The organism is Paenibacillus sp. JQZ6Y-1 (assembly GCF_040719145.1).
GTDB classification, from domain to species: domain Bacteria; phylum Bacillota; class Bacilli; order Paenibacillales; family Paenibacillaceae; genus Saccharibacillus; species Saccharibacillus kandeliae.
In genome coordinates, this window is record NZ_JBFDUZ010000002.1 from 173,014 (window position 1) to 230,684 (window position 57,671).

The 57,671-nt window shown below is 47.8% G+C and carries 53 protein-coding genes (2 of these 53 only partly in view); 37 read left to right on the top strand and 16 right to left on the bottom strand.

Annotated elements, in window-relative coordinates; all coding sequences use genetic code 11:
* Positions 1-224 carry the 3' portion of a DUF4870 domain-containing protein gene (locus ABXR35_RS14545; protein WP_367061859.1) on the top strand. It extends 115 nt beyond the left edge of the window, so 224 of the gene's 339 nt are visible here — the last part of the coding sequence; its start codon lies off the left edge, out of view; it ends in the stop codon at positions 222-224.
* 160 nt (positions 225-384) lie between these two features.
* On the opposite strand, the gene ABXR35_RS14550 is transcribed toward ABXR35_RS14545, so the two are convergent.
* Entirely contained in the window at positions 385-828 is a 444-nt protein-coding gene (locus ABXR35_RS14550; protein WP_367061862.1) for a DUF6376 family protein, read from the bottom strand.
* Positions 829-985: 157 nt separating this feature from the next.
* Here ABXR35_RS14550 and ABXR35_RS14555 point away from each other — a divergent pair, with 157 nt between their 5' ends.
* The gene (locus tag ABXR35_RS14555; RefSeq protein ID WP_367061864.1) at positions 986-1,231 is read left to right on the top strand and encodes a DUF6953 family protein; all 246 of its coding nucleotides are present in this window, start codon (positions 986-988) and stop codon (positions 1,229-1,231) included.
* 137 nt (positions 1,232-1,368) lie between these two features.
* Here the strand turns inward: ABXR35_RS14555 and ABXR35_RS14560 are convergent, their stop codons facing one another.
* On the bottom strand, positions 1,369-1,635 hold the full coding sequence (locus tag ABXR35_RS14560) for a hypothetical protein (protein WP_367061867.1): 267 nt from the start codon (positions 1,633-1,635) through the stop codon (positions 1,369-1,371).
* 355 nt (positions 1,636-1,990) lie between these two features.
* Between ABXR35_RS14560 and ABXR35_RS14565 the strand changes: the two genes are divergently transcribed.
* The 3 genes from ABXR35_RS14565 to ABXR35_RS14575 all read left to right on the top strand — a co-directional run bounded on the left by ABXR35_RS14565 (position 1,991) and on the right by ABXR35_RS14575 (position 6,500).
* Positions 1,991-2,707: an FHA domain-containing protein gene (locus ABXR35_RS14565; RefSeq protein ID WP_367061870.1), complete on the top strand. Its 717-nt coding sequence runs from the start codon at positions 1,991-1,993 to the stop codon at positions 2,705-2,707.
* Between the two features lie 75 nt (positions 2,708-2,782).
* Positions 2,783-4,660, top strand: a complete 1,878-nt coding sequence (locus ABXR35_RS14570) for an ABC transporter ATP-binding protein (RefSeq protein ID WP_367061873.1) — start codon at positions 2,783-2,785, stop codon at positions 4,658-4,660.
* Positions 4,641-6,500, top strand: a complete 1,860-nt coding sequence (locus ABXR35_RS14575; RefSeq protein WP_367061876.1) for an ABC transporter ATP-binding protein — start codon at positions 4,641-4,643, stop codon at positions 6,498-6,500. The genes ABXR35_RS14570 and ABXR35_RS14575 overlap by 20 nt, the downstream gene beginning before the upstream one ends.
* A 135-nt stretch (positions 6,501-6,635) precedes the next feature.
* On the opposite strand, the gene ABXR35_RS14580 is transcribed toward ABXR35_RS14575, so the two are convergent.
* The 3 genes from ABXR35_RS14580 to ABXR35_RS14590 all read right to left on the bottom strand — a co-directional run bounded on the left by ABXR35_RS14580 (position 6,636) and on the right by ABXR35_RS14590 (position 8,232).
* Positions 6,636-7,109, bottom strand: a complete 474-nt coding sequence (locus ABXR35_RS14580) for a TM2 domain-containing protein (RefSeq protein ID WP_367061879.1) — start codon at positions 7,107-7,109, stop codon at positions 6,636-6,638.
* Positions 7,110-7,112: 3 nt separating this feature from the next.
* Complete coding sequence (locus tag ABXR35_RS14585; RefSeq protein ID WP_367062795.1) at positions 7,113-7,457, bottom strand: TM2 domain-containing protein; 345 nt, start codon at positions 7,455-7,457, stop codon at positions 7,113-7,115.
* 265 nt (positions 7,458-7,722) lie between these two features.
* Positions 7,723-8,232 carry an antibiotic biosynthesis monooxygenase family protein gene (locus ABXR35_RS14590; RefSeq protein ID WP_367061882.1) on the bottom strand — a complete coding sequence of 170 codons (510 nt, stop codon included), beginning with the start codon at positions 8,230-8,232 and terminating at the stop codon, positions 7,723-7,725.
* Positions 8,233-8,459: 227 nt separating this feature from the next.
* On the opposite strand from ABXR35_RS14590, the gene ABXR35_RS14595 reads away from it, so the two are divergent.
* Entirely contained in the window at positions 8,460-9,707 is a 1,248-nt protein-coding gene (locus ABXR35_RS14595; protein WP_367061885.1) for a DUF445 domain-containing protein, read from the top strand.
* Positions 9,708-9,815: 108 nt separating this feature from the next.
* Here the strand turns inward: ABXR35_RS14595 and ABXR35_RS14600 are convergent, their stop codons facing one another.
* Positions 9,816-11,552, bottom strand: coding sequence for a glycoside hydrolase family 13 protein (locus ABXR35_RS14600; RefSeq protein WP_367061888.1), 1,737 nt, complete (start codon positions 11,550-11,552; stop codon positions 9,816-9,818).
* Between the two features lie 266 nt (positions 11,553-11,818).
* Between ABXR35_RS14600 and ABXR35_RS14605 the strand changes: the two genes are divergently transcribed.
* Complete coding sequence (locus tag ABXR35_RS14605; RefSeq protein ID WP_367061891.1) at positions 11,819-12,778, top strand: CorA family divalent cation transporter; 960 nt, start codon at positions 11,819-11,821, stop codon at positions 12,776-12,778.
* A 169-nt stretch (positions 12,779-12,947) separates the two neighbouring features.
* Here the strand turns inward: ABXR35_RS14605 and ABXR35_RS14610 are convergent, their stop codons facing one another.
* On the bottom strand, positions 12,948-13,403 hold the full coding sequence (locus tag ABXR35_RS14610) for a hypothetical protein (RefSeq protein WP_367061894.1): 456 nt from the start codon (positions 13,401-13,403) through the stop codon (positions 12,948-12,950).
* A gap of 490 nt (positions 13,404-13,893) precedes the next feature.
* Between ABXR35_RS14610 and ABXR35_RS14615 the strand changes: the two genes are divergently transcribed.
* Together ABXR35_RS14615 and ABXR35_RS14620 are read left to right on the top strand one after the other, a co-directional pair.
* Positions 13,894-16,620, top strand: coding sequence for a stalk domain-containing protein (locus ABXR35_RS14615; protein WP_367061897.1), 2,727 nt, complete (start codon positions 13,894-13,896; stop codon positions 16,618-16,620).
* A 262-nt stretch (positions 16,621-16,882) separates the two neighbouring features.
* A complete protein-coding gene (locus ABXR35_RS14620; RefSeq protein ID WP_367061900.1) occupies positions 16,883-17,860 on the top strand; it encodes an aldo/keto reductase in 978 nt (325 codons plus the stop codon).
* Positions 17,861-18,070: 210 nt separating this feature from the next.
* On the opposite strand, the gene ABXR35_RS14625 is transcribed toward ABXR35_RS14620, so the two are convergent.
* Positions 18,071-19,195, bottom strand: a complete 1,125-nt coding sequence (locus ABXR35_RS14625) for a GGDEF domain-containing protein (protein WP_367061903.1) — start codon at positions 19,193-19,195, stop codon at positions 18,071-18,073.
* 284 nt (positions 19,196-19,479) lie between these two features.
* On the opposite strand from ABXR35_RS14625, the gene ABXR35_RS14630 reads away from it, so the two are divergent.
* From ABXR35_RS14630 to ABXR35_RS14685, 12 genes are all read left to right on the top strand, one after another.
* Positions 19,480-20,355, top strand: coding sequence for an alpha/beta fold hydrolase (locus tag ABXR35_RS14630; RefSeq protein ID WP_367061906.1), 876 nt, complete (start codon positions 19,480-19,482; stop codon positions 20,353-20,355).
* 370 nt (positions 20,356-20,725) lie between these two features.
* Positions 20,726-20,926: a cold-shock protein gene (locus tag ABXR35_RS14635; RefSeq protein WP_017813974.1), complete on the top strand. Its 201-nt coding sequence runs from the start codon at positions 20,726-20,728 to the stop codon at positions 20,924-20,926.
* Positions 20,927-21,088: 162 nt separating this feature from the next.
* Positions 21,089-21,304, top strand: a complete 216-nt coding sequence (locus tag ABXR35_RS14640; protein WP_367061910.1) for a cold-shock protein — start codon at positions 21,089-21,091, stop codon at positions 21,302-21,304.
* Positions 21,305-21,537: 233 nt separating this feature from the next.
* Positions 21,538-22,566: an agmatine deiminase family protein gene (locus tag ABXR35_RS14645; protein WP_367061913.1), complete on the top strand. Its 1,029-nt coding sequence runs from the start codon at positions 21,538-21,540 to the stop codon at positions 22,564-22,566.
* A gap of 82 nt (positions 22,567-22,648) precedes the next feature.
* Positions 22,649-23,527 carry an N-carbamoylputrescine amidase gene (gene aguB, locus ABXR35_RS14650; RefSeq protein WP_367061916.1) on the top strand — a complete coding sequence of 293 codons (879 nt, stop codon included), beginning with the start codon at positions 22,649-22,651 and terminating at the stop codon, positions 23,525-23,527.
* A gap of 240 nt (positions 23,528-23,767) precedes the next feature.
* The gene (locus tag ABXR35_RS14655; protein WP_367061919.1) at positions 23,768-25,264 is read left to right on the top strand and encodes a DUF2207 domain-containing protein; all 1,497 of its coding nucleotides are present in this window, start codon (positions 23,768-23,770) and stop codon (positions 25,262-25,264) included.
* Between the two features lie 269 nt (positions 25,265-25,533).
* Positions 25,534-26,388, top strand: a complete 855-nt coding sequence (locus ABXR35_RS14660; protein ID WP_367061922.1) for an aldo/keto reductase — start codon at positions 25,534-25,536, stop codon at positions 26,386-26,388.
* Between the two features lie 40 nt (positions 26,389-26,428).
* Positions 26,429-26,929, top strand: coding sequence for an SRPBCC family protein (locus ABXR35_RS14665; RefSeq protein WP_367061925.1), 501 nt, complete (start codon positions 26,429-26,431; stop codon positions 26,927-26,929).
* 40 nt (positions 26,930-26,969) lie between these two features.
* Positions 26,970-27,434, top strand: coding sequence for an SRPBCC family protein (locus ABXR35_RS14670; protein ID WP_367061927.1), 465 nt, complete (start codon positions 26,970-26,972; stop codon positions 27,432-27,434).
* 135 nt (positions 27,435-27,569) lie between these two features.
* Positions 27,570-27,770, top strand: a complete 201-nt coding sequence (locus ABXR35_RS14675) for a hypothetical protein (protein WP_367061930.1) — start codon at positions 27,570-27,572, stop codon at positions 27,768-27,770.
* A gap of 433 nt (positions 27,771-28,203) precedes the next feature.
* A complete protein-coding gene (locus tag ABXR35_RS14680; RefSeq protein WP_367061933.1) occupies positions 28,204-31,668 on the top strand; it encodes a PAS domain S-box protein in 3,465 nt (1,154 codons plus the stop codon).
* A gap of 12 nt (positions 31,669-31,680) precedes the next feature.
* Positions 31,681-32,451 (top strand): NAD-dependent epimerase/dehydratase family protein, encoded by a 771-nt coding sequence (locus tag ABXR35_RS14685; protein WP_367061936.1) that lies wholly within the window; start codon positions 31,681-31,683, stop codon positions 32,449-32,451.
* 158 nt (positions 32,452-32,609) lie between these two features.
* Here ABXR35_RS14685 and ABXR35_RS14690 read toward each other — a convergent pair whose 3' ends face one another.
* Entirely contained in the window at positions 32,610-34,214 is a 1,605-nt protein-coding gene (locus tag ABXR35_RS14690) for a methyl-accepting chemotaxis protein (protein WP_367061939.1), read from the bottom strand.
* A gap of 247 nt (positions 34,215-34,461) precedes the next feature.
* On the opposite strand from ABXR35_RS14690, the gene ABXR35_RS14695 reads away from it, so the two are divergent.
* Both ABXR35_RS14695 and ABXR35_RS14700 read left to right on the top strand, forming a co-directional pair.
* The gene (locus tag ABXR35_RS14695; protein WP_367061942.1) at positions 34,462-34,743 is read left to right on the top strand and encodes a GNAT family N-acetyltransferase; all 282 of its coding nucleotides are present in this window, start codon (positions 34,462-34,464) and stop codon (positions 34,741-34,743) included.
* A gap of 132 nt (positions 34,744-34,875) precedes the next feature.
* Entirely contained in the window at positions 34,876-35,442 is a 567-nt protein-coding gene (locus ABXR35_RS14700) for a DUF420 domain-containing protein (RefSeq protein WP_367061945.1), read from the top strand.
* 228 nt (positions 35,443-35,670) lie between these two features.
* Here the strand turns inward: ABXR35_RS14700 and ABXR35_RS14705 are convergent, their stop codons facing one another.
* Positions 35,671-35,973 (bottom strand): hypothetical protein, encoded by a 303-nt coding sequence (locus ABXR35_RS14705; RefSeq protein ID WP_367061947.1) that lies wholly within the window; start codon positions 35,971-35,973, stop codon positions 35,671-35,673.
* Between the two features lie 545 nt (positions 35,974-36,518).
* Here ABXR35_RS14705 and ABXR35_RS14710 point away from each other — a divergent pair.
* A complete protein-coding gene (locus tag ABXR35_RS14710) occupies positions 36,519-37,349 on the top strand; it encodes a formate/nitrite transporter family protein (protein WP_367062797.1) in 831 nt (276 codons plus the stop codon).
* A 284-nt stretch (positions 37,350-37,633) separates the two neighbouring features.
* On the top strand, positions 37,634-38,179 hold the full coding sequence (locus tag ABXR35_RS14715) for a glutathione peroxidase (RefSeq protein WP_367061950.1): 546 nt from the start codon (positions 37,634-37,636) through the stop codon (positions 38,177-38,179).
* Between the two features lie 246 nt (positions 38,180-38,425).
* On the opposite strand, the gene ABXR35_RS14720 is transcribed toward ABXR35_RS14715, so the two are convergent.
* Positions 38,426-38,584, bottom strand: a complete 159-nt coding sequence (locus ABXR35_RS14720) for a hypothetical protein (RefSeq protein WP_367061953.1) — start codon at positions 38,582-38,584, stop codon at positions 38,426-38,428.
* 286 nt (positions 38,585-38,870) lie between these two features.
* Between ABXR35_RS14720 and ABXR35_RS14725 the strand changes: the two genes are divergently transcribed.
* From ABXR35_RS14725 to ABXR35_RS14765, 9 genes are all read left to right on the top strand, one after another.
* Complete coding sequence (locus ABXR35_RS14725; RefSeq protein WP_367061956.1) at positions 38,871-39,704, top strand: sensor histidine kinase; 834 nt, start codon at positions 38,871-38,873, stop codon at positions 39,702-39,704.
* On the top strand, positions 39,697-40,359 hold the full coding sequence (locus ABXR35_RS14730; RefSeq protein ID WP_367061959.1) for a response regulator: 663 nt from the start codon (positions 39,697-39,699) through the stop codon (positions 40,357-40,359). Before ABXR35_RS14725 ends, ABXR35_RS14730 begins: the two co-directional genes overlap by 8 nt.
* A gap of 279 nt (positions 40,360-40,638) precedes the next feature.
* Positions 40,639-42,360 carry a copper resistance CopC/CopD family protein gene (locus ABXR35_RS14735; protein WP_367061962.1) on the top strand — a complete coding sequence of 574 codons (1,722 nt, stop codon included), beginning with the start codon at positions 40,639-40,641 and terminating at the stop codon, positions 42,358-42,360.
* Between the two features lie 81 nt (positions 42,361-42,441).
* Positions 42,442-43,233, top strand: a complete 792-nt coding sequence (locus ABXR35_RS14740; protein WP_367061964.1) for a YcnI family copper-binding membrane protein — start codon at positions 42,442-42,444, stop codon at positions 43,231-43,233.
* Positions 43,234-43,556: 323 nt separating this feature from the next.
* Positions 43,557-45,104: a p-aminobenzoyl-glutamate transporter gene (abgT, locus tag ABXR35_RS14745; RefSeq protein ID WP_367061967.1), complete on the top strand. Its 1,548-nt coding sequence runs from the start codon at positions 43,557-43,559 to the stop codon at positions 45,102-45,104.
* Between the two features lie 138 nt (positions 45,105-45,242).
* On the top strand, positions 45,243-46,499 hold the full coding sequence (locus tag ABXR35_RS14750) for an amidohydrolase (protein ID WP_367061970.1): 1,257 nt from the start codon (positions 45,243-45,245) through the stop codon (positions 46,497-46,499).
* A 284-nt stretch (positions 46,500-46,783) separates the two neighbouring features.
* The gene (locus ABXR35_RS14755; RefSeq protein WP_367061973.1) at positions 46,784-48,100 is read left to right on the top strand and encodes a GTP cyclohydrolase IIa; all 1,317 of its coding nucleotides are present in this window, start codon (positions 46,784-46,786) and stop codon (positions 48,098-48,100) included.
* Between the two features lie 59 nt (positions 48,101-48,159).
* Positions 48,160-48,507 (top strand): hypothetical protein, encoded by a 348-nt coding sequence (locus ABXR35_RS14760; protein WP_367061976.1) that lies wholly within the window; start codon positions 48,160-48,162, stop codon positions 48,505-48,507.
* 3 nt (positions 48,508-48,510) lie between these two features.
* Positions 48,511-49,914, top strand: a complete 1,404-nt coding sequence (locus tag ABXR35_RS14765) for a M20 family metallopeptidase (protein ID WP_367061979.1) — start codon at positions 48,511-48,513, stop codon at positions 49,912-49,914.
* A 193-nt stretch (positions 49,915-50,107) separates the two neighbouring features.
* On the opposite strand, the gene ABXR35_RS14770 is transcribed toward ABXR35_RS14765, so the two are convergent.
* The 5 genes from ABXR35_RS14770 to ABXR35_RS14790 all read right to left on the bottom strand — a co-directional run bounded on the left by ABXR35_RS14770 (position 50,108) and on the right by ABXR35_RS14790 (position 54,060).
* Positions 50,108-50,404 (bottom strand): type II toxin-antitoxin system RelE/ParE family toxin, encoded by a 297-nt coding sequence (locus ABXR35_RS14770; protein WP_367061982.1) that lies wholly within the window; start codon positions 50,402-50,404, stop codon positions 50,108-50,110.
* Positions 50,405-50,785, bottom strand: coding sequence for an AbrB/MazE/SpoVT family DNA-binding domain-containing protein (locus tag ABXR35_RS14775; RefSeq protein WP_367061985.1), 381 nt, complete (start codon positions 50,783-50,785; stop codon positions 50,405-50,407).
* A gap of 118 nt (positions 50,786-50,903) precedes the next feature.
* Positions 50,904-52,919, bottom strand: a complete 2,016-nt coding sequence (locus ABXR35_RS14780; protein ID WP_367061988.1) for a hypothetical protein — start codon at positions 52,917-52,919, stop codon at positions 50,904-50,906.
* A complete protein-coding gene (locus ABXR35_RS14785) occupies positions 52,916-53,875 on the bottom strand; it encodes a hypothetical protein (protein WP_367061991.1) in 960 nt (319 codons plus the stop codon). Before ABXR35_RS14785 ends, ABXR35_RS14780 begins: the two co-directional genes overlap by 4 nt.
* A 32-nt stretch (positions 53,876-53,907) precedes the next feature.
* Complete coding sequence (locus ABXR35_RS14790) at positions 53,908-54,060, bottom strand: hypothetical protein (protein ID WP_367061994.1); 153 nt, start codon at positions 54,058-54,060, stop codon at positions 53,908-53,910.
* A gap of 35 nt (positions 54,061-54,095) precedes the next feature.
* On the opposite strand from ABXR35_RS14790, the gene ABXR35_RS14795 reads away from it, so the two are divergent.
* The 3 genes from ABXR35_RS14795 to ABXR35_RS14805 form a co-directional block, all read left to right on the top strand.
* A complete protein-coding gene (locus tag ABXR35_RS14795) occupies positions 54,096-54,272 on the top strand; it encodes a hypothetical protein (protein ID WP_367061997.1) in 177 nt (58 codons plus the stop codon).
* Between the two features lie 378 nt (positions 54,273-54,650).
* Positions 54,651-56,432 (top strand): vWA domain-containing protein, encoded by a 1,782-nt coding sequence (locus ABXR35_RS14800; RefSeq protein WP_436669370.1) that lies wholly within the window; start codon positions 54,651-54,653, stop codon positions 56,430-56,432.
* A gap of 189 nt (positions 56,433-56,621) precedes the next feature.
* On the top strand, positions 56,622-57,671 hold the 5' portion of the coding sequence (locus ABXR35_RS14805) for a tubulin-like doman-containing protein (RefSeq protein WP_367062003.1). It continues 2,340 nt past the right edge of the window; 1,050 of the gene's 3,390 nt are visible here — the first part of the coding sequence; it begins with the start codon at positions 56,622-56,624; the stop codon falls past the right edge of the window.

The window sequence follows — 57,671 nt, forward strand, 5'->3', positions numbered from 1 at the left end:
GCAATTCACCATTTGCCATGTATCATGCTAATCAAGGGTTGGTATTGTTCCTAGTGGCATTGGCAGGGAATGTAATTGCTGCGATCATTCCATTTATCGGCTGGGTATTGTCGCCTATTATTGGGATTGCCGTTGTCGTGTTCATGATCATCGGTATCATCAATGCTGCCAATGGCGAGCGTAAACCACTGCCTTTGATCGGCACGATTCAACTGATCAAGTAAACCGTTCTCTCCTATACATACTACTCCGGTTTACGACACGTACGAAAACAGCCTTCCTTTTTATGAGGAAGGCTGTTTTTTTATAATTATCTATTATTGTTCCAAGACATAGCGTTCATGTTGATGTATGCTGACGTGATGGCATCAATAGAACGGTTGTTTACTGACCGAGCTGCTGAAATTGGTTTAGCAAACCATTGATTTGATCGACAGTTTGGAAGATTTGTGAATTGTTCAGGTCTGCGACGGTTAGCTTGCCCGCTTGCACCTGATCGATCAGACTGTTTACCTCTGTGCCAAGTGTAGCACTGTAGCTGGATAACTGCTGATGTAGATCTTTGGCAAAGGCAGGGGGTTCTAGCTGATTGAAGGCATTGATCTGACTTTGAGTATTGGCAAGCTCCTGAGACAGCTGTTCACGAGCTTGTGGATCAGTTAGTGCCTGCTGTGTGAGATCAGGTAGGCTCTGCGATAGATTCGATGTACTGTTGATATACGAAGTTACTTCACTCACATAGTTGACGGACTGATTCACCTGATCCAGTGCCGAACAGCCTGACAGCAGACCGACGAGCATAACGAGCATAAGCATGTATGTTTTCAATAGAGACACTCCTTGTTGAGGGAATACCTATACTACTGTGTAACGCCTTAGATGGTTTCAACAATTGCCTATTCTGGGTGACAGCAGATATGGTACAGTTACATACAGAGGAATCATCACTGGCAACGGTGACGGATAGAAAGGAAGTAGAGTATGTATGGATAATCACGTAGTACAGGCACAGGAAATCGCCAGCTGGATGATCGAGCATATTCGTGACCGTGGTATGCTGCGGCAGGAAGAAGCAATCGATTATGTACGGGAGCAATATGGCGAGCAATTTCTGTTTACAAGCGACAGCGGCAATATTTCGCTGGATAAAGAGATCAAAAAGGCCTTTCGTAAGCAGCATGGTGGACGCGTTGCTTGGGATCGGGACGGTTTTTTCTGGGCGTGGACGTAAGCTGCGCACGGTTTTGACAATAGTAACCAATCGTATAGCCTATACAAATACGGGAGAAGTGCGACGCCGAGTGACGGATCGTACTTCTCCCGTTTGCATAAAAAAGGGCTGTATCACACTTACATGATTACTCGAATTTACAAATGAAGCAGCGACGTATGGGTAGCCTCATCGTTAGCGTTGCTAGTAGATACAGGCTGAACAGGCTGCGCCGAAGATTGCTCTGGCTTGTCCGTCATCAGCCGCTGCAAATCGTCCAGATTCTCAATCCGTAGCTGATTACCCGGTGTCGTGTGGTTATTATGCCAGCCCGGCAACCGGTAATCCAGATATACATACATCGCCAGACTGCTGGCAATCAGAAAAGACAATAGTCCATAAATTAAAATTTGTTTTGGTTTCATATCGAATTCCCCACTTTTATTCCACTCGTTGTTACCTGTTCAAGCAGGTACAGTTCTCTATAGGTTGAAGTGCCGGTACATTTTCTGCCAGAAAAATGACTGAAATTGAATTATTGTACAGGCGGTGTATAGTATAATGGAAAGACAGCCCTTAACAGGCATTAGCGCTTGGTGCGCATACCTTTTCTCTCTTACACTATAAAAGCTGCCAGGCAAGCAAACAATGAAAGGAATCTGATGATTCTGTCATTGAGCCTTCGCCGGGAAGGCGCTATGCTGACATGGCAGTGTATTTGCTGTGGAATAAGATGCCTATGAATGAACACAAGATAAACTCAAGAGAAATTAGCGGAAAGTGAGCGATGATCCCATGCCGGACATTATTAAAGTGATTGTAGATACCGCCGGCCAGGAAGGCCATGGTTCTTTTATTTATTTGGAAACCCATAAACCGATTCTAATCGGACGTCATACCGGCAGCGCGCAGACCGACCTGCCTTTATATAATCAGCTTGTCTCCAAGCAGCATTGTGTACTCAAGCGTATCCATAATGATATCTATGTCGAAGATCTTGGTAGTAAAAATGGTACCGAGCTGAACGGTCAGCGACTACAGCCGTACCAGTCCCGGCGCATCAGTGATGGCGACCAATTAACCTTGGTGAACGGGCTGGTCACACTCCGTCTGGAGCGTGGCACCGATCTAGAGGAAACGCGCGAGTACCGGATTAGCGATTTGCTGGAGCATGAAGTACGCCTGAACGATTATTTGCAAAATATTCAGGTGGGTGGCGACAGCATTACATTATCCAAAAAGGAATACCAGCTATTCAAGCTGCTGTACAATTGCTTAGACCATTTTGTCACGCGTGAGCAGATTGTACGCGATGTGTGGCCAGAGCGCTGTGTCGATGATGCAGAACTGGTTGGGGTAGATGAAGTCAATTCCCTGATCTACCGTACAAATAAAAAGCTGGGCGACCACTTTACGATTCGTTCGGTTTACAAAAAAGGGGTATATATGAAGAAGCAGGATAACAGTGAGGAGTTGGATAGCCAAACCTCCTTCTGATGGGCGGCATGGAATCATTGATGACTGCTGGATCGTGAGCAGACGACAACCAATTCAAACATGAGGGGGATCACGATGACGCTATTGCTTTCTTTTTTAAAGAAATACAGGGTTGCGGCGATACTGGCGCTGCTTATGATGCTGATCGAGCTAACGCTGGAATTGCTGCAACCCTTTCTGATCTCCAAAATCATTGATGACGGCGTTAGTCAGCGTCATATTCCCACCGTTCTGTTATGGGGCGGGATTCTAACCGGCGGAACGATTATTGCGTTTATCGCCGGTATTTTTAGCTCTTTTTATGCGGCATATGCTAGTCAGGGGCTGGGGTATGATCTGCGGGAGGCGCTGTATCGCAAGGTGCAGTCGTTTTCGTATAGTTTATTTAATCGATTTGCCACATCCTCGCTCATCACGCGGCTAACCAACGATGTGACCATTTTGCAGGATATGCTGTTTATGGGCTTGCGCTTTATGCTACGGATTCCGCTGCTCGTTGTCGGCAGTAGTATCATGGCGCTAGTTGTTAACGTGAAGCTTGGGCTGCTGCTGGTGATTGGTGTACCGGTGCTGCTGGTTTTTGTAATCGCCATCATGAAGCGGGCAGCGATTTCATTTGAAAAGGTGCAGCGTCGTTTGGACAAGGTGAACAATGTCATGCAGGAAAATCTGACCGGTATGCGGCTGATTCGTGTCTTCGTGCGTAGACAGCATGAGCGCAAGCGGTTTGAGCAGCAGAGTGGGGCGCTGATGAATGACACCGTATCTGCACTGCGTCTGACGGAGACGACGATGCCTTTTATTTTGTTCGTTATGAATGTGAGTATTATTGCGGTGCTGTGGTTTGGACATCGGGATATTTTGTCGGGCAGCACATCCGTCGGTGAAGTGGTAGCGATTATTAACTATTCAATGCGTACGATGGGCGCATTGTCGGCATTTTCCATGATTGTGGCGGCGTTCTCGCGTGCACGAGCATCGGCAGGGCGGATGGACGAAGTGATGAGCTCCACCGAAGCACAAGCAGGTCAGATGCTGGATAGGCAGGAGGACGCAGATCGGGGAACAGCTTCCGGTGCTTCCACAGATACAGATGTGCATCCAAGCATGGATAAAGGAGCAAACGAGATTGCCCTCGTTCACGATTCTGCTGCAAGCGTACATATCGACAGCGTTCAGGAACAGATGGGAGCAGGCGGTGCTTCACTGGAATTCCGCCATGTTCAATTCCGTTATCCTGATACAGATCGAGATATATTGAAGGACATTTCCTTTGCAGCCAAGCAGGGTGTAACGACGGCGATTATGGGCGCTACTGGCTCTGGCAAATCGTCGCTCATGCAGCTCATTATGCGGCTGTATGAAGTCCAGCATGGTCAGGTGCTGGTCAATCATCAGGATGTGAGCCAGATGAATGAAGTGGAGCTTCGCAGTATGATTGGCTATGTGCCGCAGGAAATTGTGCTGTTCACTGGCACGATTCGTGACAATATTGCATGGGGCAACGAGCATGCCAGTCTGGATGAGATTGAACAGGCAGCACGTATTGCCCAGATTCATGATACGATTATCAATCTGCCGAACGGCTATGAGACGCGGCTTGGTCAGCGCGGTGTGAATCTGTCCGGCGGGCAAAAGCAGCGGTTATCCATCGCGCGTGCCTTGGTGCGTAAGCCAAGCATGCTGCTGCTGGATGATAGCACAAGTGCGCTGGATGTACGCACCGAAGCACGATTGCTGGAAGGGCTGGCAACTTTGTCATGTACCACCATTCTAATCACGCAGAAGATCAGCTCCACCATTCGAGCAGATAAGGTGTTGCTGCTACAGGATGGTAAGCTGATCGCCGAAGGCGGGCATGAGCAGCTATTACAGCATTCGGAATTGTACCGCCGCATTTACGCATCCCAGTTCGGAGAGGAGGAATTGCAGCATGTGGAAAGCATTCATTGATCCGTTTCGCGTTGCTAGACCGTCAACGATGGCTGCACGCGAACCGGGCGATTCTCCGCCAGACTCTACCGCAAGCACCTCCAACAAAAAGCGTGCCAAAAACTGGCGCGGTACACTATCCCGCATCTGGGCGTATTTGGCGGAACGTCGATTAAAGCTGTATATGGTGCTGTTTATGGTATTGCTCACATCGGGTCTGACGCTGCTTGGTCCGTATCTGGTCGGCATCGCGATTGATGATTTTCTGGAACGCGATGGTGGACAGCTGTGGATTTGGTTCCTTGTCAGTCTAGGTGTTGTGTACATTTTGAATTCCATTACATCATGGCTGCAAAATGTGTGGATGATCGAGATTGCGCAGGAGACGGTGTACCGGATGCGCTCCGATCTGTTTGCCCATTTGCATCGGCTGCCGATTCCATTCTTCGGTAAACGTCAGCAAGGGGAGCTAATGAGCCGGGTGACGAATGATATTGAGAATGTCAGTAGTACGCTCAACAGCTCAGCGATTCAAATTTTCTCTAGTGTACTTACACTTGTCGGAACACTCGTTGTCATGCTATTGCTGAGTCCGTTGCTGACGCTGCTGACATTTATCGTAGTGCCGCTGATGGCGCTTGGCATGCGCTGGATTACGCGGCGCACTGGTCCGTTATTCCGCGAGCGACAGCGCAATCTGGGCGAGCTGAATGGATATATCGAAGAAACATTATCCGGTGAAAAGATCATCAAAGCGTTTGGACGCGAGCAACAGGTGATCGATGAATTTGCAGAGCGTAATGATCGGATTCGCTTTTCAGGCTTTTGGGCGCAGACGATCTCTGGTCTGATTCCTAAGCTGATGAACGGATTGAACAATTTGAGCTTTGCGCTGATTGCTGGAGTTGGCGGTCTGCTGGCGATCAAAGGTAGCATTACGGTCGGCGTCATCGTCATTTTCGTAGAATATGCGCGTCAGTTTACCCGCCCGCTGAACGATTTGGCGAACCAGTGGAATACGCTATTGTCAGCGATTGCTGGAGCAGAGCGTGTATTCGAGATTATGGATGAGGACATTGAAGAAGCAGATGAACAACAAGCATCTGAAGTGACTCAGATTACCGGCAAAGTGGAGTTCCGCGACGTATCCTTTGCCTATGATACGGGGGAAGGCAGCGACACATTACAGCATATTTCCTTCCAAGCGGAGCCGGGTGAAATGATCGCTCTGGTTGGACCGACAGGGGCGGGGAAAACGACGTTGATTCAGTTGATTTCCCGCTTTTACGATGCCAATCAAGGGCAGATTTTGATCGACGGGCAGGATATTCGCAGCTTGCGCCGGGCTAGTCTTCGTCAGCATATGGCGTTTGTATTGCAGGATTCGTTTTTGTTTGAAGGTACGGTGATGGATAATATCCGTTATGGGCGGTTGGATGCGACCGATGACGAGGTGCGGCAGGCAGCACAGCTGGCGAATGCAGATTCGTTTATCCAGCGCTTGCCGGATGGGTATGAGCAGGTGCTGAGCCGAGATGGCGGCGGCATCAGTCAAGGGCAGCGTCAATTGCTGACCATCGCCCGCGCGATGCTGGCTGATCCGGCGATCCTTGTGTTGGATGAAGCGACGAGCAGTATCGATACCGTCACGGAGATTCGGATTCAGGAAGGATTACAGCGTCTGATGGAGGGACGTACAAGTTTTGTCATTGCGCATCGACTGAATACGATCCGGTCAGCGAATCAGATTCTGGTGCTACAGGACGGACAGATTCTAGAGCATGGTTCGCATGATGAATTGCTGGAGCAGGGTGGCTTTTACAGTGAATTGTTCCACAGTCAGTTGAAGGTATCTTCTTAATAGCGATGAAAAAGACCTTTTCCGTTAGTGGAAAAGGTCTTTTTATGTATCCTGCGTATAAGGCTATGTTCTATTCATTGCTGTGTTTGCAAGATCTTTTGTTGCTAACGCGAAGTGCGATAGCGGTATGGGATATTATCGCTTGTTCAGGTCCAGTGGCTGGTGAGGCGGTTGTTGAGCTGGCGCGCTATGTTGTGTCTGGCGCGGTTCTGGTGGATTTTGACGAAGCCATTCCAATTGCTGTAGGATTTCCTGTTCTGCTTGCCCATTCAACTGACGAACCATGCGCGGAATCATAAACAGATCGACAATGATCCAGATCGATAGGGGTAATCCACCAATCAACATCGCGATCAATCCCACTATGGCTACAGTATCCGATGCATCCATTTCGGAACCGACGACGAGTACAATATAGCCAATCGCTGCTATAACAAACAAAATCAGCTGAATAATCGCAGTTGCAATCCGGCGCAGATAGAAGCGATGTACACCGAGATGTCCACCAATCAGCATGAGATACGCAAGTGCGAGTGACTTTTCTCGGGGGCGCATTTCCGAGTTAAGCAGCATCAATTCCTGCGGAGACAATTCGTATCGTGTCAACATCTCTTAGTAGTGATAATCCGACGAAATTGGTTTTTGAATCAAAATTTGATTGATGATATTGTTCTCCACATAGTCATTGCGCTCTTTGACCCATGTATGCAGCAGGAAGGCATCCACAATCCACCAGATTGTCGTTACAATGGTACCGACTAAGGTAAGACTCAGAATTAATTGTGTAACCGCTGTGCCAATTTTACCCATGTAGAAGCGGTGCCCGCCGAATATGCCGAGAAAGTACCACAGTACATAAGCAACCACCATGTTTTTGCCATACGTCTTTACTTCCGATTCCAACAGCATCAACTCGCGTGCATCAAGCTGGCTTTTACGCTGGAGATTGTAATTCATACCCATAATGCCAATATCCCTCAATTCCTAAAAGTAGTAGTGCTTTCCAATAGCAATAATAGTGTAACAAGAATGCCCATTTTAATCTACCGTGTTATACGTGCTGCGCTGGATTGTATGTCTTGTTTACCTATGCAAAATACCCAGCTTCTATTGAAGCCGGGTACTCTTGTTTCCTCTACTTATATGGAAAATGTAAGCTTGCAGCATCCAGATTCCATCGCATTTCCATAAGCTTCATTATTCTGTCGATTCGGTTGACCACTTACACCTCAACAACAAAGGTTTTGACAAAGGAAGGGCGTGGGAAGATCGACGGCTGCTGTACATCAATGCCTTCCTCGGTATGACGCTTACGATGCGCATGGCTATATGCCTGCGATTCCTGCCATGCTTTAAACTGCTCCTCACCATCCCACAGGGTCAAAATGACATACGTATCGTCATCTAGCGGACGCAGCACACGAATCCCGACAAAGCCCGGTTCTTCTTCCACTTTGCGCGCTCGATTCATAAATCGCTGCTCAAACGCGGAACGACCATCTGCTGTAACCGGAATGTTATTCAGCACGGCAAAGCCACCACCGACAATCCCACTACTATCCAGCACTTCATAGCTAAACGTATGCTCCGACCGAATATCGACCGGCAAAATCTCATCAATCTCCATCACATAGCGCGCATCGCCATCATGATGCAGTCGAATCACATCGGGCAAATGCGCCGCCTCGGGAAACTGCTCGTGGATATTGTGGGAGCTGATATACATGTACATGAACTATTCCTCCTCCATCATAAATAAACGGCATCCTCCGGCTGCCGCCGAACGTATCTATACTGTAGCATGAACCGGAGTCTCTATACTAATAACCCACCGGACACCGCTGTTGATTCACCCTGCGCCGGATTGTCTTAATAGTATGTGGGATTTTGAAGTGTGCTATACTATTGCACATCCGACCACTTGGTCGACGTGGAGTGAAGCGTTGGAGGAGGAAACTTATGAACTCAAGGTATTTGGCGAGTATTTCGCTTGCGGTAATGGCAGCCGGATTTATTGCGACGCTGTTTCTGCCGCAGACGACGCTCGTTTTGCTGATTCAGGGCGGCTTTGAAGCCGGGCTGGTCGGCGGGATTGCCGACTGGTTTGCGGTAACGGCGCTGTTCCGGCATCCGCTTGGATTGCCGATCCCGCATACATCCCTGTTAACCCGCAATCGGGAGAAGATTATCCGCTCGCTGATCTCGGCGATGGAGAATGAATTGCTCAACAAGGAAAGTATTGAAAATAAACTGCGCCAGTTCCAGCTGTTTCCTTTCGCGCTATCGGCGATTACTCGTCAGCTCGGCAAAAAGAAAATCCGGCGCGAAATGGTCAGTCTGGTCATTCCGACTGTCGAACGGCTTGATCTAGAGCCAATCGCCCGCTCCGTCTCATCGGGGTTGGTCGATTATATGCACAAAGCCAATTTACAGGCAGCTGGCAACAAGGTGCTAACCCATCTGCTGAACGAGCGATACGACGAGAAAACGCTAGACTATATGCTCAAGCAGGTGCATAACTGGGCAGCACGTCCACAAAACCGCGACAAGCTTGGCAAAATCGCCTTGGAGCAGCTAGAGAATATCAATCTAGGCGGATTCAAGGGCTTTGCGTTTCAAGCATTCGCTGGCATGATCAATGAAGATACGGTCGGCAGTATTTTGCAAAATGCACTGCTATCCGCTGTGGACAATTTGCAGCATTCCGATAACGAATACCGTGAATCACTGCTGCGTGAGCTACGCATCCAAATGTTCCAAGTCGTAGACGACGAGGAAACGTGGAGCAAGGTTAAAAACTGGGCAGATGAGCTGTTACAGGGCGAAGCCGCGCAAGCCTTTATTATGGAGCGTCTGGAAGAGATACGCGGCATGGCAGTGAATATGCTGATACGCGAACGTGATACCGGCGGCAAGCATCTGTTCAAAATGTACCGCTCGCTCATCCGTGAACTCGGTCGCGATCCTGAAAAGGTACATGCGTGGGAAGAACGTCTGCGCAGCGGCATCATTAGCGCAGTCAGCCGTAACCACTATCGTCTTGGTCAACTGGTCAAGGAGAATCTGGATCAGATGGATAATGAGACATTGGTGCATATGCTAGAGGAAAAGGTCGGTCAGGACTTGCAGTGGATTCGTGTCAACGGCGCACTGTGTGGCTTTATCGTCGGTCTGATTCTGTCGGCGATTCATCTATTTTTAGTCTGACCCTTTATCGTATATAAAATACCAAAAAACCTGTACCGCACATGTCGAAACGCTTCTCCTTGCTAATCAAAAGGAAACGTTTCTGTCTGTGCGTGACAGGTTTTTTGTTTATTGATCCAAAATAGAAATACCGCGGAATACAAGCGATTCATACGGCTGAAGCTTGGCTGGCTGCTGGGAAATAGCGGCACGCGCCATTTCGCGTGAATGCTCGCCATGTGTACACAGGATCAGCTCAGACGATTCCAGTCGGTCAACCAGCTCCTGTGGTAGCTGTAGCTCAGTTTCAGAGCGGGAGAAGTTCAGAATGATCAGCCAATGCTCGTCATTCCATTCGCGTGTATACGCGAAGATATGATCGTGCTCAGACATCACGCAATCATATTTGCCGTACAACAAAGCAGAGCTTTTGCGGCGAATATGAATCAGCTTGCGGTACATCGTCAGAATCGAATCGGAATCTTCTTCCTGCTGCGCTACATTGATATATTCATGGTTTGGATTAACCGGAATCCACGGCTTATGCTCGGAAAAGCCGCCATAGGTGCTATTATCCCATTGCATCGGGGTACGAGCATTGTCGCGCGCCTTGGTACGAATACGCTTCATGACCTGTTCCGGGTCTTCGCCGTACTTGGTCGTCATCAGATCATAATAGACACGCGCTTGCTGCTCAGTTACATCGTCAATCGTATGCAGATGGGAGGCATTGGTCATGCCGATCTCATCGCCTTGGTAAATGTGCGGTGTACCGCGCAGCGTCAATTGCAGGATGCCCAGCATTTTCGCTGATTCGACGCGATGACGACCTTCATCTCCGAGGTAAGCGACTAGACGCGGGTGATCATGATTGCTCAGATACGTACCCATCCAGCCTTCACCATACAGATCTTTTTGCCATTTGGCGACGATTTCTTTTAGCTCATGCAGATCCCATGATTTGCTTTTCCACATATCCTTTGGATCGTCGCAGATTTTGGACGCCTCGATCATCAACACCATATTCAATTCTTCGCGCCCCGGATGGGTATATTCCTTCACATCTTCGAGTGTGACATCGGATGCCTCGCCCGTCGTGAAGATCGGATAATGGGAAAAGACCTCGGTGTACATCTCATGCAGATATTCATGAATATGCGGTCCATTTTTATAAAACTCTGTTGAGTTCGCCTGCATTTTATCTGTATCCGTTGCTGGTGGGAAGCTGGTATCTTTGGAGATGACATTGACCGCATCAATCCGGTAGCCGTCCATGCCCTGATCAAGCCAGAAACGCATCGCCTTGTGCATATCCTTGCGTACCTTCGGATTGTCCCAGTTCAGATCGGGCTGCTTGACCCCATAGGAATGCAGATAATATTGCCCGGTTCGCTCGTCGAGTGTCCACATGGAATCACCGAGAAACGAAGTCCAGTTGTTCGGAGGTCCGCCATCTGGTGCTGGATCACGCCAGAAATAATAGTCGCGATACTTACTATCACGCGAGGATCGGGATTCTTCAAACCATGGATGCTCATCTGAGGTATGATTCACCACCAGATCCATGATCATGCGCATATTTCGCTCATGCAGCTCGTGCAATAATTCCTTCCAATCATCCATCGTGCCATATTCAGGATTGATCCCATAATGATCTGTAATATCATAACCATAGTCGGCATTAGGAGAAGGGTAAACGGGTGGTAGCCAGATAATATCGATGCCTAGATCTTGAAGATAGTCGAGCTTGGAGAGGATGCCCGGAATATCGCCAATGCCATCATTGTTGCTGTCCTTGAAGCTACGGGGGTAGACTTCGTAAATTACGCTTTCTTTCCAGAATTCGGGCTTCATGATTTTTTTCATAATCCTGCTCCTATCGGAAATGAATATAATGACCGGATCTCGTTTGTTTACCGGGTATGCTGTATAAAAGAAAGTACCTGCTCTTTTAAATACCCGCATCCGGCTTGACGAAATCCTGCTCCCTCAAAAAGAACCAAGTTTTGTTACTACGTAGTCATACGCATTCTATAGTAGCGCAGCGAAAATCGCAGCATGCAGCGGCTTTAAGCGATACACAGCAGCATCTTTTCGGGTATATACATAATAGATAGAGGGGAACGGGAAGGATGATCATTATGGAAAAGCCGGAAGTGATGCAATCCGGTAATGGATGGACATGGTACCATTTGGACGACAGTCAGCATTTGATCGAGCATGAGGACTTTGACGAACGGATTCAAGCTTGGGCTTCAGAAAGCCTGTTATGTCGGCATAATCATATATCCACCATCTCGTATGTAGATGGGCAAAATGCGATGAACGGGACGCTTGTTGCACGATTAAAGGATGGACCGGGAGACGGTTGGATTTTCCATTACTATGTAGATGAGGGGCGACTGATCACCGTAGGGAATATGGAATGGTTGGAAAATAAGATCAGCGGCAAAGCGTGGGAAGAATATGTATTGGAACAAGGCGAGCCGATCGAAGGCTTTATTTTTGTGATCAATTCCTTTATTCGTGCGCTGTTTGCACGTATGGATGAGATTGAGCAATATTTGATGAAAATTGAAGAGCGTATGCAGGGCAACAATGGTAGCCGACTGCTCAAGGAAATTATTGATCTGCGCAATCAATTGACGCGCTGGAATCTACATACGATTGCGCTGAAGGAAATCGAATATGCGATTGAGGAGACGTTTCCTAATACGCACGATAACTCCAACACCTGCCGTATTATGCGGATCTATATGAATCGGATTCGGATGCTTCAGCAAAATTATGAGCATGAGATTGATTCCCTGCTCAAAGTCGATGACAACATCGGTAATTATCGCTCCAATATGATCATGCGTACCTTGACCGTATTCACCGTGCTGCTCACCCCAATGACCGCACTTGGCGCGATCTGGGGGATGAATTTTAAAAACATGCCGGAGCTGGATTGGTCGTGGGGATATGCCGGAGCGCTTGGGCTGATTACGGGAACGACCCTGATCACCTATTGGTGGCTGAAACGAACTGGTCTGACGGACGATATTCTGCGTATTGATCTGAAGCAGGAGCAGCGGGATGACGACGATTAATTGCGTTGTTCAGCGTAATCTTTCCACATGACATGTGAACAGCATAGATATCATCCACAAAAGCTACCGTATCAATGTACGGTAGCTTTTGCGATGCGGATGTATTCACTTGTGTAACACTTCCATGGATGCAGACGTATCCACTTGTATATTAGCCCTAGATCGAAAGTTAGCGCCAGATGGAAATGACCTGCTGTACCAACGGTTTGCCCGGGGTAACTGGGAACCAATTAGCAATCCAAGGAATGGTGTTCAAACGGGTGCGCAATAGAACCGTATCGATTTTGGGTGCGTCGTATACGCGTAGGGAAATACGGAATTGACCGTTGCCCTGTTTATCTTTTAAAAAATCAAAGTCATAAAAATCGATATTGTATCCAAGTTCCGCTCGAATGATGGGAAACAGTACCGAGACAAGTGTCTGCCCGTGGGCATTCTTGTATCCATCGTAGAACCCATCCTCTACATTCAATAGAATCGAATAATTCCCCCACGAATTGTACGAAGAGGCAGAATAATCAGAAACATATACATCGTTAGTTACCGTGCTGTTAGCGAATGCAGCAGGAGCCAGTATGGTCCACAACAATAGAATGGATAAGATAGACAGGAACGATTTGATCATAATAGATTCCTCCTTTATCGTTGGCAAAATGGTATACCGATGAATACAGCGTATGTAATGTCATGTTGAGCGTACCGTATGTCCTCCTTTCCCTGAATCTGCTAAGATAATAACTTATTTACTAAAATATGTATATATTAAATGTTAATTCCATTAAAATGGAATCGTTGGATGAAAGTTGGTAAATGAATTGTTTCCATTTGTAACTTTCCGTAGGTTGTTCGCCGAATATAAACGGTGTTACCTTACAAGGTGTCCGGCGCACTGGCTGTGCAGCGGATGGCAGCGAAGCCTAATATAGACTGGCAATGTATATTCAGGTGGAATCCCGTGATGCAAATTATCCGGTCTGCCAGTCTTCATAGTAAGGAAGTAACACCGTCATACATAAAGAGATGGTACGCCTCCATATGAAAGACTGATGTTTGGGAAACAAAGGATAGCGGAATATGGAAACAAGTTTGTAATCAGGGGACAAGGAGATGTCAAAGTGAAAAAGAAGCTAGGAACAGCATTACTTGCAACAGCATTAACCGTCAGCGGGGTTGTACATATCCCTTATGCGGTCGCGGCAACGCCTATCAAGATTGTGATTGATGGTGTACAGCTGAACACGGACCAACCTTCGGTCATGTCCGGCAGCCGTACGATGGTTCCACTGCGTGGCGTATTCGAAGCACTGAATGCCAATGTCGGCTGGAAGCAAAGCACCCGCACCGTAACCGCTACCAAAAATGGCACAACCATTACCTTGCCACTCGGCTCCAAAACAGCCGTCATCAATGGCAAAAATACCTCGCTCGACGTACCAGCAAAAGTGATCAAAGGTCGCACCATGGTTCCACTGCGCTTTGTCAGTGAAGCGCTTGGCAACAAAGTAGGCTGGAACAAAGCTACCCAGACCGTGACGATCACAACCGGCAGTAGCAATACACCGACTACACCGACCACGCCAACCGTTGACAGTGCTGTGATGCCTGTCGCTTATGTCAATGCGTCCGTTGTCGGTCAGCAAGGCAATGGCAGCGATCTGCAAGTCGTTTTCCCAGCTTCCACTAGCAAAACAGGTCTGAACCAATATCGCATTCTGGTGAGCAAAGCGTCGGATACCAGCTCCTTTACACTCAGCCGTGCGCTAGCAGTACCTGCCGGCAATTATCAAGCAATACCCGCAGGCAGTAGCAGTAACTATACGATTACTCTGACTCCACAGTCCAAGGATGTAAACGGCGATCTAATTCAGAAAAATGTCAGCTACCGCGTCTATGTCGTAGCTGTCGGCAATACCGGCTATATCAGTGCGATCACCACCGGTCAATCGCTCGTGAATCTGGGCGCTACCGTATCGGCATCGGCAACACCAAATAATGTCAAGCTGAGCGACGTGTCCGATTACAATGACGGCCGTGATCTGTCCGTATCCTTTGGCAAAGCATCGACGGAAACAGATGTTTCGTCTTATCGTCTGTTTATCGTGCGTACAGCGAATGCCAGCACATTCAATACGTCGCAGGCATCTGCCATCAGCAGCGATAACTACACGCTCGTTAGCAAAACTGGCTCCGATCAAACGGTACGTCTAAAAACAGCAAGTCGCGATACATCCGGCAAAACGATCCAGCAGGGTGTTGCATATTCTGCATTTGTCATGGCAGTGAATAACGCTGGCGATGTACTTGGTCTGTCGGCAGTATCTAACAGCGTCACACTCGGCAACACAGCACCAACGGTCAGCATCAGTAAAGTGTCGGATGTGAGCAATTTGGGCGATGCGCGCGATATTCAGCTATCGTTTGATAAAATTGCCGACGAATCCAAAATCAGCGGCTACCGTGTGTTCGTCGTTCGCAGCAAGGACTCTGACAACTTCGATCTGGCAACTGCATCCGGCCTAGTATCCAGTCGCTATATGGATGTATCCAAAGACGGCTCCGATCACGTACTGACTCTGTCATCCTCGCTCAAGGATAACAATGGAGACGCAATCACCAACAATGTCACTTATCGCGTATTCGTAATGAGCCGTGGTACAGGCTCCTACAGCGATGCCTTGTCTGCTGCTTCGTCCAGCATCACCCTGTCGTCCAACAGCAAAACAGTCGGCACCGCGAGCAGTGTTACGCTGACTGATGTGAGCGACTATGGCGATGGACGCGATGCTCAGGTTACGTTTAACAAAGCTAGCGATGAGAACTTGGTGAGTCAATATCGCGTAATGCTCGTCAAAGCAAGCAATTCCAGCAACTTCACCCAAGCCAAAGCCCAGAACGTATCTAGCTCCAACTATACGTCTGTAACGAAAAACGGCTCCAATCGCACTGTAACGCTCGCTGCTGGTGCGCGTGATACCGATGGAGACACTATCAAAAATGGTGTGGCATATCGCGCATATGTACTGACAGTGGGCAGTGGGGATGCGGCAGATACGTATGCGCTATCGTCCAGCTCCAGCACCATTACACTCGCAGGCAGTACAGCTGTATCCGCTGTAAGTGGCGTAACCGCCACTGGCAGCAGCCCAAGCAGTGCGAAGGATATTACAGTCAGCTTTACACCAGCGAACGATACTGGTATTAACGAATATCGGATCATCGCTGTGCGTACCGATCAGGCAGGCTCGTTCAATTTGGCAGCAGCCAACAATACGAGTTCCGCCAATTACACTCGCGTCAACAAAACCGCTGCCAAAGTTACACAGGCACTGACCGATAGCACGAAGGATTCCAACGGGAACGCTCTTGTGAAAAATGTTAGCTACCGCCTCTATGTTCTGGCTGTCGCGGACGGCTCGACCCGTACAGTGAATGCCTTGTCTGGCGCGTCGAATGACTTTACCCTGACGGAAAAAGCAGTGGCTGCACCGACCAGCGTATCTGCCGATGCTATCAATAACGGCACCGCGATTCGCGTAAGCTTCTCCCGTCCGTCAGATACAACTGGCATCAATTCGTATGCGATCATGCTCGTGCCTTCTGCGAATGCTAATAGCTTCTCGCTGGCAGACGCTAACCGCGTTACAGCGCCGAATTATCAGACGGTAACCGGCTCGACGTATAGCGAATGGTCGTTCTCGCTCAGCAATACCGACTATAGTGGCAATGCGCTGCGTCAAGGGGTAACGTACAAAGCGTTTGTCGTATCGGTAGCTAATGGCAGTACAGCAACTGTAAACGCCTTGTCGCCAGCTTCCCGCGAAGTCACCATGATCCAGCAGTAAGATGCTATTGGTGATTGAAGCTTCATCTTCTCATCGGATGCGATCCAACGGATGCGCTCGAATGAGATACGATCTGCCATAAACCAAACCGGTTATTTCCCTATATGGGAGGTAACCGGTTTTTGTAGTTTAGACCTCAAGCAGGATTACGCTGCCAAGGAGGATGAGGCGGAATCGATTTGACTTTTCATATCGGAAATTGGGTACAATAAAGAGGTGCAAGCCGAAATTATGCCCGGTGTGGCGGAAACGAGGGAACAGCATGGAATATGTAAAATTAGGACGTACCGGACTAGAAGTATCACGGCTCTGTCTTGGATGTATGAGTTACGGCGTACCGGAGCGCGGTACACATCCGTGGACGATGGACGAAGAGGAAAGTCGCCCCTTTATCCGGCAAGCGCTGGAAATGGGGATTAACTTCTTCGATACTGCCAATGTCTACTCCGATGGAACGAGCGAGGAGATTGTTGGTCGTGCGCTCAAGGATTATGCGCACCGTGACGATGTAGTAATCGCGACCAAGGTACATGGCAAAATGCGTCCGGGTCCTAACGGCGGCGGACTATCGCGCAAAGTGATTTTGAGTGAGATCGATAACAGTCTGCGTCGTCTAGGTACTGACTATGTGGACCTATATCAGATTCATCGCTGGGACCCGCTCACACCGATTGAAGAAACGCTAGAAGCACTGAACGATGTCGTTCGTGCTGGGAAAGCACGTTATATCGGAGCTTCCTCCATGTACGCATGGCAATTTATGAAGGCATTGGACATTTCCAAACGAAACGGCTGGGCGAGCTTTGTCTCCATGCAGAACCATGTGAATCTGCTGTATCGTGAAGAGGAACGTGAGATGCTGCCGCTATGCCGCGAGGAAGGCATAGGCGTCATTCCGTGGAGCCCACTCGCACGCGGTCGTCTGACTCGTGACTGGAATGAGGAAACATCGCGCTCGGAGAGCGATGCTTTTGGAAAAACGTTATATAACGCGTTTGAGGATGCGGACCGCCAAGTGGTAGAGCGGGTCGCTGACATTGCCAAAGAACGCGGTGTACCACGTGCGCAGATTGCTCTGGCATGGGTCATTCAGAAGCATCCAGTGACCGCGCCAATTATTGGAGCGACCAAGCTGAATCATCTGGAAGATGCTGTCGCAGCACTGGATATTCATTTGACACCAGAAGAGATCGCCCGCCTAGAAGAACCATATGTACCGCATCCAGTGAGCGGATTCTAACATAGTCGCTCTCTGTTAGTCGGTGGAACACGATAAACATACATCAACCCTATCTCACCTGTAAAAACGGTATCTTATACATGAACGATAACAAAAAAACACCCTGCTCTTATGCAACAACCGCTGACTAAGGTTGAACTGCATGAAGAGTAGGGTGTTCTTATGTTACCTCCAAAAGAAAACAATAGATGTGCTAGGATGGATGCTGCATCAGGCAATGCTATGAATGCTGCCCGCGGTGACCGTGCGATTTTTGCCGTTGCGTTTCGCTTGATACAGATATTGATCAACCTGTTCAAACAACTGCTCCTTGCTCAATCCCGGCTCGCAGCTGTGCAGACCGACGCTGACTGTAACCGTCTGGTTGTCCAGCTCTTTCCATCGTAGCCCTGCCAGATGGCTGCGAATACTTTCCACCAACTCATACGCTTCCTCAAAGCTTTTATCAAAGATCAACAGTGCAAATTCCTCGCCACCGTAGCGTGCTGCGATGTCGCTGGATGAGATATACTGCTGAATCACCTGTGCCACAATACCAAGCACCATATCGCCTACTCGGTGACCATATGTATCGTTAATTTGTTTGAAATTATCGATATCCAGTAGTGCCAGATGCAACATGACACCCTGACTCGCATAATCGTAGGCGGTATCATAGTAATCTTTGAACGATACTTGATTATAGAGATTGGTTAATCCGTCGGTTTTGGAGATTTTGCTCATAATGGCATTACGGACAATCAGCTCTTGCTTGGATTGCATCGTCTGATGGAGATTGTTCAAAATCTCGCTGCCGCTCGCTACAATCACATGTGCAATATAAGTGCCTCCCATAATGAAGGCAGGAATAGAAACAACGTCAAATGCGGTCAAAAAGGTTCGGAAATGGGGATCGGCCAGATACAGTGCTGCAAATGCCACAATCTGAAGAATGGAAGGAATCCACAGCAATCGTCGTTTGAAAAAGATGACTGCCGAGAAGATAGGCATCAGACAGAGGGCGGTAATGATGCGTATGTCGTAGTTGAGATAGATGATCATCCAGGTAATGAAGGTGCTAGTCAGAAACAGTGCATAATACGAATGAGCCTGCTTCTTCCGCTGAATCCATTCAGCCCAGAGTATCATGGCGATCATACAGAGCGTCGGAACAACTAGAATGTGAACATAAAAGTGGTATGGAGTTGTCCCATAGTCCAAAAATAAAAAAGAACCCAGCTGGGCAATAAAATGAATGAAGACGACAAACCAGTATGTACTGAGAAAGTTACGAATCCACTGATGTTGCTGATTAATATGTTCAAGATGCGCAAAGACAGGGCTTGAGGATTTCATAATATCACCCAATTACCTCATTCGATAATTTACATAATCGTATAACTGTTATTATAAAACATACGGATAGCAGAATAGAAGGTAACGATTACCAGAAAATACAAAATGAAAGGCTTCCGAGCATGCTTTTCTAGAATGTTTTAAAAATTTTATGTAAGTCGTGTCATTCTATACATAACAAGGCTTGGGAGTGTACAAACAGATATGGGCGAATAAGGATAAACGTTTCAATTTGGTAATTAGTGTTAAATAACGGTTGTATTCCGAAACGGAGGCGACTATTTATGCCAATACAAAGTGTAGACATTGAGCATCACACAGTAGAGGTTAACGGTATTCAGTTACATGTTGCGCAGGCAGGGCCGGAAAACGGGCCGCTTGTTATTTTGCTGCATGGCTTTCCTGAGTTCTGGCACGGCTGGACTCACCAGATTCCGGCGCTCACAGAAGCGGGGTATCGTGTCTGGGCACCCGATCAACGCGGGTACAATTTGAGTGAGAAGCCGGAAGGCATCGATTCGTATCAGCTGGACATTCTGACGGACGATATTGCTGCGCTGATTCAATCGTCTGGGCGAGAGCAAGTGGATATGGTCGCTCATGACTGGGGCGCGATCGTTCAATGGCGTTTGTCCGAACGCTATCCTGAGCTTATTCGTCGTCAAGTGATTATGAATGTGCCTCATCCAGCAGTCATGATGGATTTTTTGAAAACCCATCCGAAGCAAATTGCCAAAAGTGCCTACGTCTTTTTCTTCCAGACACCGATTGTACCGGAAAAGGCAATCGCTGCTTCCAACTGGAAACGGCTCACGTCGATGCTACAGGAGTCTTCCAATGAGGGAGCCTTTACCGATGAGGAGCTGGAGCTGTACCGTGAAGCATGGTCACAGCCGGGCGCAGACACCGCGATGCTGAACTGGTATCGAGCGCTCATGCAGAAAAAGCCCGATCTATCGAGCGAGCAATTGATCACCGTACCAACACGAATGATCTGGGGCAGCAAGGATCATGCGCTTAGCCGCGAAATGTCTGATCTTAGTATTCTTCGCTGTGCAGATGGAGAATTGATTCATCTGGATCATTGTACGCATTGGCTACATCATGAAGATCCACAGCGAGTGAATACATTAATTTTGCAACATTTTCAATACGACTGATGGAACAATATTGAACAGTAAGGTTAAAAAATGGATACCGAAATCGCAAAATATGCAGATTTCAGGTATCCGTTTTCATGCCTGCTAAATCGCTTAATGTCCGGTGCTGCGCGGTTTTGAAGATGTAAAGGATCAAATAGAGCATGAACTTAAAATAAAATTACAGAAATTCCCTTATAGACGTTGTATTTATCGGCATAATGAGTTATAATATGAATATCGAAATCGTGACCTGAACTCACTTATTGTAGAGGGCTATCATACATGAGAAATATAATAACCTTGTACAATATGTGATTTTTCATTTTATCGGATGTTTTTCTCTGAATAAAGAAAGTCATGTAAATTTAATTTTTTGGAGGTACCTCACATGCAAACAGGTACAGTAAAATGGTTCAACGCTGAGAAAGGTTTTGGTTTCATCGAAGTAGAAGGCGGTAACGATGTATTCGTTCACTTCTCCGCGATCCAAGGCGACGGTTTCAAAACTCTTGACGAAGGTCAACGTGTAGAATTCAACGTAGTTGAAGGCAACCGTGGACCACAAGCTGAGAACGTTGTAAAACTGTAATTTCAGCTTGAAAAGCGCCCTTAACGTAGTTAAGGGCGTCTTTTTTTATATTCTGGCAGTACCGATGGGAAATGGTCGATGTCTCATATGTTGCCGTCCGGTCCGACCACGGACAAGATGGTTATTGAAACAGGAGCAAACAGCTTCGGAAGGAGACCTTCAATGTATTATTCGCGTAAAAACCCGATGCAAGAAATTCCAAAGGAAATGACGGACGTGTGGGTATGCAGTCAACCGGACTGTAATTCCTGGATGCGGCGCGCATTCGCCCTGGAGGACGAACCGGTGTGCGCAATATGCAAATCGCCCATGGTACACGGGCAAAAAGAATTGCCGTTGCTGGATTATGATGCCAAAGATAAATCGGCGAAAAAATAAGTGCCGACTTCATAACAGCGTACGCTGTATCATATCGTTCGGATCGGGAACAATCGTTGTCCTGAAACGGACGATTTTTTTTGCCCTTTTACATAAAATTTACCGAAATTACTTGGTACAGCCGTCCACGTATTGTATGATATAGGTTGTTCCAAACCGTTCTGCTGTATGTACGGTCAAGTTGACACGTTCAGCGAACGATCCATTCCATATGAATAAGGTGAAGATTACTCATGAAACCCGTTGATTTGCAATATATGATGCCTGCTGAGTGGGCACAGCACGAACGCACGATGCTATCCTGGCCGGTACAGGATTCAATGGTATATCCCGACGATTACACCAATGTATGTGCAGGCTATCAGGAGCTAGTAAGCGCGATTGCTGAATTCGAGCCAGTTACACTGGTAGTTAATCCAGACGATCTGGAAAAGGTGCAGCCGCTGTTCGCTGGACAACAGGTCGATTTCCTGCCGCTCGCTCATAATGATGCGTGGCTGCGCGATAATGGCCCAACGATTGTCGTCAATGCAGAAGGCGAACGTGCCGGTATTAACTGGGGCTTTAACGCTTGGGGCGGCAAATACGAGCCATGGGATCTGGATGACGCGGTAGCTCCGGCTGTGCTGAAGCATCTGAATCTGCGCCAGTTTGACGCGCCACTCGTATTGGAAGGCGGCTCGATTCATGTGGATGGCGAAGGCACTCTGCTCACAACTGAGGAATGCCTGCTCAATACCAACCGTAATCCAGAGCTAAGCCGCGAGCAGATCGAACAGCATGTCAAAGATTACACCAATGTACAGCAGATTATCTGGCTGAACCGTGGACTGGCAGGCGATGAAACAGACGGTCACGTGGATAACGTAGCTTGTTTTGCTGCTCCGGGTAAAGTCATTCTTCAAGTGTGCAATGATCCCGCAGATGACAACTACGCCATCACTCAAGAGAATCTGCGCATTCTCGGCGAAGCAACGGATGCACAAGGTCGCAAGCTGGAAGTCATTCAGATTGAGCAGCCACCGCTGGTTATGCACGGTGAGCAGCGTCTGACGCTGAGCTATCTGAACTTTTACTTCGTCAATGGCGGCATCATCTTGCCGATCTTCGGCGGCACTGCTGAGCAAGCGGATCGTCAGGCAATTGACGTACTGCAAGCGGCATTCCCAGAGCGTCGCATCCGTACCATTAACGGTATGGCTGTAATCAAAGAAGGCGGTAACGTACACTGCACAACGCAACAGATTCCGACTGGTCGATAATAGACTGTTCGATTGATCGATATACAGGATAGAATCAAGACAAATCATTCGATATGAAGCAACGAAAGGATGATCTACACCGATGAGAAACGTAAAAGTAGCCGCGACCCAGATGAGCTGTTCTTGGGATATCGACGACAATATCCGTAAAGCCGACAAGCTAGTACGAGAAGCTGCCGCAGAAGGCGCACAAATTATTCTGCTGCAAGAGCTGTTCGAAACGCCGTACTTCTGTCAAAAAGAAAAAGCGGAATACTATCAGTACGCGACAGAGCTGGAACAAAACAAAGCGATCAATCATTTCCGTCAAGTTGCCAAAGAGCTTCAGGTTGTTCTGCCAATCAGCTTTTATGAAAAGAAAAATTACGCTCGTTACAACTCGCTGGCAGTGATTGATGCCGACGGTGAGATTCTGGGCAAATATCGTAAAAGTCATATTCCAGACGGTCCGGGCTATGAAGAGAAGTTTTATTTCAACCCCGGCGATACCGGTTTCCAAGTATGGGATACCAAATATGCCAAAATCGGCGTCGGCATCTGTTGGGATCAATGGTATCCAGAAGCTGCACGCTGTATGGCATTGATGGGCGCAGAGCTGCTGTTCTATCCAACTGCTATCGGTTCTGAGCCGCAGGATGCTGGCATTGATTCCAAAGATCACTGGCAAGCGTGCATGCTCGGTCATGCTGGTGCTAACCTGATTCCTGTGATTGCATCCAACCGCATTGGTAAAGAAGAAGACGAGGATTCCTCCATCAACTTCTACGGTTCTTCGTTTATCGCTGGACCGCAAGGTAACAAAATCCAAGAAGCGGACCGCAGCAGCGAAGGCATTCTGACTGCCGAATTCGATCTGGATCAACTGGAAATCCAGCGTCTGGAATGGGGCATCTTCCGCGACCGTCGTCCTGATCTGTACCAAATGATCGCGACATATGACGGAGAGCGCCGTTTTAAATAAGGATATACAGTACAAAGCCTATCTAGCATAATCGTAAGACAGACTCTTCCGTAATGGAGGGGTCTGTTTTTTTGTATGGGTATCCATTTTTGCTTTTGCTATACATAAACATGGAGAAAATAACCGATATATAAGGTGTAGCAATAGAGCAACCAGTACATGAAATTATCGTAAGAAAAAGAAGCAGCAATCAAAAAGTAAAAAGTAGAAATGAAGAAAAAGAGAAAAGGAGACTTGCCTATGCAGCAATGGTTAGGAATAGAGGATAAATCGGTGGATACGACATCATCATTTACGCAATCGTTGGATGCCTTATCGTTCTTACTGATTGGGCTGATCGTCGTTCTATTGCTTGTCAGTATCATTTTGTTAATCTTGAGATGGAAGCCTTATCTACATAGTCGGTTGTATCCGCACGTATACGAACAATATGATATTTTAGAATTATCCCTAATCTACCATCGTTGTAGGATGTATCACGAAAGTATTTTGTTTGGATTGCTATCTTTGTACAATCAAGGGTTGATCCGAATGTTTCTGAAATCTCATTCTTCCATAGAGATGAGAAAACTTCGATTTGCTTTAACCGATTCGTTTGATTATGACGAATTAAGTGAAGATGAGCAGTATCTAGTGGATTGGCTGTTTGAGCATCGGGATGGGAATGAATGTTATCTAAGTTCGATTGCTGGACCAGCGCCGAGTGAGAAGCGTAATACATCTCGTTTTCCTTTTTACAAAGAACGGCTGGAAGAGTTGGATGAGGACTGGGATGAATGGACAGATTTGGTGTATGAGCAGTGGGATGTAAGAGCATGGATGGACAAGGCGTTCTCTTTTAAACGGGTTATTCTATGGTTAGGGCTGTTGTGTGTTCTGCTCTGTTTCATGTTGTTTGTAAATGAATATAGCTTTATAGAAGCTTGCGTTATCATGTGGGGAAATATAGTGGTTATTGGATTTTCTTTTATCGTTGCTGCATTAACGGATTGCAAAAGGTGTACACTTGTCGTGTATACCGTACTGGAATCTATCTTTTGTTGGCTACTCATAGGCTTCGATAATCCGAACACGATACTCACGATGACTATGTTCCTGTGCTGCTTGCTACTGCTTTACACACTGCCAGCAAATCGCAAACAGATGGAGTACAAGCAGCTTCTTCATTTCAAGCAACGATTGATGCACGAAACCTACCAGCCTGTTGATGATCCGCAGTACTTGGAGTATCTGATTCAAGCGAGTATGGTATTAGAATGCAGCGAAGAATTTATGAATAGACATGCGGATTGGATTCAGCAGCAGGCGGAGCAGTATCGAGGCGACCATACCTTTTTGACGTATGCGAAGCTGATGGTTCAGGCTGAGCAGGAGCTGTTCGCCCTGTATCCTATGATTGAGAACTGGCGACCGCGCCGCCGTAGGTATTCCTCTCAACCTGTAAGGTACAAGTCTCAGCCTGTGGTGTACGAATCTGATTGCTGTACGGTTACGGTGGAATGTGATTGTGAAGTACACTACGAAGTTGAATATGAGTATGAATATGATGAGGATGCTGAGTATATAGAGGAGAACGACACCTATACACGTCGATCCAAAGATTACCTCAGCAGCGATTCCTACACTAGTAGCAGTTATAGTAGTGACAGTTATAGCAGCGATAGCTCCAGTAGTAGTGACTCCTCTTGTAGTGACAGCTCTTCGGATAGCTCTAGCAGCTCCAGCTCTAGCGATTAATAGCTAGATGCAGCCTCCCTAATCATCCAATAGATCGGTATACCATCGTGAAGCGATGGGTATTCACATCTCCCGATTCCCATGGCATATACGGTTTCCAGAGACAGACACGTCTTCATTGAATGTGTCTGTTTTTTTGTTATACACACAGCTTCATTCGTTCCTGTGTGACCCATTCCAATAGATTGCCTGTTCTTCGCTGCTTCATATCGGTTAATGGGTAAGTAGGGAAACAACGAGATTATGCAACACCAAGGAGGAATATCAATATGCTAAACCGCAATATTACGTTAAAAGACGGAACGGTTCTTCCTGCGATTGGGCAGGGGACATGGAATATGGGTGACGATGCTACACGTCGTCAAGATGAGATCGAAGCGCTACGGCGCGGATTGGATCTCGGCTTGAGCGTGATTGATACGGCGGAGATGTATGGGGAAGGGCGCTCGGAGTCGTTGGTCGGCGAAGCGATTCAAGGACGGCGGGACGATACGTTTCTCGTGTCCAAGGTGTATCCGCACAATGCAGGCGGCGAGCGTCTTGTTCACAGCTGTGAGCAAAGCTTAAAGCGTCTTGGTACGGATTATCTGGATCTGTATTTGCTGCACTGGCGTGGTCAGATTCCGCTGCATGAGACGGTAGAGGGGATGGAGCGTCTCGTCCGTGATGGCAAAATTCGTCGCTGGGGCGTATCCAATCTGGATGTAGACGATATGAACGCGCTGATCAATCTGCCAGATGGCAAAAACTGTGCAGTCAATCAGGTGCTCTATCATTTGGGTTCACGCGGGATCGAATACGATCTGCTGTCGTGGCAGGAGGAGCATCAGATTCCGGTTATGGCATATTCCCCACTGGCACAAGCAGGCTCACTGCGCCGTGAATTGATGAATCATCCGGTCGTACAGCAGGTGGCGGATGAAGTGGAAGCCCAACCATTTCAAGTAATGCTGGCATGGTGTATTCGCAGCGGGCATGTGCTTGCTATTCCTAAGGCATCGTCAGCAGCCCATGTCGAAGACAATGCGGCAGCAGCTGCCTTGGCGCTAAATGATGAGCAAGTACAGCGATTGGCTGAAGCGTTCCCTGCACCTACACATAAAGTGCCGCTGGATATCATTTAATAGTTGCACCTAACAAGTCATCAGGAGAGGCGGAAACTCCATGCAGCATCATTATTTGTTTATCAGCAGCTGGACCATTGGTGCGCCGCGCGACCAATTATGGGATATGACGAATGAGATTGAAGGTATTGATTGCTGGAAGAATGTCGGATTTGAAAAAGTAGAGCGCGGTGCGGGTCCCGATGGCATCGGTGATGTGTTCCGCTGTACATTTAAGACCAAAATGCTGTTCCGCCTATCCATTCATCTCAAGGTGGTGGATCGCCGTAAACCGAACCAGTTTACACTAGAGGTGGAAGGACCGCTTGCTGGCATCGGCACCTGTTATATGGAGCAAACGGAGGATGGACAATCTACCTTGCTGCGCTGCGAATGGAAGGTGCGACTGCATCAGAGTGGACTGCGCGCGCTGAATCCAGTGCTACGTCCTGTTTATATTTGGAGTCATGATCGAGTGATGGACGAGGGTGTACAGGGTGTGGCTGAGAGTCTGAATGCCACCGTATCCGACCGACATCATGAAACGACGATTTACCGCTAATATCAGGCAAACATCCTGACCGATGGAGGACTGAACCAAGATGGGGAATTATCAGTTTACACATAGCTGGCGGCTGCAAACGACATCCCACAAGGTCTGGGACATGATCAGCGATTTTGAAAAGATTGATCATTGGGAAGGCGTTACCTTTTGCAAAGTACATCAAACGGCTCATCCGCATGGAATCGGTGATGGTTATCGGATGAATATTCGAACGCGGTTTGGCTACCGGCTGTCTTTTGATTGCATCGTTGTTGAGAAGCAGGAAGGTAAGCTGATTCGGCTGGAAGCGTCCGGCGATCTGAATGGGCATGGCATTTTTCGTCTAGAGCAAACGGGTGATTGGACGGTGCTGCACTATCATTGGGAAGTGCAAACCCGCAAACCGTGGATGAGAATCTGTGAGCCATGGCTGCGTCCTTTTTTTATCTGGAATCATAATCAGGTGATCTATCGTGGAATTCGCGGATTAAGCCGCCATCTGGGTTCGCAGGTCGTACAGTAAATGCAAATAAAACGGTCGATCATAGCATTGCCTGTTTATTCCCCCTCCATTGGGGTAAATGTCAAATAGGCAACGTTAATCCAATAATAAGCACTATATTCCATATGATTATAACATCGAAGGAGGAGTATCATCATGACTGGAAGAAAAGCATTGTGGACAACGATCGGATTGGGAGCAGCGTATCTTATGCGTAACAAGGGAGCACGCGACAAGGTGATCAGCCAAGTTCGTAACATCTCCAACTCGCTGCGTCAGCGCAGCAATTCGGCAACAAGTACCTCAACAGGCACTTCGACAACAGGAACGAATAACATCAGCCCGCCAGCACAATAATGCAGGCTTACATCTGAGGAAAATCGTTAGAATATGACGCATTTTCGATACAGATCTTCATAAGGCACCGACTATGCACAGCAGCATAATCGGTGTCTTTTTTATGGTCAACTTAGCGAAATTGCCGAATCAACATATTGCCAATATTTGATGATTACATGCTGCCTAATATGGGGAAATAACGAGCAGTCTCTACATATGTATATTTTATTCCATATGGAAATGTCACTATTCGGTTATCTGTTTAAAGGGTAATTTGCAGTATATCATTCTTTTTATAGGAAGACGGACGGCTGTAGCGTATGCACGCCGAAATAGACCGCGTAGACAAGATATTCATTGTAAAAGATAGCGATTTCATAATTGGACATAAACAACTAAGATGGATAGATGCAGACCAGTGGCTAGTGGTGGTATTTGGGAGGGGAGTAAGATGATTAACCAATCAGGGCGTGATGAGATGCTGTACGAACATATATACCGGACCGCTTCCGTTGGTATGGCAGTGATTGCACCGCAGGATGGGACGTGGAGCAGTGTCAATCCTGCCTTGTGCCAATTGCTTGGCTATGAGGAAGCACAACTGCTGCAGCTTGGCGAGTCGCAGCTAGTGGTTACGGATGGCGCGTCCAGCGATTTGTATATAACGATTGCAAAAGAGACAGAAGCTGTACAGGGTGATATGTATTGCACGGAGCGACATATGCGTCACATGCAAGGACATATGCTTCGGATCGGGGTCGAAGTATCGGTATTGCGTGATTCGCACGGGGAAGCGACAGCGTATATCGCTCAATTTCATCCGTTACAAACGTTACAGGAGCAGGTGCGCATGTCTGCATCCGATCGAGAAATCTATCGTCTGATCACCGAAAATTCCAAAGACCTTGTCTCCTATAGCAGTTCAGACGGAACGCTGCGATATGTCTCTGACTCTTTCTATGGCGTGCTTGGATACAAACCAGAGGAGATGGTCGGGCAAAACCGTATGCAATTTTATCACCCAGAGGATGCGAGGCATATGATTGCTAGTGGGCAAGCATATCTGGATCAGGGAACGGTGACCCGTCGGTTAAAGCACAAACATGGACATTTTCTGTGGTTTGAGATTTCTTTTCAGGTGGTACGGGATGAGGAAGGGCATGTGATGCAGGTTCTGGGCATCGGACGTAATGTGAACGATCGCAAAAAGTACGAGGACAGCTTGCACGAAGCTCAACGAATTGCTCGTATCGCTTCATGGGATTGGGATCTGCCTAGAGGGATATTGAGCGCGAGTCATCAAGCGCAGGAATTGTTTCCATTTCTATTCACGGGACCTGAGAATTCTGCGGATCGTGTCTTTCAACTGGTGCATCCGGCTGATCGTGAGCAGCTAGTAAATGCGTTACAACATTCCATTGCTACCCGTCATCCGGGCGAGTGCGTATATCGCATTGTACTACCCGATGAGAGCATTCTATATTTGCAGTCTCATTGGAATGTGGATACCGATCATGAAGGAAAAGCAATCCAGATTATCGGGATGACTCAAGATGCGACATCCCGTATTCAGATGGAAGAACGACTCAAGGAGAGCGAACGTCAGTATCGCCTTATTTCTGAGCAATCGCTGGATTTTATCAGCCGCTTGTCGGTAGAGGAAGGCATCTACCTATATTGTTCTCCGGCATGTTATACCCTGCTCGGTTATACGCGTGAGGAATTAACAGGTAAGGCAATTGAGCAGTATGTACATCCTGAGGATTGGGCAGCGGTGCAGCAGTATATGAGCATCTATGCCGCAGCGGAGCAGCCGAAGCCAGTCACATACCGCCATCGTCACAAGTCCGGTGGCTATGTATGGTTAGAGGCATCTGGGCGATTTATCGAAAATGAAGCGGGGCAGGTTCAACAGCTACTCAGCATTGCTCGCGATATTCAGGAGCGTCGTCATGCGGCGCAGCTGATTCAGGAAAGTGAACAGCGGTATCGCTCGCTGTTTGACTATAATCCAGCAAGCGTATTCTCATTTGATACGCAGGGGCGCTATACGACGATCAATGCGGAGATGGAAAATCTAGTTGGTCGTACCGAAGACGAGCTGATCGGACGCTCCTTCGAATGCTTTGTTGCACCGGAGAATGTGTATGACACAGTAGAGCATTTTGAACGCGCACTCCAAGGGGAGCCACAATCGTATGAATCGCAGGTGATCGTCAAGGGCGGTGAGAATCGTTTCGTCAGTGTGGTTAATCTTCCGATTGTGGTCGATGAGCAAATTGTCGGAGTATACGGTATTGCCACTGATATTACCGAGATGAAGCGGCATCTGGAGCAGATCGAGAAGCTTAGTAATGAATATACGTTGATCCTCAACTCCGTTTCCGAAGGCATCTTCGGTCTGGATAATGAGGGACGTACTACCTTTATCAATCCGGCAGCAACGCGAATGCTAGGCTTTAGTACGCACGAATTGGCGGGGAAACCGCTACTGGAAATGTTCCAGTTAACGCATGCGGATGGTACTAGCTATTTGCCACAGGATCATCCAATTGAGCAGGCACTACGCGAAGGTCATTCCTATGAGGAGCAGGAAGCGGTATTTCTGCGTAAGGATGGCACTAGCGTTCTCGTCTCCTACCGCATCACGCCAATCTGGGATCGTGGACAGCGTAAAGGAGCGGTTGTGGTATTCAACGATATTACAAACGAGAAACAGATTATTCGTGCCAAGGAAATGGCAGAGCGCGCAGACCGCGCCAAGTCTGAGTTCCTAGCGATTATGAGCCACGAGATTCGCACGCCCATGAATGGGATTATCGGGATGACCGGCTTGCTGGCAGATACGAATCTGGATGAGGAGCAGCGCAGCTATATCGAGATTGTACGCGATAGCAGTGATGCACTGCTGCATATTTTGAACGAGATTCTAGATTTCAGTCGGATCGAAGCGGGCAAAATGATGCTGGATCACGCACCGATTCATCTCGGTTCGCTGCTAGATAGTGTGTTCGATCTGTTCGCCGCTCGAGCAGCGGAAAAAGGAATCGATCTCACGTACCAGACGGGCGAACACGTGCCGTCAACTATTATCGGAGATGCTTCACGACTGCGTCAGGTGCTGGTGAATCTGATCAGTAATGCGATCAAATTTACCGATAGCGGCAGTGTGAGCCTATCTGTACGACAATTGGAGCAGCGTTCCAGCGAATGTGTGCTTGAATTTGAAGTCAGTGATACGGGGATTGGTATTTCTAGCGATAAGCAGAATCTGCTATTCCAATCGTTCTCCCAGCTGCATCCGTCGATTAACCGTAAGTACGGCGGTACAGGTCTAGGGCTGGCGATTTGTAAAAAATTGATTGAACTGATGGGTGGTTCAATCAGTGTGGATAGCGAGGAAGGTCGTGGAGCGACATTCCGCTTTATCCTGCCCGCGCAATATTTAACAGAGGAATACGCGGTCGAACCAGTCCCGGAGCAGGACGCGGGCAAAACGGAACATAGCGATCATATAGATGGCAAATATGGATCGCTGCGCATTCTGATTGCTGAGGATCATCCAGTGAATCAGAAGTTACTACGCGAGATGCTGCGCAAATATGGCTATACGCCAGATGTGGCTTATAACGGACATGAAGCTGTAGTAGCAGCATTGACACGTCCGTATGATCTCATCTTTATGGATGTGCAAATGCCGGAGCTGGATGGCATCGAGGCAACGCGCGAGATACGTAGCCGTCTTCCAGAGCAGGAGCAGCCAATTATCGTGGCATCTACCGCTTTTGCCCGCAATACCGATAAGGAAATGTGCCTGAATGCAGGCATGCAGGACTTTATTAGCAAACCGCTACGATTGCAGGAAGTGGAACGTGTGTTAAAGGAAAGTGCTGTTCATCTTCACCAGCTTGAATAGAGGAGGAGTAGGATGAAACGCAAACTACTAATCACCGGTGCACATGGCGTTATTGGCAGTGTTCTGTATGCTGGTTTACGGCAGGATTATGATGTGATCGCTACCGATGTGGAAGCGGACGAGGAGGCAGGTATTCGTCAGCTTGATATTACGGATGCGCAGCAGTTAGACGATATGATGCCCGGCATTGATACGATTTTGCATATCGCTTGGAAAAAGGATGAGGATGACTTTCTCGGTGTGGCGTTGCCTGTCAATGTGGGCGGTGCTTATCATATCTACGAAGCGGCGAGAAAGCATCAGGTACGGTGTGTGATCTTTGCCAGCTCCAATCATGCGACTGGATTTTATCAAGTCGGTGAAGAGGTGGATGTGCATGACCCGTATCGCCCTGACAGCATCTATGGATTGAGCAAATGTTATATTGAATTGCTGGGGCGCTGGTATGCTGACCGGTATGGATTGTCGTCCTTCAATGTGCGGATTGGCAACTTCCCCGGTGATGATCGTCCGCATTCTGAGCGCTCCATGCATATCTGGATCTCGGAGCGCGATATGATCCAGTTGATGCAGCGATGTATCGAAGCAGATGATGATCGCAAGTATATGAATCTGTATGGCACCTCTGCCAATACCGACAACTATTATGATATTGCGTATTTGGAGCAGGAGATCGGCTACAAGCCGCAGGATAATGCGTCGGATATACTAGCAGCAGAGCATCGTCAGCGGGATGAATTGAAGCAGGATGAGACGATGTATCAGGGTGGACAGCAGCCCTAAGCTAATGATTATTATCTGCTCCCTGTCCATCTGCGTAGCTTAATAGTGAATCCCAAGTATAGATATGGAAAAGAAACAGCCTGTCGTTCACTGCAAGAAGCAGTAGACGACAGGCTGTTTGATATTCAATGATCCAGTTATCGATAGAGAAGATAGCATTATACTTTGAAACGCGAAACCGAATCGTTCAATTCTTCTGCCAAATGTGCTAGCGATTGGGAGGATGCGGCAGTTTCTTCAGCAGCGGCAGCCGATTCCTGACTAGCAGCAGCAATCGATTCGACCGAGATCATAACCTCGTTCGCTTGTGCGGATTCTTCTTCACAGGCAGCGGCGATTTCGCTTACCTTCATCGCAGAATCATTCACCATTTGGATGATTTTTTGGAAAGCTTCACCGGTTTCGTCTGCTAATTTGTTATTTTGGGCAAACGAAGTTACACTGTCGCGTGTATTTTGCTGCATGACTTTGATGATGCCGGTAATCTGTTTGGTTGCGTCCATGCTTCGTTCTGCCAGCTTGCGTACTTCGTCGGCAACGACGGCAAAGCCTTTGCCTTGTTCACCTGCGCGTGCAGCTTCGATCGCGGCATTTAGCGCTAGCAGATTCGTTTGATCGGAAATTTCGTCGATTACATCAATAATCTCACCGATCCGTTGTGAATCCTGTTCCAGTCGGTGAATCGCGTCATTCACATGCTGCATGCTGACCATCGCATCGTTCAATACCTGACCGCCTTGATGTGCCATACTAGCAGTATCGTTAGACAATTCAGCTGCTTCACTTGCACTACGAGCAACGGAATTAATGGCAGATGATAAATCTTCAAACAGCTCGGTAATATTGCTGGCGGATTCCGCCTGATTGGTACTCGTGTTGGCAATTTCTTCGGTAGTCGCGGAGATTTCTTGGGAGGAGGCTGCTACGCTCTGAGCAGACATGGAGATTTGTGAGATCAGACCGCGCAAATTATCAGCCATCCGATTAAACGAATGAGCCAAGCGTCCAACTTCATCTTTGCTGCGGATATCGGATTGACCGCTCAGATCACCATCTGCAAAACGGTCGATCAGTGCGGATAATTTTTGCAGAGGTTTAGAGATCGTACGTGCGATCAGATAACCTAGCAAAATGCTGAACAATGTAATAGCAACTAGAATGATGATAGTAAGCTGACGAGTATCACTGTAACTGGACATCGCATCCAGATTCGCCTGACCAGCAAGCTGATCATTAATGCTGATCAACTCATCGATATGATCCGACGCGCCGTCACCTGTAGGCTTCAATGTATTATCTTTGAAATCCACAAAGGCTGCACGTCCGGCATCGCCCTGCACTTGTGCCAGCTTGATAGCCTGATCCAAATAAGTGAGGTATTGATTGTAGGTATCGTCAAACTTGGCCAGTGCTTGCTGCTCGGCTGCTGTTGTAGCGAGCGGACGATATTTGGCCATATTCTCACTGATGCTTTGCTTCAAATCATTGATTTTGCTCAAATATCCTGATTTTACGCTAGGATCAGCAGAGGTGTTGTTCAGATTCAGATCGCGCATATTGACGCGGATACGCTGGTAATAAATTTGTACGCCGGACAACGTTTGAATGGATACTAGGTTTTTGTTATATACCGTATCCGTTTGTGAATTACTTTTTTGCAGGTTTTGCAAACTATATACGCCAAAGGCAATCATGATGGCGATGACGACGAGAAAAGCAGAAATGATCTTGGTCGATGTATTCCAATTAAGGAACCATTTCATGTATAATACCCCCATTTTAATCCATTATATATAATATATTTCGTCATCCTACTGATTATGGTAATAGGGAAAAAGTAATAAATTTGATCAAATGTTGAAACTTTTTCTCGGTAAAGGATAGAGAAAGAATCGAAATTTGTAGCTTTGGCTGTATTTTGCAATTGAGTATTGTTTCGATAGCGAGGTGTACGGGGATAAATGGATAGGCCGTTTTGGCAATTATCGTGAGCATAAAGGAGAGAAAATCATGCAAAACATCGTAGAAAATGAAAAAGGTCTTGTCATGGAAATCGACGGCGAGCCGAAAGCGGAAATCGGCTTTAGTCCGTATGATGATCAGTCGCTCATTATTGACCATACCTTTGTATCCGAGGAGCTACGCGGTCAGCATGTGGGTGAGGAATTGGTGAAGCGTGTCGTCGATATTGCGCGCGAGCAGGGCAAGACAATCGTTCCGGCATGTTCATACGCGCTGGCGCAGTTCAAACGCCATGAAGAATATCATGATATTTGGCGTAAGGACAACTAAATCAGACGACAACCGCAAAACGTTCAAACTGTTGTCACCAAAAGGCTTGGTTCGTGTCCAATATTTAAAATATAATGTACATTGAGGATGCACCGAATCCTGAGTCTGAATTGTAAAGATGGGAGCAAACACATGGGCAAAGGGACACAAACGGGCGATTTCAAGCCGACAACCAATAGAAACTTTGCGGGATTAATCATTACCGTATCTGTTGTTGCCAACATTATTATCCTGCTGCTGTTTTTTGCACCGGGAATTGGTTACAAAGGAACATTGGATTTTGACGTGACGATTATGCCGCGCATGAATGCGATTTTTAACAGCTTTACCTTTATCTTTCTCGTAGCGGCACTGATCGCTATTATGAAAAAAAATATTAAACTTCACCGTGGCTTTATTCTGGCAGCCTTCTCCAGTACACTGCTGTTTCTGGTTACCTACCTGAGCTTCCATTATCTATCGCCTGAAACGGCACGTTATGGTGGTCAAGGTATCATTCGTCCGATCTACTTCTTCATTCTGATCACGCACAGCTTCCTAGCAGCTGTTGTTGTACCGCTGGCGCTGTTCGCGCTCGTATGGGGCTGGACAATGCAGGTGCAGAAGCACAAAAAAATCGTCCGCTGGACGATGCCGATCTGGTTGTATGTTAGCTTCACCGGCGTTATCGTGTATTTGATGATGGCACCGTATTATTAAGCCGTATGTATAGGGATATCCCAAATAGTACAAACAAAAACCCGCAGCGAATCAGCTGCGGGTTTTTCATAATAGTAGGTGGAACGACAGGCAAGTCTTAGCGGAAGATATAGCATCTGTCCATAACACTTATCCGTTGGTACCAAGCAATGCTAAGCAAATACAATCGTTACGTAGCATATATCTGTCTGTAATATTCATGGTGTAGAAATGTGGCAGAGAGAATACTTATTTAATACCGTCTTTGTAGTTTTTGATCCAATTTTTGTCGCCAACGTGCATGAAGTCTTCAACGGTTCTTTCCAGTGTTTCGATCAGCTGTGCTTTGATCTCGGAAATGGTATCACGGTATACGCGTTCTTCGTTGCCGTTAATTCTTTCGCCGTAGATTGCCAGGGAAGCATTATATTGACGGTGTTTTTCAACCAGTTCGTCGATCGATTGCAGGGCGTGTTCAACATAACGTGTAATTCCTTGTTGATCTTGTGGAATCATTTCGCGCAGTTGCATTACTTTGTTTTGGTTTGTCATGATCATTCACCTCGAAGTTTTGATTGTAAATTTACATTAGCACATTTTCACAAATTGTTCATTAAATTTAGCTTAAATATGTTGATTTTTTTATATCTTTTTTTGCTCTTGTGAAAATATACCCTTTCTACCTATATATAATCATGGTCAAAGTCAGAAATCACTTTGAACCTTGTTTACTGAAAATGATGTGTCCAATTTGTGACTTTCGTTGTGTGTAATACTATTTCGGCAGTACCATTTTCAAAATGAATAGAATTTATAACTTTTGTCGTAAAAAATCGAATATTAGGAACTTATTCCTATGATTTTTGACCTATACACTATATTGCTAACCAACTTCCTACTGAATAGGAAAGGAAAGGTAGCGTGTATAGAGAGCGTAAACGAGGTATATAGTACATAACAGCTGACTCTACGTTTTACACAGTGAAGCAGGGTTTCAGAATAGGATAGGCGAAAGGTAAAGCACGGAGATTAGCCACTGTATGGGTAGCTGGCAGACGAAGCAATCGGTTATTGACCGAAATGATGGAGGTGGCATAGTGGAAGTCCATACGCTAAAGCAGGTTGAGAAACTCGCATTGGAAAAGCATTCGATCTACAAGCAGAGCAAGTTGCGCTATCTTTCCCGGTCTATGCTGGCAAGCATGTTTATCGGGTTTGGCGTTATTGTAGCCTTCAAAACAGGAAATTTCTTTTATGCGGTGGAATCTCCGGCAGCGTATCCGATGGCGGCGCTCACGTTTGGCGCAGCCATTATCCTGATCTCACTAGGCGGTGGGGATTTGTTTACGGGCGATACGTTTTATTACTCGTACGCTGCGCTAGTGCATAAGCTGAAGTGGCTACAGGTAGTCAGGCTATGGGTAACGAGTTATATCGGTAATATTCTCGGTGCCTGTGCATTCGCGCTACTGATCTATTTGACGGGATTGTACGCGGATCATTCGGTGAACGGGTTTCTACTCGGGGTAGTAGAGCATAAGATGCAAGCGCCAACGTCGCAGCTCTTTTTCCGCGCGATCCTGTGTAACTGGCTCGTCTGTCTGGCGTTCTTTATCCCGATGGGGCTAAAAAACGAAGTCGCCAAGCTGTTTTGTATGATGCTGTTCGTATTTTGCTTCTTTATTTCCGGGTATGAGCACAGTATCGCCAATATGTGTACCTTTGCGATTGCGCTGGTGGTCGATCACCCCGCTACGATTAATTTTGCTGGCGTTGTGCATAATCTAGTGCCTGTCACAATCGGTAATCTGATCGGTGGTTCGGTATTTATGGCGATGATGTACTACTACGTTAATAAGCCGTTTATGAACGATCCCGCGTATGACGGCAGCGATAAGCAGCAGCCTACAGAGCAAAAACACCAGTAAGCAGCTATAGCGCTACCTATAGAAGACTAAGGGACTGTCGTATCATTATTATCGGCAGTCCTTTGCTTTGTATACATATGTCACTTTTGACGAAATATCATTTATTTCCATAAAAATTAAAATATACCTTATTTCAAGGTTGGTTAGGACTTTTTTATTAACGCAATGTAAAATTTCGACGAAATACGACTTTTTTATAGTTCTATAGTTTCATTCCATTAATACTTTGGGTACAATGATATAACACGTCATATTATTGTAAACAAGGGAGCGACTTTAACTATATGAGTATTTATCAATTTTCGGCAAAAGCGATGAATGGCAAGGATATTTCGTTGGAGGATTATCGTGACAAGGTGGTTCTGATCGTCAATACAGCGAGTCAATGCGGATTCACGTTCCAATACGAAGATTTACAGCGTCTGTATGAGCGTTATTCCGAAAAAGGCTTTGTTATTCTGGGCTTCCCGTCGAACCAGTTTGCAGATCAAGAGCCAGATGGTAACGACCGCATCAATGCGTTCTGTACATTGAACTATGGCGTATCCTTCCCGATGTTCCAAAAGGTCGATGTACGCGATCGTCATGCGCATCCGTTGTTCACGTATCTGGCAGACAGCAAGCCGTTTGAAGGCTTTGACACCACTCACTCCGTAGCCAAAATTCTGCTGCCACTGCTGCATGAGCGTCACCCAGAATACCTGCACGGCAATTCGATCAAATGGAACTTTACCAAATTCCTCGTTGGACGCGACGGAACTGTCGTGAAGCGCTTTGAATCCACAACCGATCCATATGATATGGAACAGGATATCGAAGCACTGCTGTAATGTTGATCAATGTATAAGCAATAAGGCATATCCTATCAAAAGCAACAGCAAAATCCCGGTGTGAGTGAGGCACACCGGGATTTCTTGTATCTTTATGTTGATGTGATCAGCAGTCTCATCAGGCAGTCAATGATCCTAATCATACATCCAAAACGTATACAAAAAAACCGACTTCGCAATAGAGGTCGGTTTTATTTCATATAAGAGCTTCCTGTTGTACAGGATGTATGTGTGTAGGAAGAATGCCTAGTAACGGCTGCGGGAAACCGTGGCGCACTTTTTCATGTAAGCCAGCTTGCGGATGATTTCCTTTTGCCACTTCTGGTCGCCGATGTGAACAGCCAGATTAAGCATATCCAAATAATCGTCTATTTGAAGTGAAGTTTTCTGGGTCATTACGTTCATCGAGGTTCCGTCTCCTTTGTCATGCACCGATTGGCGCTGCATCTGAGTTGTGGTAAATCCTTATCTTGTTGATCCAACGGACATGTGGTACACATTATGTTATCGTAATATTATCACTCTGTTATCAAGCAATCAGGAATGATAATCATTATCACATCTTCTTTCTCATTGTAAGCATACGGATAACGAAATGCAAATGATTTGGCTATATTTATTAAAATTTTTTTGAAATATGAATACTTTGTTAAAATTTTCACAATAATTGAAATTATCAAAGGAGAATATCATGTCGTATCAACGAATCAAATGGATGATTCTGTTTCTTCCGACGGTAACGATTGGATTATGGGAATATTTGCGTCATCAATGGTTAATGCCCTATTTATCCATGGAAGCAGGGAATTGGCTATCCCCGCTGATTATTTATATCGTCAGTATTACGGTGCTGCGTGGACTGTTTCAGATGCTAGAGCATACACGGGCAGCGCTGGATCAGGAGCGGATCGCTAAGGGGAAGTTGGAGGAGCGGCAGCAACTTGCTGGCGAATTGCATGATGGAGTGGCACAATCGCTGTTTTTGCTCGGTGTGCGCTTGGATCAGGCGCGTCGTCGCTTTGATCAGCCAGAGGTGATGCAGCTGTTGAATGATCTTAGCCGTACGGTTAGCGAGGCGAATCATGATGTGCGGCAGGCGATTGCCGACTTGAAGCAGGCGCCGCGTGAGGAGGGAGTGCAGACTTCATCCCTGCAAGCACGCATTCAAGCGATGGTGCCGCTTGCTGGGGTCAAGGTGGATGTGGACTGGCAGCTGGATGATGAGTTATTTTCTCCATCTGAGCAGGCGGAGTTGCTTGCTTGTTTGCGGGAGGCGCTGCTCAATATTCATAAGCATGCTCATGCTCGTAGCGCGCGTATCGTTGGTAGTATGAATGGGCATGGCTGGGAGATTGCAGTGGAAGATGATGGCAGCGGTTATGTGCATAACGATCTAGAGCAGCCCGGACGGTTTGGGTTGCGCATTACAGCAGAGCGTGCGCAGCAGCGTGGCTGGAGCTTTGATTTTGCACGGATACATGAGCGGACACGATTCGTATTGAAAGGGGGCGGGCAGCATGGATAAAGTACGCGTATTGATTGTGGATGATCATGCCCATGCACGCGAAGCGACCAGTGTGATTTTATCGGAAGATCCGTTGTTCGATATTGTCGGTACAGCGGCAAGCGGGCAGGAGGCGCTGGATTTTACGGAGAAATGGATGCCGGATCTGATTTTGATGGACATTTCGATGAAAGGGATGGACGGATTGGAGACGACGCGGCTGATCAAGCTGCGCTTTCCATATGTGAAGATTATTATGATGACCGTATCGGATGATGCGGCCCATCTGTTCGAGGCGATCAAGCAGGGGGCGCAGGGGTATCTGCTGAAAAGTCTACCGCCATCCACATGGCTTGAATACCTCCGTAGTGTAGCTTCCGATCAGGAGGGGATGAGTCAGGAGGTTGCCCTGCGCATTTTGCAGGAGTTCCCGTTTGGCAAGACGCGCAGTGATCCGGCGGCGGATACATTGACTCGGCGGGAGCGGGAGATTTTGCAATGGGTATCGTCGGGAATGACGAATCGCGAGATTGCTGCTGAACTGAATATTTCGGAGCAAACGGTCAAAAATCATCTTAAAAATATTTTACAAAAGCTGCAGCTAGAGAATCGGGTACAGCTGACTCGGTATGCGCTAGAGCAGGGATTGGCATCGGATCGGCAGCATCGTCCATAATTCATTCAAATTTAAACGGAAAAGATGGATTTTATAGCCCCTTCTAGTCATTTTCAGATGTCTGTGTTCTTTGTATCATACAATAGAGGTATGACCGAACGATGACAGTGGATGAAAAAGACGGCAGATTGCGCTATTTTCTATTCGCTATCCTGATTGGCATGTCACCCGTACAGGTAATAATGCAGCAGGACATGACTTCAATGATAAAGCAGGTGAGCAATCATTTCGGATGATACGAATCGATACACGAAGATAACAAGCAAGAACAGGGAGCATATGCAGTACGGTGCTGCATTCTCGCGTCATTGGCAGATGATCGGAGCAGGGCTACTGGCTATGGTGCTCTTGATGCTGAGTGTGGCTTTTCCGCATCAGGCATCGGCGCATGCGTCGGTAACACAATCGATACCAGCGCAAAATGATGTGCTAACGGAGTCGCCCAAGCAGTTCAAGATTCAATTTAACGAGGATATTCAGCGGGCATACTACGGTATGACATTAATGAACTCGGAGGGGAAGACGCTAGACGGTATTACCGCGAGGGTCGATGAAAAGGATGGCACGACCATGCTGGCAGATGTGTCGCAGACGCTGCCAGACGATGTGTATACCCTCTCATGGAAAGCCATCTCTGGTGACGGGCATCCTGTGGAAGGTGTCATTGTATTCCAGATTGGCGATGGCGCAGGCAAATCGCTAAAGGAAGCGACACAGGTATCACTGGATGATAGTAAGCCGCTCAGTCCGTTGCTGATCGTGGCACGCTGGCTGCAATATGCGGCGCAGGCGATTGTGCTCGGTTTGCTCTGTCTGTCGCTATTCCTGCTGCCGCCAGCCTATCGTCAGCAAACGGCGTGGATGAACGAGCCGCGGTATCGCTTGTTACTGATCGGTGGAGCGCTACTGGCATTGATTGCACTGCTGGCTCAGCTGCCGCTGCGCATATCGTGGGCAGCAGATGTACCGCTATCGGCAATTGGTGGGCAATTAAGCGATACCTTTAACGGAACGATCTTCGGCAAAGTATGGATATGGCAGACAATCGCTGCTGTTATTGTGCTGATCAGCGTATGTGTGCAATCGCTACGCGGATTATCGCAAAACGTTCGCAATCTGCTTGGTATGATCGCCTTTGTGCTCGTGGCATTGGGGTCGCTGGCAAAAGCCTTTGACGGTCATGCATTTGCCGAGCAGTATGCGGTACTGGCAGTTGCAGCAGATTATATCCATCTGTTGTCCGCCTTGATCTGGAGTGGTGCATTGCTGGCACTGGCTCTATTCCTGCCGCGCATTGTGAACGGCAGTGAGGGTGAGCAGCGCCAAGCATTGTACTGGGGCATTGTTCGCCGCTTCTCATGGTGGGCGATCGGTTCCGTGGCTGCACTGCTAGTGACAGGGATTTATGGCAGCTTGCTGTATTTACCGACATTGAGTGCTTTGTTTAATACGGGATATGGCTTAACGCTATTGTCCAAAATGCTGCTGTTCCTCGTCATGGCGGCGTTTGGCGGTATGAACTATATCAAAGGACGCAAGCAGGAAGGCGAGATCGGCAAGGATATGGTCTGGGAAGTGCTGACCGGCTTCGTAATTCTAGTGCTGGCGGCGATTCTTGTTCATCTGTCGCCTTATGCAGCACCACTTGGCAACAGTGGCGCACCGCGAGGCGTACAGACACAGGTACAGCAGGTAGACGGTTATGATATTAGTCTGAAGGTGCCGCCAAGTCAGATGGGGATGAATACCTTTACTGTTACGGTGAAGGATCAGCAAGGCAAGCCGGTCAATGTAGAGCAAATTACGCTACAATTGCAGCATCTGGATATGGCGATGGCACCGACCAATATTACGATTACCGCGAAGGATGGCAAGGATGGCGTATACGAAACGCAGGGCATGATCAGCATGAATGGTAGCTGGAATGTCGATATGCGCATTCTAACGAAGTCGCTGAAAACGGTAGAAACGAAATTTACACTGAAGGTACCGGGTTCGTAATGATTGTTAGTAGAACAGAAGCGGAATGAATATCGAAGGCAGCAAACATTTTACCATATACGATAAAGGGGATATGTACAGATGAAAAAGAACACGTTGTGGACACGAATCATAACGACAGGTGCAGCGGCTACCTTCGCAGGTATGTTAGTATTCAGCGGAATCGCGAGTGCGCACGTCACGGTGAAACCAGCAACCTCGGCAACTGGCGCATGGGAAACCTATACGCTCAAAGTGCCTTCGGAGAAAGACATTCCGACTACCAAGGTCACGTTGAAAGTACCGGAAAATCTGTCCTTCAAGCAATATCAGCCTGTACCGGGCTGGAAGGTAACGACAGAGAAAAATGATGCGGGTGAAGTATCCACGGTTACATGGGAAGCGGAAAGCGGCGGTATTGAGGATGGTCAATTCCAGCAGTTCGTCTTTGTCGGTCAAAACCCGGAGCAGGATAGCGATCTTGCATGGGATGCGTACCAGTATTACAGTGATGGCAGTATTGTAGAATGGACGGGCGCGGAAGGAAGTGATTCGCCGCACTCGATCACAGTCGTAAGCAAAGATGGCGCAACTCCTGCTGCAACAGCCGATCACGGGCATGATAGTGCAGGTACCTCCGGTACGGAAACAACACCAGAAGATTCGTCAACGTCTACTGGTACTGAAACGACAACCGACAATAGTGCAACAGGCAGCGAGAGTGCAGCAAGCGGCACAACAGCGACTGACAGCACGACTGCTGGTACAATGACAGGCACAGCTGCACCAGCAGCGAATACAGGTCTGCAAACGACGACGCTGGTTGTTGCCATTGTAGCACTGATTGCCGCTGTAGGCGCATGGATCACCGCAGCACGCAAACGCCGCGGTTAATGGATAGCTGTTTCCAAGAAGCCCATCAAACGTATATTACAACATAAAGCTGCATACGTAAAAATGTACAAAGCCTGACATCAGAACGGAGATTATCTCTGAATATAGATGTCAGGCTTTTCTGTTTACATAATAATAACGCTTACATAAATAAGGTTGATACTGAATAAAAATATTGATCACATCTAAAATGAATATTTATAACGTTTTTCGAATATTTTTGTAAAAAAACCTCACATATCTATTGCGAAGATCAATTGGCTTTCCCTATAATCAATTAAACGAAATTATCGCTAATAGGTCTTAAATTAGGGGGAAGGTCAGTGAGTGGATTTAATGGCGTAACGGTAAAGCAGCAGTCTGGGAATACGGGGTTGTTTGGGATGGTGGAGCGGATCGGTAACAAGATCCCGAATCCGTTTTTGTTATTTGTGTATCTGATCGTCATTCTGATGCTGGCAACGGCGGTATTGTCATGGCTGCATATTTCGGTAACTGATCCGACCAATGGCGAGCAGGTCACTGTCAAAAATCTGCTCAGCAAGGAAGGTATCCAGTGGATTCTGCCTAATATTATTGCGAACTTTAGCGGCTTCAAGCCGCTTGGCTCTATTCTGGCGCTTGTACTGGGTGCAGGTCTTGCCGAGAAGGTGGGTCTGCTGCAAGCACTGATGCTGAAAATGGCATCCAAAGTTCGTGCTCGTTATGCCAGTTATATGGTGCTGTTTATTGCCTTCTTCAGTCACGTATCCTCCGATGCAGCGCTTGTCATTATGCCGCCGCTCGGTGCACTGATCTTCCTCGCAGTCGGACGTCATCCAGTAGCTGGCTTGATGGCGGCAATCGCTGGTGTCGGCTCCGGGTTTACGGCGAATCTGCTGATCGTCACAACGGATGTGCTGCTATCGGGCATTAGTACTGAAGCGGCAGCTGCGATCAATCCGGCAGCAAGCGTCAGTGTGCTGGACAACTGGTTCTTTATGGCGGTGTCGGTTATCGTGCTGACCATTACTGGTGGGATTGTCACTGACAAATTCGTCGAACCCCGCTTGCCTGCATACAGACCGTCTGATGGAGATGGCGACCATCAGCTGGAAGCTCTTACGTCGCAGCAAAATAAAGGTCTGATCGTCAGTGGCATTGCAGTGCTGGTATCACTGATTGTGTTAGCGCTGATGATTCTGCCATCCAATGCCATTTTGCGTGATCCAGAGCTGGGTACGATTGTGCCGTCACCGTTCATGTCGGGTATTGTGCCGATTATCATTTTCCTATTCTTCGTTGCAGCGATTGCTTATGGGCTGGCAACACGCCAGATTACGAATCAAAATGATCTGCCGCGTCTATTAACCGATCCGATGAAGGGCATGGCTGGCTTTATCGTTATGGTGTTTCCGCTGGCGCAGTTCGTCGCTTTCTTCAATTGGAGCAATATGGGCAAGTTTATGGCACTCGGTCTGACTGATTTGCTAGAAAAAACAAATATGACAGGCGTCCCAGCCTTTCTCGGTCTGATGTTCTTATCTGCGCTGCTCTGCATGTTCATTGCTAGTGGGTCTGCGATCTGGTCGATTCTGGCACCAGTATTTGTACCGATGTTCATGCTGCTTGGATACCATCCGGCATTCGCGCAGATGATTTTCCGGGTAGCGGACTCGTCGGTGATCCCATTTGCACCAATGTCGCCATTCTTGCCGCTATTCCTCGGCTTCCTACAGCGATACCGGAAGGATGCCAAGCTAGGCACGTATTACTCGCTAGTGCTGCCGTATCCGATTGTATTCCTCGTCGTCTGGTCGCTGTTGTTAGTTGTCTGGTATATACTGGGATTACCAATCGGACCGGGTGTATATCCGAAGCTAGAAGGCTAACTGTCCATTTCTATAGACCATGAGCTGCTTCAAACTATCATCGTCAATCTATGATCTGCATCTATCCGCATCGCTCTGTATCTATAGATATGCTGGGCGATGCTGTGTTACCTACAACCATCACAGGAGATGAACAACATGTTGGATATTATCGAAATGCGCCGTGATTTGCACCGGCACCCTGAACTTGGATTTACCGAATTTCGCACGGCAACTCGTGTCGTGGAAACATTGCAGTCGTTCGGATACGAGGTTGTGTATGGGCGAGATGCCATTGATGGACCTTCGCGTCGTGGCTTGCCATCCGAGGAAGTGCTGGATAGCGCCTATGAGCGTGCGATCCAGAATGGAGCTAATCCGCAGATTGCCGAAAAGATGAAGGGTGGATATACGGGCGTTGTTGGTATTTTGCGCGGCAGTGAGCCGGGACCGACACTAGCGTTTCGTTTTGATATGGATGCACTGCCGATCAAGGAAAGCAGTGATTCGCAGCATGTGCCGCAGGCACAAGGATTTATTTCACAATTTGTTGGAAATATGCACGCATGTGCGCATGATGGGCATACGACAATTGGACTGGGCGTTGCCGAAGCACTGTCCAAGCAGAAGTTGAAAGGTACGCTCAAGCTGATTTTCCAGCCTGCCGAGGAAGGCGTACGCGGTGCGTATGCGATGGTCGAAAAGGGAATGCTGGACGATGTAGATTATCTATTCTGCGCTCATCTTGGCTGCGATGTGCCAACAGGGCAGGTACATGGTGGGACGCAGGGATATCTGGCAACAACCAAGCTAGCGGTGCAATTTCACGGTGTTGCTTCCCATGCCGGAGCCACTCCCGAAAAAGGAAACAATGCGCTACTCGGCGCAGCGACAGCGCTGCTGAATATTCATGCCATTCCGCGCTTTAGCAGTGGCGATACCCGCATCAATGTAGGCGTATTGGAGGGCGGAACTGCCGCCAATATTATTCCCGAACATGCCCGTATGATCGTAGAAACACGCTCCGAATCGGAAGAAACAAACCGTGAGCTGGAACAGCGTGTACGCCGCATTATCGAGCACAGCGCTGGTATGCACGAGTTGACCTACGAGATCGAAGTTGCTGGGGGAGCGATTCCGATCACCTGTGACCTCGATATGGTAGAGCTGGCGAATGAAGCAGCGCGCGGCGTGGCAGGCGTGCATACTGTGCCAGCAGAGATGGCGTATTCGACAGGCAGTGAAGATGCGAGCTATATGGTGCGCCGCGTACAGGAGCATGGTGGCAAAGCGACCTATATGATCGTTGGTGCTAGCAATCCGATGCCGCATCATCATCCTCGTTTTGATATTGAAGAGGAAAGTTTGAGTATTGGCATCGACGTATTCCGTCGGATTGCGGAGCGTCTGCTGTAAGAGGGATGATCACATTTTCAATGGGACGAGGACATTACTGCTTTCATGATGAACAATGCCAGATCAGTGTTGGGGTGGATGCTCGCATCCGCTTATCCATTCCTATGTCAGCCTATACGTAAACCGATGAAGCAGATCGGTGCAGTCTTCTTTTGTGCAGCGAACTTGGTATAATGAATATGATACGCCGGTAACCGACCGGACGATCTTTTATAACAAGCAAGGGTCTGAAATTGCGAGAGTGAGGACAGACGCTGGACATAAAGAAACTGGCGGAGGAGAGCATGATGACATACCGTTTCGGGGTGATCGGCCCGCAGCCTTCCGTGGAGCATATTTTGGAGATTACTGCCTCCATGGGAGAAGATGTACAGTTTATTCCCTACATTTATAATCATCCGCAAGAAATCCCGGACATTCTGGAACGCAACCGTATTGGTCTAAAGGGCTGGTTTTTCTCCGGTCCGATTCCGTTATCGGTGGCACAACCATATTTGCAAAAGCACGAGCTGGCGGTCTATTGCAAGCCTGCTGGTTCAGCGCTCTACAAAGCGATGGTACAAATGATGAACGCTCAGGATGTACGCAGCCAGCCATATTCCATTGATATGATTCGCTCAGAGGATCTCGACTTACACGAATCGTTTGCTGAGTTGGGCATTCCGATGGATGGATTGCCGGTACGGATATTTGATGGGACGGAAGAGCCGAACCATATCGTACAGTTTCATCTGGAACTATGGAAAAGCGGGAAAAGTGTTGCTGCGCTGACGTGTATGCACTTTATTTATAGTGAACTGCAAAAGCATGGCATGCCAGTATATCGGCTAATGATCACGCGTCAGGATATTCGTCAGGCGGCACAATTGCTCATTCAGCAGGCACGCAGTTCATATTTTAAAGATACGCAGATTGGTATGCAGATTGTAGAAGCCGATCTGCTGGGAGCGAGTACGCGTGGGAATGGCAGTCGCTATTCCGTTCAATATGCTGAGCTGAAAATGCAGCAGCGGATTTTACAGCTGTGCGAGCGACTGGATGGCATTATGGTGCACAACGGTGTAGGTAGTTACCAAATGATTAGTACTCGCGGCGCGATTGAGCGCGAGTTGGGGCGACTGCGCCAGACGGTGGAGCAGATGGAGCTGGAAGCGGATATGCCGATGTCGGTTGGCATTGGCTATGGCGATACGGCATTTACCGCTAGCAATCATGCGATGCGCGCGCTTCAGCATGCTCGTCACAACCGTCAGCAGCTGCTAGTGATTGTGCAGGATAATGGTGATATTCGGGAGATCGACAAGGACGAAGGCGAATGGAGCTATGCTTCACGTTCGCTGGATTCGGAGTTGCTGGAAAAATTGAATGAAGCGAATATCAGTGTCAAAACCTATCGGAAAATTGAAGCGCTGACCCGTCATATGAATTGGGATGGATTCACTACGACTCAGCTTGCCCAGCATCTGTCGATGACGATTCGCAACGCCCAGCGCATTATGAGCAGTCTGTGCTACATTGGTCTTGCCGAGATTGATGGTGAGGAGCAGCAATCGGTGCGCGGACGACCGCGCAAAATTTATCGTTTGCGTAGGGAGCAGTAGCATGATGCGTGTAGTTGGGGTTGCACAGTACAGTTTCGGCAATGAAGGGATGAGTTAACGTGAATAAACGTTCAAAAGGATGGAGTATCGGCATCAAAATCTATTATGTGATCATGGCGCTTGCTGTCGTAGCACTCGTTACAGGCAAAGAACGTTGGTTGGAGCAAGGTGCTGCGGGTTCGCAAGCGGGTGGACTCTTTTATGGAATTGTGATTGTTGGTATCTTGATCATCGCACCAGCGTTAATCTTGCTCTGGTTCTGGCTACGTCGCTGGATGGAAAGTCATGGCGTAGAGCGCCAGTTGCGGTTGATTTTGCTGGTGGTGACGGTACCGATGATGCTGGTAATCGGCTATATGCTGGAACTGGTATTTATTATGGTATTTATCGGACTGGGAGGAAGTTGACAAATGACAGATACGCAGGCAATTCGCCAAGCGATTGAGGCGAGAGGACAGCGGTTAACGGACATCAGCGATCAGATCTGGGAGTATGCGGAGACACGCTTTCAGGAACAGCGTTCGGCAGAATTGCTCTGTCTGGCATTGGAAGAGGAAGGATTTGCCGTGGAGCGTGGTGTTGGTGGGCTGGACACGGCATTTATCGGTTCGTTTGGTAGTGGGAAGCCAGTAATTGCGTTGCTTGGTGAATACGATGCGTTGTCTGGTTTAAGTCAACAGGCGGGGACAGCTGTGCAGCAGCCAGTAGAGCCGGGTGGTAATGGGCATGGCTGTGGGCATAATCTACTTGGTACGGGGGCGCTCGGAGCGGCATTTGCACTCAAGCAGCTGATGCAGGAGCAGGGCTTGTCTGGTACGGTACGCTATTATGGTTGCCCGGCAGAGGAAGGCGGGTCTGGCAAAACCTTTATGGCGCGTGCCGGATTGTTTGACGATGTGGACAGTGCGGTGACGTGGCATCCCTTTGACTACCATAGTGTGATGTCGGTACATACGCTGGCGAATTATCAGTATTATTATAAATTCAAAGGACGTAGTGCTCATGCTGCTGCTGCTCCGCATCTAGGTCGCAGTGCGCTGGATGCGGTGGAGCTGATGAATATGGGCGTCAATTATTTGCGTGAGCATATCGTACAGGAAGCGCGTATTCATTATGCGATTACTGATACGGGTGGACGTTCGCCGAATGTGGTGCAAAGTCAGGCGGAGGTGCTGTACCTGATTCGCGCTCCGCATGTGAGTCAGGCAGCGGAGATTGTAGAGCGTGTGCATGATGTAGCACGCGGTGCGGCGCTAATGACGGGGACAGAGCTGGAGATTGTTTTTGATAAGGCTTGCTCCGAAATTGTACCTAGTCGCACGTTAGAGCAGGTGATGCTGGAACAGTTCTCATTGTTCCCTGTACCACAGCATACCGACGAAGAGATTGCACTCGCGCAGGCGGTGCGCGATACGCTGACCGAGCAGGAAAAGCAGGTATCATGGCAGTTACCAGCCTCCCAGCGTAATCTGGCAATCGCTAGCGAAGTGCTGCCATATCAGCACGGACAAATGCTATACGGTTCAACTGATGTGTCGGATGTAAGTTGGATCACACCGACCGTGCAATGTACGACGGCTTGTTTTGCCAATAGCACTGCTGCGCATAGCTGGCAGTGGGTCACGTTGGGTAAAACGTCGATTGCGCATAAAGGGATGCTGTATGCAGCGCAGATTATGGTAGCCACCGCGCTAGAACTGGTAAAACGTCCAGCATTGCTGGAAGACGCTCGGAAGGAACTGGATGAGCGTTTGCAGGGACGAGCGTATGAATGTCCGATTCCGGCAGATGTACAGCCTGCGCTGGTAAGGTAGGACATCATGAGAATGGTCATTTTGATTGAAATGATAGATAGGACATAATAAGGCGCTTTCTGCTTATGCTTATAAGGAAGCGCCTTGTTTTATTCTAGAGTAGGAGATAGACATAACGAAGAAAAAATATAACTGAGAAGCTGTCTTGTTGCTCTATATTAATCTAGATATTAATATAGTATGCTTTTCGCAATCAATTTTTCATATAACGCTTGAGTTGTTCATAAAAATTTTCGCGTGTACCTGCGAGAATGACAACAATTAACTCACCATCGTCATTTTCTTCAATTCGGTAAGCCAATTCATAATTAGTCCCTTGATAGTAAATATCATAACCTCGAATACCTGCCAGATCGCCTGTTTTCAGCTTGCCCGCATAGGGATTCGTACGAATCGTTTGAATCGCATCTAGATACAATCGCTTAAGAGGCTTTTCAACTAGCTTTTTAAAATATTTTTCGGCAGGCTTCAAATAAGTGACGGGTAGCATTTAATCCTCCATCACATCGCCAAACAAATCGGCAGTCGCATCATTGCTTTGATATTGCTGCGCTACCTGACGAGATTCCTTAATTAGGGATTGTGTGGCGTGAGACAATTGTTGCTGACGCTCGCGAAAACGCGCAACCAGTTGATCTTGAGGTACGCCTTCTTTTAAAAGATCTTCCAGAATCAAATCAGCAAAATGATCATTATCCGCATACTCTTTAACTGGTCTCATAATGATCTGATGATTCTGCACAGCAAATTCAACTTCGCTCTGAATCCCAACTTGTTCGTATAACTTTTGTGGAATTGTCACCTGACGTTTGGCGGATACACGCGCGCGTTTCCATTGCAATTCTTCCGATTGCTGATGCAAAGCAGGCATAGTCTAGTTCCTCCCTTAGGTTAAATTAGAATGAAAAATGAGAATCTCATTTTCTTTGTTTCTTTACTTTTGATTATAAATCATTACTTTCCAGGTTAAAAGATAAAAAAAGACAGCATCATTCGATGCTGTCCACATGCACAACCGGAATATTGATATTCATTCCCGGCGTATTGCCCGGCAACGGATTATCGCCTAATCCATATTCGGGTTCAAACTGCTCATCCGGTGCAGGAGTGTCATTGATATCATTAGTACCATCTCCGACATCGCCATTTCCATCGGGTGCAGAAGAGTTCCCATCTGTCACATTGCCATCCCCAGACAAACTGGAATCAGTAGGCATAAACGACTCATATTCTCCGTCGAACTGACCATATACTATAAATGTCCCCGTCTCGAATGACAGATTACCCTTCAACCGCACATACGTGCCGCCTTCATTTACAATCGCGCCTTCATCGTCCACCGATACAATAGTTGCTGTAAATCGAATAGGCTGGTTCAGATGTGCACCAATCTCGGAGACTGCAATATCGGTGTACTGTCCGCCATCCATGCGGCTGTCCGTTTTGCTATATGTTCCATTCTCATCCGGCGTATAGATATCCACCTGTCCTACACTACCGCCAATCGGCTGATGCACAATGATGCTGCGATCTGGCTGTACCTCATAGCTAACTCCGGCAAATGAAGCTATCGCCTTTAACCCGCCACCCGTTACGGCATACAGCGAGAACAAAGGGCTGCCCTCTACATCCGATTGCGACTGCACGACCACAATCGGCTGCTCGATCGTGCTCAATTGCGTATCAACTGCTAGCGATTGAATCTGAGCAGCAGTTTGACCTATCTCACCGGACCAGACGCTGGCATTGCCGTCGTTGTCCATTTTGCCGAAAAAGAGAGTGTTATTCTGATCCGTCGCCACCACATATACCGGAACAGCACTCCAATTCGTGCCACCAGTCACATGCTGATACGAAACCGACGCATTGCTTCCTTGTAAAAGAGTAACAGGTTCATCGATCGCCCACGCCAGCTTGGTGCGGGCGATATGTTGCGTCATATCGCCAAGCGGTGTCAATGCAGTATACAAATCAAGCGCCTGCTGAAATTGCTTGTTGGTCGTCATCGTAAAAGCCTGCTCCTGCAGCGAGGACACTTCATTATCAATCGTCGTTAGCACAGAGGAAGACGACAGATTGAGTTGCTGTGCCGCTGTGCGGAAGCTGACTGCGTGACTGACAAAACGCTCCGCTTGTCCAGCGGCGATGTCCTTGGCAATGACCGATTGTGCGCCTTCTTCGGCAAGCGACGTTACCCAGCGTGCGCCACTATATTGATGCTGCTGGTACGCCTGCCATGTTTCGGACGCATTGGTCAGAAACGCGTTAAAGTCCCCAGCAGACGCCAGTCGCTTGAGCTTGGTAGTGTCATAGTTCTCAAACAGCTTGCGTAGCTGGTTCGCTTGTACCGCAGCCTGTTGGCTGGAACTACCATTGCGGGCTTGGGTACTGCCATTGGAGGCAGAGCTACTGTTTCCCGTACCGTTATCTGATTTGAGCCAATACGCAGAAGGAATGCGCAGCAGATTCCATTTGGCAGATTCATCGCTGTAATTGCGATTATCCAGATTGCTTTGTAGCGCTCCCTCGAACCGTGTACGGAACGCGCTAAAGCCTTGCTGCCATAATCGTTCCATGCCATATTGCTGTGTGATTTTGCCGTATTCGTTGCTGTACTTGTCGTTCTGTTCCGCCTGTTGCTGCTGCGCCTGCGTCCATTCCCGATACACATTCAAATACGTATCAAACTGATTGAGATCAAGCGCAGCCTGCAAACGACTAGCTGTATTGGACACCGTATCACTCCAAGCGCTGATCGGAGCCAACTCCTGCAATCGTGATGCGATATGCTGCTCCTCATAACTCAGATACCGATTATCCTGCGCTTGACGGTAAAAGGACTCCGCCTGTATCCAGTTTTGCTGCGTATAATATTGATCCGCTGTTTGTACCCAGTTGATTTTGTGGTACACACCGATTCCTTTCAGCACAAGTAGGACGATGCCCACTGCGCAGCAGAACAACAGCAGATTGCGCAGGGCGAACCAGCGTAATACGGTTCTCATGACCGCTGCGCTCCCGCTGTTGGGCTACTAAAGGCAGGATCGGACGCGTACAACTCCATACGGATACTATCCAGATCCTGTGCCAGCGCATCGGCTAGTAGCGCTGAATCGCTATGCACAATTCGATACAGCCGCACAAAGCGCTCCTTCGGCAAATGTCGGGCGTACCGACGGATAAAGCCCGGATACAGCGCGATATACCGTTTCATACGCACCATGGCAGAAGTGACGCTGATCAGAATATTCCACCCCTGCTCCATCTGCAATATTTTCGGTTCATGCGCAATAATATAGCGGATCGCTTTATCCTTGATCATATCGCGCTTGAGTCGCGCCACTTCGCCAATATATTCCGCTACCAAAGGGTCAAAATCGCGCGTAATCAGCGATTCCAGCTCCAGATCCATATCGCTGCGAAGTCGGAAATTTTGCAGCAAGGATAGGAGCGCGAGCCGCAAGCGATCATTGTGCACAACAACCGCCGTCTGGCGCAGCACATGATAGCCCTCTACTTCTTCGCCATCTCGTACCAGCTCCACGCCAATCCGCTGATCCTCTACCAGTCCATCATAAATAGCAGTTCGCTGCTGCCGAAATAATCGACCCAACTGCCGCAGCGTATCTCGCTCACGAAAGCGCCGCTGTACGACGATCAGCGCCGCCAATATAATTGCTCCTCCGGCTGCGCACAATGCAATTAGCATCGTCGTCGGCGCGGCAACAACAGCGCCGATCACCAAAATAATCGTAAACAATATCTCGTTTAGCATCCGTCGTCCAGCCAGACGTCGCGCCTGCTCCATCACTGGCACTAATCTGGATTTGCCGCAATCGGGACAGCTGTCACCCGGCAAAATGGTAAAGCGTCCGCACTTGCGGCAGACGCGCAATCGGTCGTATTTCCGCCGACTTTGCTCCAGTGTCGGCAATTGTACCGCTTGTTTGGTTGTACTCATGTATGGCATCACTCTCTACATTATATTTGAAATCATTTGCCTTGCTTTTGATTGACTACATCCAATAGCAACTCTTCCAATTCCTGCTCGGCAGGCGTTTTTTTGCGGCGAATCGCGTAGAGTAACAACCGACTTCCAACAAAAAGAAACGCAATGCCCATACATACGTATGCAAGTATATCCATAGTCCAATCCTTTCCTATTGATCCGGTATCGGGAGATGTTCGGCGCTTTCCGGCTGCCAGATGGTGGCGGTATTTGTACCGCTTCGTTCCATCCAGCGTTTGGGCGGGCACTGTGTAGTGTAATGAACAGTGATTTACCCAGCACCAGCGAGCCGACTCTACCGATTGCGAAGTTTGTATTCTATTTTATGCCAAAATCCATGCCGGAATAAAGGGAGCGATGGTGTATATTCAACTTTTAGCCGATAGTCCAGCCTGTTTCCCCGTCTTAGGGTGGGGAAACAATTGCATATTATAAGCTATAATGATATCCGTTCCTTGTGTATATCTGCTGATCAGATCGTTTGGGTCAGTGTAAGAAGATATCGGATTCATGACTTGGCAATGTGAGATCAGGCTTTGGCATTCGGGAAGATATGGATTATTATGGATATTGTGGTGAAAGTGGTATCAAATTTTTCACTTTATGTTTTTTAAGGCATGTTAAGGTGAATTTAACCGGCGTTTAATCCTGATCCGCTACAATATGAGATCATGGCCGTAGTCCTGCCAGCCACGAACCAACATTTTACCTTGAGCAAAGGAGTAGAATGATGCCCGTACGAAAATGGAATTTCATGCATATACTGCTGGCAGTTGTGCTCAGTGTGACATTACTGCCGGGAACCCTGTTTGCCGCTGCGGCGACAGGAAGCAGTAATACGAACAACGGCAATACCGCTCCTATTGATGCGGTGCTGCTGCTGGATGTCAGTTCTTCAATGAAGAACAGTGACCCGGACAAGCTAGGGAACGAAGCGATGAAGTTGTTTATTGATATGCTGCCAACGCAGGGCGACCGCGTAGGTGTCGTCGCCTATACCGACCAGATTGAACGGGAAAAGGCACTGACGAGCATCGCCTCGGCAGATAGCAAAGCAGGTCTAAAAACATTTATTGATGATCTGAACCGTGGACCGTATACCGATATTTCGGTCGGGATGAGCGAAGCGGTCAATATTTTGCAGGATGGTGCCCAGCAGGGCAATGAGCCGATGATTGTACTGTTCGCCGATGGGAATAACGAGCTGAATAGCAATGGCGGCAAAAGCAAAAGCGAAGCCGATCAGCAATTGCAAACGGCAGTGGGCAAAGCCAAGCAGCTTGGCTATCCAGTCTATACGGTTGGTCTGAATGCGGACGGCAAGCTCAATCAGCAGGCGTTGGCGAACATCGCCAGCGAAACAGGCGGTAAATCTTTTGTAACTAGTTCCGCCGATGAGCTGCCGAAGATTTTGAGCGATATTTTCGCCGCTCACCAGCAGGTAAATGTGGTGCCGGTCGATTCCATCACCGGTAATGGACAATTTCAGGATGTGAAGATCAACATCCCGAACCAAAGTGTCAAAGAAGCGAATATCTCAATCATGTCTTCTCAGCAGGTCGAAGTGAAATTGGTTGATCCAGACGGCAAAGCGGTTGCAGTGCCATCCGATCAAGCGACATTATCCACTTCAAAGAGCTATTCACTCGTGAAACTGCTGACTCCGAAACAAGGCGACTGGACACTGCAAGTGAAGGGTGTCGATCGAGACAAGATTGATATTAATCTCATTTTCAATTACAGCTTGGAGCTGGCGCTGAATCCGATTGAGGACAAGGCGTACAGCAAAGGCGATGACATTGATATTTCCGCTTATCTCGCTAGCAACGGACAAAAGCTGACTGATGCTTCGCAGGTAGGCAGCATGAAGGCTGTACTCAATGTGACTGATCTGGATACAAAAGCAACCAGTCAGGTGCCATTGAATACAAATGGTACCGAGTTTACTGGTACATTTGAAGTGCCGGACAATCATCGCTATCAGCTGGTTGTGCGCGCAGAGGAGCAAAGCTTTTACCGTGAAACATCGCCGGTAACAGTAGATGCAAGCGGTGGCGGTGCCAGCGATGGCAAAATTGCCGGTCTGAGCATCATGGGCTGGATTATCCTGATCGTTGTGCTTCTGCTGTTAGCTGTGGGAATCTGGTTCCTGCTCAAATGGCTGAAACAGAAAAATCGCGGCTTTGTCGGTCAGATGGTGATCGAGATCCGAGATGAGAATACAGGCGAGAAATCATATCCGCAGTACAAAAAGCTGACCACCTTCCGTGGCAAATTCAATCTGCATCAGCTGCTACAGCTGGCGCCGGAATTGAAGGAAACTGAAAATATCATCTTTACACCGGGTAATAACGACCGTCTGGTGATCCGCAATCAAGCGGACAGCGGTATCGAAAAATCCGGTCGCGCTATTGACGCTTCCAGAGGCTACGAGCTGAAGAGCGGCGATCGTCTGACGATTGCACTGCGTCAGGTCGACAAGACAATTTTGCTGGAATATTTAAACTGATCTATATGCAATCACATGCGGCGGACTTGGTATCTACCGATCTGCCGCAACACATCATGGAATACAGAGAGAAATGAAACGGATGTCTGCCAGCGGATCATGCGGTCCGTCTGGCGAGTCTATTTAGTACCAGATCACAATTCAACAGGTGAAGACACCATACTATGAAGGTTACAAGGGGGATCATCCATGAAACCAATTGTTAGAGAACACATCCAACAGCTCGACGTATCGCTCGGTGGCGGTATTGTCAGTGAAAAAATACGCGTTGATACGATCGACAATCCCATTTTGATCATCGGTCTTGGCGGTACGGGTATTGATGCCCTGCTGCGACTGAAATATCAAATCAACCGTCGCTTCCGTCTGCCGGAAGACCCGGTTACGAAGAAAAAACAAGAGAAGCCCGACAACGTCGAATTCCTTGCGTTTGAAACGAACGAACAAGATCGCAACAAAAAATACAAAGGTGTCGGTCTGGACCCGCATAATGAATTTGTGCTGCTGTCCAACCCGGAAATCGGCGGTCTGCTGCAAAATCGCAGCCTGCTAGAGCCGTATATCACCGAATGGCTGTCTCCAGAGATGAGCATTACCGACGGCATGAACGGTGCAGCCGGTGTACGTCAAGCCGGACGTCTGCTGCTATTCACTAAGATCAATCAGGTTGTCCAAAGCATCGACAAAAAGATCAAAACGTTGTCCGTTGGCACCAACAAAAAGCTGATGGTCTTCCTACTGACCGGTTTGTCCGGTGGTACAGGCAGTGGCTCCTTCCTCGATATTTCGTATATCGTACGCGGAATTGTAGAGCGCGACTTCGGCTCGGCTGGTATCGACCGTTTGACCATGCTCGGTTATCTGTTCACGCCTGACGTCAACCTGTCCAATAAAAGCCTGAGCGAGCACACCCGCGAATATATTCGCAAAAATGGTTATGCCGCGCTGAAAGAGCTGGATTACTGGATGAATGTAGACGCACGCGGCGAACGCTTCAAGCAGCAGTACGGCAATATTTTGAATGTGAATTCACCGCTGCCGCCGTTTAACCTGTGTCATCTGATCTCAGCAACGAATACAGAAGGCAAGCTGCTGGAAAATGCGTATGATTACTGCATGAATGTCACCGCTGAGAATATTACGAACTTTATGGCAAGTGAGGAAAAGGCATCTGGCGAGGAATTTGCGATTCATGACTATATCAGCAATATTCGTACCAACATCGCTCAGATGAACCGT

Bases quoted from the DNA above. Each gene is read 5' to 3' on its own strand.
- ABXR35_RS14730 (WP_367061959.1), top strand. From the start codon at position 39,697: ATGGATAAAGTACGCGTATTGATTGTGGATGATCATGCCCATGCACGC.
- ABXR35_RS14740 (WP_367061964.1), top strand. From the start codon at position 42,442: ATGAAAAAGAACACGTTGTGGACACGAATCATAACGACAGGTGCAGCG.
- ABXR35_RS14800 (WP_436669370.1), top strand. From the start codon at position 54,651: ATGATGCCCGTACGAAAATGGAATTTCATGCATATACTGCTGGCAGTT.
- ABXR35_RS14630 (WP_367061906.1), top strand. From the start codon at position 19,480: ATGCCAATACAAAGTGTAGACATTGAGCATCACACAGTAGAGGTTAAC.
- ABXR35_RS14640 (WP_367061910.1), top strand. From the start codon at position 21,089: ATGTATTATTCGCGTAAAAACCCGATGCAAGAAATTCCAAAGGAAATG.
- ABXR35_RS14780 (WP_367061988.1), bottom strand. From the start codon at position 52,919: ATGAGAACCGTATTACGCTGGTTCGCCCTGCGCAATCTGCTGTTGTTC.
- ABXR35_RS14610 (WP_367061894.1), bottom strand. From the start codon at position 13,403: ATGATCAAATCGTTCCTGTCTATCTTATCCATTCTATTGTTGTGGACC.
- ABXR35_RS14590 (WP_367061882.1), bottom strand. From the start codon at position 8,232: ATGTACATGTATATCAGCTCCCACAATATCCACGAGCAGTTTCCCGAG.
- ABXR35_RS14645 (WP_367061913.1), top strand. From the start codon at position 21,538: ATGAAACCCGTTGATTTGCAATATATGATGCCTGCTGAGTGGGCACAG.
- ABXR35_RS14720 (WP_367061953.1), bottom strand. From the start codon at position 38,584: ATGAACGTAATGACCCAGAAAACTTCACTTCAAATAGACGATTATTTG.
- ABXR35_RS14795 (WP_367061997.1), top strand. From the start codon at position 54,096: ATGTTCGGCGCTTTCCGGCTGCCAGATGGTGGCGGTATTTGTACCGCT.
- ABXR35_RS14635 (WP_017813974.1), top strand. From the start codon at position 20,726: ATGCAAACAGGTACAGTAAAATGGTTCAACGCTGAGAAAGGTTTTGGT.
- ABXR35_RS14715 (WP_367061950.1), top strand. From the start codon at position 37,634: ATGAGTATTTATCAATTTTCGGCAAAAGCGATGAATGGCAAGGATATT.
- ABXR35_RS14670 (WP_367061927.1), top strand. From the start codon at position 26,970: ATGGGGAATTATCAGTTTACACATAGCTGGCGGCTGCAAACGACATCC.
- ABXR35_RS14755 (WP_367061973.1), top strand. From the start codon at position 46,784: ATGATGACATACCGTTTCGGGGTGATCGGCCCGCAGCCTTCCGTGGAG.
- ABXR35_RS14620 (WP_367061900.1), top strand. From the start codon at position 16,883: ATGGAATATGTAAAATTAGGACGTACCGGACTAGAAGTATCACGGCTC.
- ABXR35_RS14685 (WP_367061936.1), top strand. From the start codon at position 31,681: ATGAAACGCAAACTACTAATCACCGGTGCACATGGCGTTATTGGCAGT.
- ABXR35_RS14560 (WP_367061867.1), bottom strand. From the start codon at position 1,635: ATGAAACCAAAACAAATTTTAATTTATGGACTATTGTCTTTTCTGATT.
- ABXR35_RS14660 (WP_367061922.1), top strand. From the start codon at position 25,534: ATGCTAAACCGCAATATTACGTTAAAAGACGGAACGGTTCTTCCTGCG.
- ABXR35_RS14555 (WP_367061864.1), top strand. From the start codon at position 986: ATGGATAATCACGTAGTACAGGCACAGGAAATCGCCAGCTGGATGATC.
- ABXR35_RS14690 (WP_367061939.1), bottom strand. From the start codon at position 34,214: ATGAAATGGTTCCTTAATTGGAATACATCGACCAAGATCATTTCTGCT.
- ABXR35_RS14665 (WP_367061925.1), top strand. From the start codon at position 26,429: ATGCAGCATCATTATTTGTTTATCAGCAGCTGGACCATTGGTGCGCCG.
- ABXR35_RS14575 (WP_367061876.1), top strand. From the start codon at position 4,641: ATGTGGAAAGCATTCATTGATCCGTTTCGCGTTGCTAGACCGTCAACG.
- ABXR35_RS14675 (WP_367061930.1), top strand. From the start codon at position 27,570: ATGACTGGAAGAAAAGCATTGTGGACAACGATCGGATTGGGAGCAGCG.
- ABXR35_RS14625 (WP_367061903.1), bottom strand. From the start codon at position 19,195: ATGAAATCCTCAAGCCCTGTCTTTGCGCATCTTGAACATATTAATCAG.
- ABXR35_RS14570 (WP_367061873.1), top strand. From the start codon at position 2,783: ATGACGCTATTGCTTTCTTTTTTAAAGAAATACAGGGTTGCGGCGATA.
- ABXR35_RS14790 (WP_367061994.1), bottom strand. From the start codon at position 54,060: ATGGATATACTTGCATACGTATGTATGGGCATTGCGTTTCTTTTTGTT.
- ABXR35_RS14695 (WP_367061942.1), top strand. From the start codon at position 34,462: ATGCAAAACATCGTAGAAAATGAAAAAGGTCTTGTCATGGAAATCGAC.
- ABXR35_RS14605 (WP_367061891.1), top strand. From the start codon at position 11,819: ATGATCATTATGGAAAAGCCGGAAGTGATGCAATCCGGTAATGGATGG.
- ABXR35_RS14770 (WP_367061982.1), bottom strand. From the start codon at position 50,404: ATGCTACCCGTCACTTATTTGAAGCCTGCCGAAAAATATTTTAAAAAG.
- ABXR35_RS14595 (WP_367061885.1), top strand. From the start codon at position 8,460: ATGAACTCAAGGTATTTGGCGAGTATTTCGCTTGCGGTAATGGCAGCC.
- ABXR35_RS14725 (WP_367061956.1), top strand. From the start codon at position 38,871: ATGTCGTATCAACGAATCAAATGGATGATTCTGTTTCTTCCGACGGTA.
- ABXR35_RS14765 (WP_367061979.1), top strand. From the start codon at position 48,511: ATGACAGATACGCAGGCAATTCGCCAAGCGATTGAGGCGAGAGGACAG.
- ABXR35_RS14700 (WP_367061945.1), top strand. From the start codon at position 34,876: ATGGGCAAAGGGACACAAACGGGCGATTTCAAGCCGACAACCAATAGA.
- ABXR35_RS14750 (WP_367061970.1), top strand. From the start codon at position 45,243: ATGTTGGATATTATCGAAATGCGCCGTGATTTGCACCGGCACCCTGAA.
- aguB (WP_367061916.1), top strand. From the start codon at position 22,649: ATGAGAAACGTAAAAGTAGCCGCGACCCAGATGAGCTGTTCTTGGGAT.
- ABXR35_RS14785 (WP_367061991.1), bottom strand. From the start codon at position 53,875: ATGAGTACAACCAAACAAGCGGTACAATTGCCGACACTGGAGCAAAGT.
- ABXR35_RS14680 (WP_367061933.1), top strand. From the start codon at position 28,204: ATGATTAACCAATCAGGGCGTGATGAGATGCTGTACGAACATATATAC.
- ABXR35_RS14580 (WP_367061879.1), bottom strand. From the start codon at position 7,109: ATGTTGACACGATACGAATTGTCTCCGCAGGAATTGATGCTGCTTAAC.
- ABXR35_RS14705 (WP_367061947.1), bottom strand. From the start codon at position 35,973: ATGACAAACCAAAACAAAGTAATGCAACTGCGCGAAATGATTCCACAA.
- ABXR35_RS14655 (WP_367061919.1), top strand. From the start codon at position 23,768: ATGCAGCAATGGTTAGGAATAGAGGATAAATCGGTGGATACGACATCA.
- ABXR35_RS14735 (WP_367061962.1), top strand. From the start codon at position 40,639: ATGCAGTACGGTGCTGCATTCTCGCGTCATTGGCAGATGATCGGAGCA.
- ABXR35_RS14600 (WP_367061888.1), bottom strand. From the start codon at position 11,552: ATGAAAAAAATCATGAAGCCCGAATTCTGGAAAGAAAGCGTAATTTAC.
- ABXR35_RS14775 (WP_367061985.1), bottom strand. From the start codon at position 50,785: ATGCCTGCTTTGCATCAGCAATCGGAAGAATTGCAATGGAAACGCGCG.
- ABXR35_RS14585 (WP_367062795.1), bottom strand. From the start codon at position 7,457: ATGAATTACAATCTCCAGCGTAAAAGCCAGCTTGATGCACGCGAGTTG.